The sequence below is a fragment of the Bradyrhizobium sp. LeoB3 genome (genome assembly GCF_055456055.1).
The window spans coordinates 57672-113685 of record NZ_JBVBEF010000010.1 but is presented as its reverse complement, the minus strand read 5'-3'; the positions used below and the strand labels follow the sequence as shown (position 1 = coordinate 113685).

Here is a 56014-nt window from a genome sequence, read left to right as displayed (position 1 = left end):
AAGAAATGCGCTGTGCGCATCGAGAAGGTGACGACGACATGATCGGGAAGTCCGCTATCGTTGTTCTTGCCATTGCGCTTGTCGCCGCTTCAAGCTCGCTGCTCGCGCAAGGCGTCACGTCCGGCCTGCGCGGTCCCGCCCCGCTCAACGAGGAGGGACCGGCGCCGCCGATGACGCCGATGCGCAACACCGCTGAACGGGAGATCCGCAACTACCCGGAGCAGCCGCCGGTGATCCCGCATTCGATCGACGGCTACCAGGTCGATATGAACGGCAACAAATGCCTGTCCTGCCACGCCCGCGCCCGCACCGGCGAATCGCAGGCGCCGATGGTGAGCATCACCCATTTCATGGACCGCGACGGCCAGTTCCTCGCCTCGGTGTCGCCACGCCGCTACTTCTGCACGGAATGTCACGTTCCGCAGAACGTCACGACGCCGCCGGTGACCAATGATTTCGTCGACATCGACACCATCCTGAATCGCCCAGCACCCGGTGGCCACCGATGAGCGACGTCGACAAGGCGCCGCCAGGCCAAGGCTGGTTTGCGCGGCCGTGGCGTTTTGCCCTCGAACTGTGGGACGTGCTGATCCGGCCGAGCTCGGTGTTCGGGCTCGGCGTCTTGGTGCTTGCCGGTTTCGTCGCCGGCGTGATCTTCTGGGGCGGCTTCAACACCGCACTGGAACTGACCAACACCGAAAAATTCTGCACCGGCTGTCACGAGATGCGTGACAACGTCTTTGCCGAATTGAAGTCCACCATCCACTTCACCAACCGCTCCGGCGTGCGCGCGACCTGCCCGGACTGCCACGTCCCGCACAACTGGACCGACAAGATCGCCCGCAAGATGCAGGCCTCCAAGGAAGTCTGGGGCCATCTTTTCGGCAGCATCGACACCCGCGACAAGTTCGTCGACAATCGGCTCGAGCTCGCGCTGCATGAATGGGCGCGGTTCAAGGCCAATGATTCGCTCGAATGCCGCAACTGCCACAGCGCGCAATCGATGGACATCACCAAGCAGTCGCCGCGGGCGAGCGTGGCGCATCAGCGCTTCCTGTTCACGGGCGAGAAGACCTGTATCGACTGCCACAAGGGCATCGCTCACCACCTGCCGGATATGCGCGGCGTTCCCGGCTGGCAATAGGCTTGGGTATCTTTGGGTATCCTGGGGCGGCCGGCCGGCACCTTGCGCCGGCAGCCTGAATGGCTAGGTTGAGGGGCTGAATCGGCGGGCGATCGCCCGCTTGTCCTCTCCTCCGCCGAGACCCATGACCACCTTTACGCCGCATCAGGATTCCGCGCTACAAGCCGTCGCTGACTGGCTCAAGGCAAAACCCGGCCGGAACGGCACGCCGCCGATTTTCCGCCTGTTCGGCTATGCCGGCACCGGCAAGACCACGCTCGCACGCCACATCGCTGAAGGCGTCGATGGCGAGGTCAAGTTCGCGGCGTTCACCGGCAAGGCGGCGCTGGTGATGCGCAACAAGGGCTGCGAGAGCGCCTCCACGATCCATTCGCTGATCTACCGCGCCCGCGAATCCGGCGTCGAGCAGCCGACATTCGAATTGTGGGACGACGCGCCGGCATCGAAAGCCAAGCTGATCGTGATCGACGAATGCTCGATGGTGGATGCCGAGCTCGGCCGCGACCTGATGTCGTTCGACTGTCCACTGCTCGTGCTCGGCGATCCCGCGCAGCTTCCGCCGATCCAGGGCGCCGGCTTCTTCACCAATGCCGAGCCCGACGCGATGCTGACCGAGGTGCATCGCCAGGCGCAGGACGATCCGATCGTGCGGATGTCGATGGACATCCGCGAAGGCCGCGAGCTCGAGATCGGCCGCCATGGCGAGAGCGAGGTGGTGCCGCGCAACGAGCTCGATCCCGAGCGCGTCATGAACGCCGACCAGGTGCTGGTCGGCCGCAACAACACCCGCCGCGCCTACAACATGCGGATGCGACAGCGGCAGAACATCGAGGATCCCTTGCCGGTCGCCGGCGACAAGCTGGTCTGCCTGCGCAACAACCGCAAGAAGGGCCTGTTCAACGGCGGCCTGTGGCGGGTGAAAGCGCGCGCACAATCGAAATCCAAGATCATCACCATGCGCGTGATGCCGGACGAGGATTTCGGCCACAAGGTCACCAAGGTCTCCGTGCGCGGCGAATGCTTCGGCGGCGCCATCGAGAGCATCCCATGGGAACAGCGCAAGCCCTACGACGAATTCGACTACGGCTATGTGCTCACCGTGCACAAGTCACAGGGCTCGCAATGGGACGACGTCGTGCTGTTCGACGAAAGTTTTGCGTTCCAGGACAGCCGCGCGAGGTGGCTGTACACGGGGATCACGCGCGCGGCGAAGCGATTGAGCGTGGTGGTGTAAGGCCACGGGCGAGATCCGGGCCTCATGGTTCGAGACGGCGCTTGGCGCCTCCTCACCATGAGGGTTTGGCAGTTGCCCGAGGGCGGGTGGATAAGCGCGTGCAGCTCCGTCTCCGAGCGACCACACTTCCCCTCATCCTGAGGAGCGCGCAGCGCGTCTCGAAGGATGAGGCCACCGGCGGTGCCTCTTGCATCCGCGCCGCGCCGCCCAGGTTCACGGACTCGTGTCCATCCGGCCGTAACACCCCCCTCCCCAGCCCGTATCTTCGGCATCCAGGGGAAGACCGCCCGATTTCCGAAACCCGGCTTCCGTTCTAGACTGGCTCCAGGCCCTCCCATCCAAAGAGGAAACCATGTCCAATCGCCCGTTCCGCCGCCTGTCGCTCTGCGCTGCCGCCCTCGGCGCGCTGGCCATCGCCGCACTTGCCGCAGCCCCCTCGCGGGCGGCTGAAGACGCCGTGATCATTCCCGTCCCGACGCTCGACGCAAAGGCCACCGATGGCATCCAGACCGCGGTGCTCGCGGGCGGCTGCTTCTGGGGCGTACAGGGCGTGTTCCAGCACACCGCTGGCGTCGTCAGCGCGGTGTCCGGCTATGCCGGCGGCAACAAGGCGACCGCTGACTACAACATGGTCTCCACCGGCACGACCGGACACGCGGAATCCGTCGAGATCAAGTACAACCCGAAGCAGGTTTCCTACGGCAAGCTCCTGCAGATCTTCTTCTCGGTCGTGCACGACCCGACGCAGTTGAATCGCCAGGGTCCGGACACCGGCACGCAATACCGCTCGGCGATCTTCGCCACCAGCGACGATCAGAAGAAGGTGGCGGAGGCCTATATCGCCCAGCTCAACGCCGCCAAGGTCTACAAGAAACCGATCGTGACCAAGGTCGGGCCGCTCGAGGGGTTCTATCCCGCGGAGGCCTATCACCAGGACTACCTGACGCTGCACCCCAACCAACCCTATATTGCGTATAACGACATCCCGAAGGTCGAGAACCTGAAGAAGATCTTCGCGGAGAACTACATCGAGAAGCCGACACTGGTCGGGAACACCAAGGTCACGAATTGACGGAATAGTTTCCGTCATTGCGAGCGCAGCGAAACAATCCACCTCTCCGCATGTTGCGGCATGGATTGCTTCGCGGAGCCTGTCATCGGGCGGCGCTTCGCGCCGACCCGGTGGCTCGCAATGATGCAAAGAAAGGAGCTTTCATGTCCGACACCAAGACCCCAGACAAGGTCGTCAAGAGCGATGCCGAATGGCGCAAGGAATTGACGCCGATGCAATATGCGGTGCTGCGCGAGAAGGCGACCGAGCGTCCCTTCACCGGCGAATACGAGCACGATCAGCGCAAGGGCACCTATGTCTGCGCCGGCTGCGGCCAGACGCTGTTCGAGTCCGACGCCAAGTTCGATTCAGGCTGCGGCTGGCCGAGCTTCACGCAGCCGGCGGCGGAAAGCCATGTCGACGAGGAGACTGACCTCAGCCACGGCATGGTCCGCACCGAGGTACTGTGCTCGAAATGCAGCGGCCATCTCGGCCACGTCTTCCCCGACGGCCCCGGCCCGACCGGCCTGCGCTACTGCATCAACTCGGCAGCGCTGAAGCTGCAGCCGAAGTAAACTGCTCTCGTCATGGCCGGGCTTGTCCCGGCCATCCACGAAGATACTTGCTCGAGCAACAAAGACGTGGATGCCCGGGACAAGCCCGGGCATGACGGCAGTATACCGAGGGTAGGCTACGCCGCCAGCGCGCCGCGCTCCATGGCGAGCTCAGCCTCTAAGCTCGCAATATCCCGATAGATCGACGCCACCGCGAGCACGCGGCCGCCTCTCTTGTAGCGCACCACGCAGTCCTTTGCGGCAATATCGCCGTCGACGTCGATCTCGTCCCATTTCTCGGCATGGCCGACATAGTTGATCGGCACGTCGTAATGCTGGCTCCAGAAGAACGGCACCGCATCGAACACTTCCCGCTGACCCAGCATGTTGCGCGCGGCAGTCTGGCCCTGGCGCTCCGCCACCACCCAGTGTTCGACGCGGATGTTCTCGCCGGAATGCGGATCCGGCCAGCGGGCGATGTCGCCCGCCGCATAAATGCCGGCGCTGCTGGTTTCCAGATAGGCGTTGACGGTGACGCCGCGATCGTTCGCCAGTCCTGCCTTTTCCGCCAGCGCGAGGCGCGGCCGCACGCCGACGCCGATCACGACGAGATCGGCCTCGAGCACACCGCCGCTCTGCAGGCTCGCGCGCTTGCCGTCGATCGCGGTGACGGTGTCGCCGAGGTGAAAGACAACGCCGTGCTCTTCGTGCAGGCTGCGGACGAAGTCGCCCATCTCGGGCCCGAGCACGCGCTCCATCGGCCGCTGCTCCAACCCGACGACGTGGACCTCGATATCCCTCGCCCGCAGCGAGGCCGCGACCTCGAGCCCGATGAAACTTGCACCGATCACAACCGCGCGGCGCGCGCCGCTCGCGGAAGCGATGATCGCGCGGCAATCATCCAGCGAGCGCAAGAGATGAACATGGGGCTGGTCCGCGCCCGGAATCAACAGACGCACCGGCTCCGCGCCGGTCGCCAGCAACAACCGGTCATAGGGCAAGGCCTTGCCATCGGCGAGAACCACCTGGTGCGCGGCCGGATCGATCGACGCGACCTTGGTCTTGAGCCGCAGATCGATCGCGGCGTCAGAATAGAAATCGTCGGGCCGCAGCGGCAGCCAGTCCTCCGGCGCGCTGCCGGCAAGATAGTCCTTCGACAGGTTCGGCCGATCGACAGGCGCCGCGGCCTCGCCGCTCAGCATCGTGATGCTGCCGTGATAATCCTGTCGTCGCAGCATTTCGGCGGCGGCAAATCCCGCCGCGCCACCGCCCACGATCACGATGCGGCCGGGCGCATCGATCACGCCTTTCACGCGCGGCTTGGGCTGCTCGCGCTTCTCGCGGACAAAGATGCGCTCGCCTTCGTGCTCGACCTTCCACACCGCGAGCGTGCTCAAGGCCGGAGCGCGTGCAGCCTCGCCGGTGCGCAGATCGAAACAGGCGTGATGCCAGGGACAGCGGACGCTCTCGCCGACGACGAGGCCTTCCGCCAGCGGCCCGTGATAATGGCTGCAATGGGCGTCGATCGCGAAGACGTCCGACCCTGAACGCACCAGCAATACGTCTTCATCGCCGACATGGCCGAGCAGAGTGGCGCCGGAGAAGTCGGAGGGCGCCACGCCTTGCGACAGATCGGGACCGGAGGGTTGGGCTTGCTGGTCGGCCATGATGTCCTCCGTCGGTTTGAAACTGGTCCGTTCGAAGCCCTATCCCAGCGCCGCCTTCACCAGGCCACTGGCCTTCGCGAAATCCATCTGCCCGGTGTACTTCGCCTTCAACGCGCCGATTACCTTGCCCATGTCCTTGACCCCGGCAGCATTGGTCTCGGCGATCGCGGCTGATATCGCGGCCTTCACCTCATCCTCCGACATCTGCTTCGGCAGATAGGCTGAGATCACCGCGATCTCCTCGCGCTCCTGCGCGGCGAGTTCGGCGCGGCCGCCCTTGTCGTAGAGCTCGACCGCTTCCTGGCGCTGCTTGATCATCTTCTGCAGCACGCCGAGCAATTCGGCATCAGAAAGCGGCGGCTTGCCTTGGCCGCGCGCGTCGATATCGGCGTTCTTGATGGTCGAATTGACCATGCGCAGCGTGGAGAGCTTGCGCTCCTCCTTCGCCTTCATGGCGTCCTTGACCGCGTTGTTGATGTCGTCGCGCAGCATGGCCGTGTCCCTGAATGATGAAACCTTCCATCTAGGCCGTTCGTTCCGCGAGAACAACCTCAGTTCCGCAGCCATTCGACCAGCGCGTTCGCGGTCGCCTCAGGCTGTTCCGGCTGCGGCAGGTGCCCGCAACTAGGCAGGATCACGAGCCTGGCGCCTGGAATGCCGTTCGCCATCTCAACCGACAGCGAATTCGGGATGGTATGGTCCTCGTCGCCCGTCAGCACCAGGGTCGGGCACCTGATCCAGGCCAGCGTCGGCCGCGAGTCGGGCCGGCTGATCACCGCCGTCTGCTGGCGGATGAAGCCCTCGACCCCGACATCCTCGCCCATCTCGTGGACAAGCCGGCGCAGGCTGGCATCCTCGCGCCGCGACGGGTGCACGAAGCCGGGAAACAGTTCATCCAATACGCCGCGGAAATCGCCGCTTTTGGCGCGGGCCATCATGCCGCGGCGGCGCTCGGAGGCCTCCGGCGTATCAGGGCGGGCCTGGGTGTTGATCAAGGCCAGCTTTGCCACCCGCTCCGGCGCCTGGCGCATGATCTCGAAGGCGATGTAGCCGCCCATCGAATGCCCGGCCAGCGCAAAGCGCGGCGGCGCTTCCGCAAGGATCCGGCGCGCGATCGCCCCCATATGGTCGTCGCGGATGTGGTTGGCGACCGTGACCGGCCCGCACCGCCACAACGCCGGCACGACAGGGGCAAAGATCCGCGGCGATGAAACCAGGCCCGGGACGAGCAGGATAGGCATCGTGTTGTCCATGCGGGCTCCGAAACGGGCAATTTGGCCGGGAAACGAGGTTATGGCGGGAACCGTAGCTTAAAACCGCGGAACCGCCAGTCAAATAGGCGCAAAACCCGTGTGAATGGACGCCCTTTCGCTTTGACGCGGCAGGATGTGGGAACTATGTAAAGGGCTCATGACGACATCCGAAAACGCTTCAGCCTGGCCGGACCACAAACCGACCGCGCTCCTCGTGCTCGCCGATGGCACCGTGCTGGAAGGCTTTGGCCTCGGCGCGGAAGGCCAGGCCGTCGGCGAAGTCTGCTTCAACACCGCCATGACCGGCTATGAGGAGATTTTGACCGATCCCTCCTATGCCGGGCAGATCATCACTTTCACCTTCCCGCATATCGGCAACGTCGGCACCAACGACGAAGACATCGAGACGGTGAACATGGCGGCAACGCCGGGCGCGCGCGGGGTCATCCTCCGCACCGCGATATCGGATCCCTCGAACTACCGCGCCACTCGCCATCTCGATCAATGGCTGAAAGCGCGCGGCATCATCGGCCTTTCGGGCATCGACACCCGCGCGCTCACTGCGCTGATCCGCAGCAAGGGCATGCCGAACGCCGTCATCGCGCATTCGAAGGACGGCAGGTTCGACCTGCACGGCCTCAAGGAAGAAGCGCGGGAATGGCCCGGCCTCGAAGGCATGGACCTGGTGCCGATGGTGACCTCCGGTCAGCGCTTCACCTGGGACGAGACGCCCTGGGAATGGGACAAGGGCTACGGCCGGCAGACCACCCCTGAATTCAACGTGGTCGCGGTCGACTACGGCATCAAGCGCAACATCCTGCGCCTGCTCGCCGGCGTCGGCTGCAAGGTCACGGTGGTGCCGGCGACCACGTCGGCCGAAGACATCCTCGCGATGAACCCGGACGGCGTGTTCTTGAGCAACGGCCCCGGCGATCCCGCCGCGACCGGCAAATATGCCGTGCCCATCATCCAGAAGGTGATCGAGTCGGGTACGCCGACCTTCGGCATCTGCTTGGGGCATCAGATGCTCGGGCTCGCCGTCGGCGCCAAGACCAAAAAGATGCACCAGGGCCATCACGGCGCCAACCACCCGGTGAAGGACGAGACCACCGGCAAGGTCGAGATCACCTCGATGAACCACGGCTTTGCCGTGGACCAGGCGACATTGCCCGCGGGAGCGACGCAGACCCATATCTCGTTGTTCGACGGCTCCAATTGCGGCATCCAGATCGACGGCAAGCCGGTGTTCTCCGTGCAATATCACCCGGAGGCGTCGCCCGGCCCGCGCGACTCGCATTACCTCTTCAAGCGCTTCGCCGACCTGATGCGCGACAAGAAGCGGGCGTAGGAACGTAGGCGGCCGAAATGAAGTTGTAGGATGGGTAGAGCGAAGCGAAACCCATCATCTGGTGGCTCACGGCAATCGCGATGGGTTTCGCTTCGCTCTACCCATCCTACGGGAGCTTCCCATGTCCGTCGTCAAGGCCGATACAACGCCGCTCACCATCGTCTTCGAAGATGACGGCCTGGTGCCGAACAATCGACTGCCGTTCCTGGTCTACAAGGCGACCGTCGACGTCGACAACGAGCATCCGGAGAAGACCATCGAAGGGTTGTTCGGCGCCAATGGCTGGGGCGCGATGTGGCGCAACGGCGTCTACGATTACCTGCACTATCATTCGACCGTGCACGAGGTGCTCGGCGTCTCACGAGGACATGCGCGCGTACAGTTCGGCGGCGATCGCGGCAAGGTGCTGGAGATCTCCGCCGGAGACGTCGCGATCCTGCCCGCCGGCACCGGGCACCAATTGATTGCCGCGAGCGATGATTTCTGCGTGGTCGGCGCCTATCCGCCGGGACCGTCGATGGAGATCACGCGACCGACGCCCGAAAATCACGCCAAGGCGCTGACGACGATCCCACAGGTCGCGACACCCAAGACCGATCCGGTGATGGGCGAGAATGGGCCGCTGGTGAGGTTGTGGAAGCGCGGCTGACCGTGCGGGCCAAGTGGCCCATCGCGCGTCCCCATGGGGTCAGCAGGACCGAAAGATGCGGGAAGTGCCCGCGGGGATATGCCTACGAGCGGGCACATAGCGCAACGAGCTAGCGATGGCCCGACTGGTTCACATTCACGCTTGTGCTAGATTGTACTCGTGGAGGTAGTTGAAACAGTCGTTCTTCGACATCGGACTTTATAGCATTTGATTCAATAATCTGCCCCGCGGGCGTCGTGTCGCGTCTTATGCTGCACACCCCCTCTTGCACAGCTGACATCCCTTGCCTGAACGCGAAGACTTCGAAGTCGAAGCATCCAACGATTGTGGAGGCCTGCCCCCATAAATCACAACAGCACACATCAGTTGAGGAGTAGTCGATATGTTTCGAGGAATTCTGACGCTGACTTTGTCTCTCGGCCTGGGCGCGGCGGCTCTGCCCGCTGCGCTTGCGCAACAAGCGGCGCCGGCAATCACCGAGCAGGAAGCGCACGCCATCGCGGTGGACGCCTATATTTATTTCTACCCTATCCTGTCGATGGACGTGACGCGGAAGCAATTCACCAACGGCACCACCGATTTCAAGGGCCCGATGAACACGTTCGTCAACGTGCCCGAATATCCGCCGGCGAATTTCAAGGGCGTGGTGCGCTCCAACTTCGACACGCTCTATTCCGTGTCATGGCTCGACATGACCAAGGAGCCTGTGGTGGTCTCGGTACCCGATACCGACGGGCGCTACTACCTGCTGCCGATGCTGGACATGTGGAGCGATGTCTTTGCGTCGCCGGGGTGGCGGACGACGGGCACCAAGGCGGGCACCTTCCTGCTGACGCCTCCCGGCTGGCGACCGGATCTGCGTGACAGATTTATCGATGAGTTCAAGCTCCCGAGAGACACGCAGCGGATCGACGCACCAACGCCTTATGTCTGGGTGATCGGCCGTACCAAGACCGACGGCCCGGCAGACTACGATGCGGTTCACAAGATCCAGGCGGGTTACAAGGTCGCGCCGCTTTCAGAATTCGGCAAGACGCCCAAACCCGTCGAATTCAAGCCCGACCCAAGCGTCGACATGAAGACGCCGCCGAAAGTCCAGGTCGATACGATGACGGCCGGCGTGTATTTCGCCTATGCGGCCGAACTGCTGAAGCTTCACCCGCCTCATATCACCGATCAGCCGATCATCGCGCAGATGAAGAAGATCGGCATCGAGCCAGGCAAGAGCTTCGACATCGGCAGGATCGACCCTGTCCTGCAGCGCGCCTTCGAGACCGCCCCGCAGGACGCGCAGAAGCTGATGGCCTGGAAGGTGCCGACGCTTGCGCGGGTTGCCAATGGCTGGTCGATGAACACCGATACGATGGGTGTTTACGGCAACTACTATCTGAAGCGTGCCATCGTCTCGCAATTGGGGCTCGGCGCGAATCTGCCCGAGGACGCCATCTATCCGCTCAATCTCGGCGACGAGACCGGCAAGCCGCTCGACGGCGCAAGCAAGTACACCATCACGTTCGAGAAGAATGCCGCCCCGCCGGTCAACGCGTTCTGGTCGATCACGCTGTACGATCCGGAAGGCTTCCAGGTCGGCAACGTGCTGAACCGCTTCGCCGTCAGCAGTTGGATGCCGTTCAAGTATAACGCGGACGGCTCGCTCGATCTTTACTTCCAGAACGAAAGCCCGGGCAAGGACAAGGAAGCCAATTGGCTTCCGGCGCCGAAGGGCCCCTTCAACCTGACCATGCGCCTCTACAGTCCGAAGTCCGAGGCGCTGACCGGAAAATGGAATCCTCCGCCCGTCGTCAAGACGCAGGCAACGCTGGGATTGTCGGCACAGTAAATCTCGATCGGGCGTCGGCGCCGTCTCAAGACCCACTAAAGCGGGATGACTTTTCTTCGAATCGTCATCCCGCTTTGATCTTTTTCGGAAAACCGGTGCCCACTTTTCTGGATCATGCTCTAGATTGGCTCGCGCAATCAATTGGGCGAGTTGATCAGACGGCTGGCGGATGACGGATCCGGTTCGCAGCCTCCGCACTTTCGGACGCCGCCCCCGTCTCAGTGACGGTCCATTGAGGGAGCAAGAAGATGCCGACCACCTTCACGCCGATGACCGCGCTGCTGGGCGGAGCCTTGATCGGCCTTTCCGCCGTGGCGTTGATGGCGTTCGCCGGTCGGATCGCGGGAGTGAGCGGCATCGCCGCCCGCCTGCTTCCGCCGTTCAACGATCAGGAATGGCCGGGTCGCCTCGCCTTCATTGCCGGGCTCGTCGCCGCGCCCGTCGTGGTACGTGTTGCCATCGGCAGCCTTCCGCCGCAAGCCATCGAGACCGGCGGTATCCTTTTGGCGATCGCGGGCCTTTTGGTTGGCTTCGGTTCGGTATGGGGCAGCGGCTGCACCTCCGGCCACGGCGTCTGCGGCATATCGCGGCTGTCGCTTCGATCCATTGTCGCTACACTGACCTTCATGGCGACGGGATTTGCGACGACCTTCATCATCCGGCATCTCGCATGAGGTCCCGCATGTCTGTTCTGATCCAGTTCGTCATCGGCCTTACATTCGGACTCGGGCTCTTGGTCTCCGGCATGTCCAATCCGGCGAAGGTCCTGAACTTCCTCGACCTCGCGGCGATTCGCACGGGATCGTGGGATCCCAGTCTCGCGTTCGTGATGCTGGGTGCCGTCATCATCACGTTTATCGGCTTCAGGGTTGTGCTGAAGTGGCCGCGACCGGTTCTTGCGGGTGCATTCCATCTGCCGACCAAAACCGATTTCGATTTGCGCGTGATCGTCGGACCTGCGATTTTCGGGGCAGGCTGGGGTATCGCCGGTTTCTGTCCCGGTCCCGCCTTCGTGGCGCTTGGTTATGGATCGTCGGCGTCGATCCAGTTCATGATTGCCATGCTGGTCGGAATGGCCGGCGCCCGCGCGCTCGCCGACCGGCAGCCGGCGCTTGCCGGATCACTTTACGAGTAGAGGAGCAGCCCATGTCCGACATTCCTCACACCGTCGACCTCTCCGTGAAGCCCGAGGTCACCGCATTCTTCGATCCGGCGACCAACACCGTCAGCTACGTGGTCAAGGACCCCACATCGAAGGCCTGCGCCGTGATCGATTCCGTGATGGACATCGATTACGCGGCCGGCCGCATCGCCTACCAATCCGCCGACAAGATCATCGATTTCATCACGAAGCACCGCCTCAAGCTGGAATGGCTGATCGAGACCCATGTTCATGCCGACCATTTGTCGGGCGCGCCCTACATCCAGAGCAGGCTCGGCGGCAAGATCGGCATCGGCGAGAAGATCACGGTCGTGCAGGAGACGTTCGGCAAGATCTTCAACGAGGGCACCGAATTCCAGCGCGACGGCAGCCAGTTCGACCGCCTGTTCAAGGACGGCGACACCTACCAGATCGGCGCGATGAAGGCCTTCGCGCTCTATACGCCCGGCCATACGCCCGCCTGCATGACGCATGTGATCGGTGACGCGGCCTTCGTCGGCGACACCTTGTTCATGCCGGACGGCGGCTCGGCGCGCGCGGATTTCCCGGGCGGCAACGCCCGCGATCTCTACCGCTCGATCCACCGGATTCTGTCGCTGCCGAACGAGACCCGCTTGTTCATGTGCCACGATTACGGCCCGAACGGGCGCGAGATCCGCTGGGAGACGACGGTGGCCGAGCAGCATGCCCACAACATCCACGTCCATGACGGCATCACGGAGGACGAATTCGTCGCCACGCGCGAAGCGCGCGACAAGACGCTGCAGATGCCGAAGTTGATCATCCCCTCGCTGCAGATCAACATGAAGGGCGGCAAGCTTCCGGCGCCGGACGCCGACGGCAAGCAATATCTGAAGGTGCCAATTAACCTGTTATAGGCTCAAACGGCGGCCAGGTAGCCCGCTGCCGTTCCGCACTCTTCGTCGCCGTTGCCCACCGTCTTTGGTGCTACGCCGCATTACTGCCTTCCTGGCGGCTGGCCTCGAACAGGAACCAGGTGCGCCGCTCGGTCTCGTCGATGAAGGTCTCGAGGATGCTTGCGGTCGCAGCGTCGCCGTGCTCGTCGGCGAGGTTGCGCGCCTTCCGCATTGCGGCCGCGACGTGCTTGTTGTCTTCCATCAATTCGCGCAGCATCTCGCGCGGAGGCACGTAATCCTCGTTGTTGTCCTTGATGGTCTGCAATTTGCTGACCTGGCTGATCGATTTCAGCGTGGTCCCGCCGATCTTGCGCACCCGCTCGGCCAGTTGATCGGTGGTGGCGAAGATTGCGTCCGACTGCTCGTCCAGCATCAGGTGGTAATCGTGGAAATGCCGGCCACTGACATGCCAGTGGAAATTCTTGGTCTTCAGGTAGAGTGCGAAGGCATCCGCGAGCAGCGTATTGAGCGCCGCCGAGACCTTCGTGACCGCCTCGTTGGGCAGGTCGGTCGGGGTATCGAGGTCGGGGGAGATTTTGTCGGATTTTGGATCAGGCTTGGCTTTGCTCACGTTGAACCTTCCTGTTAGGACACCGGACACCGGCGGCCCGAACTCCTGGTCGCCGGCCCCTCTAACGCATCATACGGATGCCGGTTCCTATGCCGGAACCCCAAGTTTTTGCCGGGCCCACTGCCGATGGATGAATGGATCGATTATTACGATTCCACGCATACGATTTATGTCAGCAAGCTGCATCGCGACCTGCATTTCCGGATCGTTGCGCGGGATATCATTGCCTATATCTCCTCGCCCGACGCCGTCGTGCTCGACTATGCCTGCGGCGAAGCGCTGTCCGCAGCAGAGGTCGCGGATGCCTGCGCCACGCTCTATCTCGCGGAGCCCGCGCCCGGCGTGCGCGGACGCCTGATCGCGCGCTTTGCGCCCAACACCAAGATCCGGGTGCGCTCGCTGGATGAGGTGGGGCAGATGGCCGAAGGCTCTGTCGATCTGGTCATCATGAATTCGGTCGCGCAATATATGACGGCGGAGGAACTGGACGCCTCATTCGCCGTCATTCGCCGCCTGCTCAAACCCTCCGGGCGCCTCATACTCGGCGATGTCCTGCGACCCGAAGTCGGCATGGGGAGGGACGTTCTCGCGCTGTTGGGTTTCGGCGCCCGCCACGGCTTCCTCAAGGATGCCCTGCTCGGGCTGATCAGCACGGCGCTGTCGGACTATCGGCAATTGCGCACGCGGATCGGCCTTCAGCGTTACGGCGAGGAGCAAATGCTGAAGAAGCTCGCGGCCGCCGGCTTCAAAGCTTCCCGCGCCCCCCGCAATATCGGCCACAATCCATGGCGGATGACGTTCGTCGCGCATCGTCCCGACGCGTGATCGTGCAACGCAACCGTTAGGGTTAATCCGGGGTAAGGATGGCTAGCGCCTGCGAAATGGGCAATGATCGCCTCGGCCCGGTGGCGGAACGCGTCGACGCGGGAGCAGTGCATTGCTCTTTATCCTGGTTCAAATCCAGGCCGGGCCTCCAACCTTCGCCGCTTTGCGGTTTCCGCTCGCGAGCCAGTCAGCTCGCAGCCACCACTTCGCATTCAGGAAATTGTAGCCGGTCGGCATCCCGCGCGGCCGAGGCGAGGATCACATCGAGCAAACCGGGAAAGCGCGCGTCGAGATCCGCGCGGCGCAGCCTCATATAGCGCGTGGTCCCGGCGATGCGGGTCTGCACCAGCCCCGCCTCGCGCAATTTCGCAAAGTGATAGGCGAGGTTCGACTTGCCGCTGAAGGCGTTGAAGTCGCCGCAGCGCAGCTCCGTGCTCGCGGAATCATATTTCGCCAGATTGTAGACGATCGCGAGCCGCGTCGGATCGCTCAGGCAGTCCAACACCATCGGCAATTCAAGTTGGTCCCGCGTGGGGTGTAAGGGCGTTCGGCTCATGACCCAAACATAACCACGCGGGTTTGCTGTCGCAATGTTCAATTGTCATTGAACCAATTGACATTCGTCACCGCTCGCTCGATAGTTCAATAAACCTTGAACATCGGGGACCATCATGAGCGTGTTCTGGCTGGCACTTGCCGCCTTTGCGATCGGCACTGAAGCCTTTGTGATTGCTGGTCTTTTGCCAGGGATCGCCAGCGACGTTCAGATCTCGGTCGCGGCCGCCGGCCAACTGGTGACGGCCTATGCCCTTGCCTACGCGATCGGCTCACCGATCCTGGCCGTCGCCTTCAACAATTTCGACCGCCGGAACGTACTTGCGCTGGCGCTTTCCTGCTTCATCGCGGGCAATCTGGTGGCCGTATTCGCTCCCGGGTTTCCGCTACTGCTGGCCTCGCGCGTGCTGATGGCGCTTGGCGCCGGCCTGTGCATGCCAACGGCGCTCGGCGTTGCGGTTGCCGTTGCCTCGCCCGAACGGCGTGCCCGGGCGGTTGCGCTGGTCACCTCAGGCATCACGGTCGCAACCGTGGTCGGTGTTCCCCTGGGCACCCTGATCGGGCATCAGTTCGGCTGGCGCGCGACCTTTGTCATGGTGGCGATCCTTGGCGCCATCGCACTGGCTGGCCTGCTGTTCGGCTTGCCGCGTGGCCTGCCGAGCAGCACCGCAACGCTCGGCGAGCGGCTCGCGGTGGCGCGGCACGGCGCCGTGCTCCATGCGCTCGGCACCACCGTGCTGTGGGCGCTCGGCGGCTTCACCGTCTTCACCTATCTCTCGGTCCCACTGCAAAAGCTCGGCTTCGACGCCTCGGATATCAGCCTGACGCTGCTGGTGTTCGGCTCGGCCGCCGCGATCGGCAACATGCTCGGCGGCACGCTGGCGGATCGATTTGGCACAACGCCAACCTCGGCGCTCGGACTTGCCGGCATGTCGATGGCGCTGATTCTGCTGTCGGTCACGCTGAAGACCGCCGCTCCCGAAGCGGCGCGCTACATCGTGCTTCTGCTCGTATTTTGCTGGGCGATCTCGGGATGGGCGTTCTATCCCGCCCAGATCGCCAGCATCATCCGGATCGAGCCGCAGGCCGCGATGATCGCGGTCTCGCTGAACGCCTCCAGCATGTATCTCGGTTTCGCCCTCGGCGGGGCGGCCGGGGGCGCGGTGCTCTCGGCGCTCGGGCCGACCGACCTCGGCTGGGTCGGCGGTGCCAGCGTCGCTGCGGCACTTGCCGTGCTGTGGCGACGCGCCCGGCAGGAACGGCTGAGACTCTACAAAATTGCCGGTTGACGGCGACTTTTTCGGGGTTTCGCAGGCCAAAAATCTGGTCTAAAGACCACCCGCGCGCGAGGGCATCCCTCACGCTGTGGCGATAGGGACGCGCGGTAGCGCGCCCTTTTTTTGTGCCCGAAAATTCCTGTTCCGCGAGAGCCGATGCCCAAACGAACCGACATCTCCACCATCCTGATCATCGGCGCCGGTCCCATCGTGATCGGCCAGGCCTGCGAATTCGATTATTCCGGCACCCAGGCGGTGAAGACGCTGAAGGAAGAGGGCTACCGCATCGTCCTAGTCAACTCCAATCCGGCGACGATCATGACCGATCCGGAGCTCGCGGACGCCACCTATATCGAGCCGATCACGCCCGAAATCGTCGCCAAGATCATCGAGAAGGAGCGCAACGTCATTCCCGGCGGCTTTGCGCTGCTGCCGACCATGGGCGGCCAGACCGCGCTGAACTGCGCGCTGTCGCTGCGCAAACAGGGCACGCTGGAGAAATTCGACGTCGAGATGATCGGCGCCACGGCCGACGCCATCGACAAGGCCGAGGACCGCGGCCGCTTCCGCGAGGCAATGACCAAGATCGGGCTGGAGACGCCGCGCTCGACCCAGACCAAGACCCTGCCCGACGCGCTGCGCGCGCTCGACCATATCGGCTTGCCCGCCATCATCCGCCCGTCCTTCACCATGGGCGGCACCGGCGGCGGCATCGCCTATACCAAGGCGGAATTCATCGAGATCGTCGAGCGCGGCATCGACGCCTCCCCCACCGACGAAGTCCTGATCGAGGAAAGCGTCCTCGGCTGGAAGGAATTCGAGATGGAGGTGGTGCGCGACAAGAAAGACAACTGCATCATCATCTGCTCGATCGAGAACCTCGATCCGATGGGCGTGCACACCGGCGATTCCATCACGGTGGCGCCGGCGCTGACGCTGACCGACAAGGAATACCAGGTCATGCGCGACGCCTCGCTGGCGGTGCTGCGCGAGATCGGGGTGGAGACCGGCGGCTCCAACGTGCAGTTCGGCGTCAACCCCGCCGACGGCCGCATGGTCGTGATCGAGATGAACCCGCGCGTCTCGCGCTCCTCCGCGCTCGCCTCGAAGGCGACGGGCTTCCCGATCGCGAAGGTCGCAGCCAAGCTCGCGGTCGGCTACACCCTCGACGAGATCGCCAACGACATCACCGGCGGTGCGACGCCGGCATCGTTCGAGCCGACGATCGACTATGTCGTGACCAAGATCCCGCGCTTCGCGTTCGAGAAGTTTCCGGGCGCCTCCACCACGCTGACCACCTCGATGAAATCCGTCGGCGAAGTGATGGCGATCGGCCGCACCTTCCAGGAGAGCCTGCAGAAGGCGCTGCGCGGACTGGAGACCGGGCTGACCGGCCTCGACGAGATCGAGATCGAGGGCCTCGGTCAGAGCGACGACAAGAATGCGATCCGCGCCGCACTCGGCACGCCGACGCCGAACCGCTTGCTGCAAGTGGCGCAGGCGATGCGGCTCGGCTGGTCGAATGAGGAGATCTTCAATTCCTGCAAGATCGACCCCTGGTTCCTCACCGAGCTGCGGGGCATCGTCGAGATGGAAGCCAAGGTCCGCGCCCACGGCCTGCCGCCGAACGGCTACGGCATGCGCATGCTGAAGGCGATGGGCTTTTCGGATGCGCGGCTCGCCGTGCTGGCCGACACCACGGAAGGTGAGATCACTGCCAAGCGCCACGCGCTCGGCGTCCGCCCCGTATTCAAGCGCATCGACACCTGCGCCGCCGAATTCGCCTCGCCCACGGCCTATATGTACTCGACCTACGAGGCCCCGTTCGCAGGTCTCGCTGCCGATGAGAGCGCGCCGTCGGACAAGAAAAAGGTCGTCATCCTCGGCGGCGGCCCGAACCGCATCGGCCAGGGCATCGAGTTCGACTATTGCTGCTGCCATGCCTGCTTCGCGCTCGACGATGCCGGTTATGAGACCATCATGGTCAACTGCAATCCGGAGACGGTGTCGACCGACTACGACACCGCCGACCGGCTCTATTTCGAGCCGCTCACCGCTGAGGACGTGCTCGAGATCATCGCGACCGAACGCAAGAACGGCACGCTGCACGGCGTTATCGTGCAGTTCGGCGGCCAGACCCCGCTGAAGCTCGCGCGCGCGCTCGAGGCCGCGGAGGTGCCGATCCTCGGCACCTCGCCCGATGCGATCGATCTCGCCGAGGACCGCGACCGCTTCAAGCGCGTGCTCGACAAGCTCCGCCTGAAGCAGCCGAAGAACGGTATCGCCTATTCGGTCGAGCAGGCGCGCCTGGTGTCCGCCGATCTCGGCATGCCGCTCGTGGTGCGCCCATCCTACGTGCTCGGCGGCCGCGCGATGCAGATCATCCGCGACGAGAACCAGCTCGCCGACTACCTGCTCGGGACGCTGCCCGAGCTGGTGCCGGGCGATGTCAAGGCGCGCTACCCGAACGACAAGACCGGGCAGATCAACACCGTACTCGGCAAGAACCCGCTGCTGTTCGACCGCTATCTCTCCGATGCGACCGAGGTCGATGTCGACTGCCTCTGCGACGGCAAGGACGTCTTCATCGTCGGCATCATGGAGCATATCGAGGAGGCCGGCATCCACTCTGGCGATTCCGCCTGCTCGCTGCCGCCGCATTCGCTCGATGCCAAGACGATCGAGGAGCTCGAGCGGCAGACCCGCGAGCTTGCGCTCGGCCTCGACGTAGTCGGGCTGATGAACGTGCAATATGCGATCAAGAATGGCGATATCTATGTGCTAGAGGTCAATCCGCGCGCCTCGCGCACGGTGCCGTTCGTCGCCAAGGTGATCGGCACGCCGGTCGCGAAGATCGCGGCGCGCATCATGGCCGGCGAGAAGCTCGCCGACTTCAATCTCAAGAAGAAGAAGCTCGAGCATGTCGGCGTGAAGGAATCGGTGTTTCCGTTCGCGCGCTTCCCCGGCGTCGACACCGTGCTCGGGCCGGAGATGCGCTCGACCGGCGAGGTCATGGGCATCGACCGCTCCTTCGAAGTCGCCTTCGCCAAGAGCCAGCTTGGCGGCGGCACGCGCGTACCGCGCAAAGGCACGGTGTTCGTGTCGGTGCGCGAGACCGACAAGAACCGCATCACCGATGCGGTCAGCCTGCTGCATGGGCTCGGCTTCAAGGTGATGGCGACGTCGGGCACCCAGCGCTTCCTCACCGACAAGGGTGTGCCGGCAGAAAAGGTAAACAAGGTGCTGGAGGGGCGGCCGCACATTGTCGACGCCATCACCAATGGCGACGTCCAGTTGGTGTTCAATACCACCGAGGGTCCGCAGGCACTCGCCGACAGCCGTTCTCTGCGGCGCGCTGCCCTCTTGCATAAAGTGCCGTATTACACCACTCTTTCAGGCGCTGTAGCGGCGGCCCAGGGCATCCGTGCCTACCGGGACGGGGACCTTGAGGTCCGGACGCTGCAGAGTTACTTTTCCGAGAACTGACCGTCAGCCTCGGCCCAAGATCTGTTCCCAGGGCCCGCTAAACGGTTGGTAATGAAGCCGATACGGCTGGAACTCACCGCCCGTTTGGATGTGTCTCGGCCCCTCAGGGGCCGCGAATCACTAAGCGGGCGGGCTGGCGTTTTGAGCCGTGATGGCCGGAGTCTAGCGCAACCGAAGCAACGCCTGCCCGCGCTCCGCTGCGGTTCGCCCCGATTTGAAGGATGAGAGATGATGGAAAAGGTTCCGATGACCGCGACCGGATATGCGGCTCTCACGGACGAATTGAAGCACCGCCAGTCGGTGGATCGTCCGCGAATCATCGAGCATATCGCCGAGGCGCGATCACATGGCGACCTCTCGGAAAACGCGGAATATCATGCCGCGAAGGAAGAGCAGTCCCATAACGAGGGCCGCATTGCGGAGCTCGAGGACAAGCTCGCGCGCGCCGACGTCATCGACATCACCAAGCTCTCGGGCGACACCATCAAATTCGGCGCCACGGTTACGCTGATCGATGAGGATACCGAAAAGAAAGCGGTGTGGCAGATCGTCGGCGAGGTCGAGGCGGACGCCAAGAAAGGCCGCATCTCCATCACCTCGCCGCTTGCGCGCGCGCTGATCGGCAAGACCAAGGGTACGACCGTGGAAGTGATGGCGCCCGGCGGCGCCAAGGCCTACGAGATCACCAAGGTCGAGTGGCGCTAGATCTATTCCATTTCGCGCATTCAAAAGAGGCCGCGTTCTCCCGACGCGGCTTTTTTCTTGCTGTAGCCGGTGGAGCCAACGGGTCGCGCGAACGCGCGCCCCGTTCGCTCCGCCCGGCTACAGGTTACGGTTGATATTCCGTTAACGGGATTGTGAGTGGAACCGCTGTCGCATTTCCCTCGTCTGCGACACGTACACTTGATTATGCTTCATAACTATCGCGAGGGGACATTCCGGTAACGGCGCCGATTTTTTGGTTCGATACAAGGAACTGCGCGCGCAGTTCTGCGTATCGAGCTGACCGCCTGTGGACAGCGGCATTTCATCGCGAGACGACCATTCGCCGCGGACGATGCCCGCGGTCATGCACCAGAGGGGGTAGAACATATGGACCAGATTTTCTCGAAATGGCAGCCGCTCGCGCTCAGCCTGTTTCGCTTCATCACCGGGCTTCTGCTGTTTCAGTACGGCGTCGCCAAGATCTTCAAATTTCCGGTCATCCCCTATTTCGCCGACATCCCGCCGCTGATCGTGGCCGCCGGCATGCTCGAGCTCGTGCTCGGCGCGCTCCTGATGGTTGGCCTGTTCACTCGGCTGTCCGCGTTCATCCTGTCGGGCGAGATGGCCTTCGCTTACTTCCTCGGGCACATGTTCAAGAACCCGTCCGCGCCGGTGTTTCTCCCGTTGCTCAACAACGGCACCGCAGCGATCCTGTTCTGCTTCGCCTGCCTTTATCTCGCAACCGCCGGCGGCGGCCCCATCAGCATCGACGCCGCAAGGAAGAAGTAGTCGTCGTCCCTCACCTCCCCTTGAAAAGGGGAGGTCGGTTTTGCGCGTGTCACGCGCAAAACCGGGTGGGGATCCTCTCTCCACGCACGCCAGCGCCCGTGGCGGACCCCCATCCCGACCTTCCCCCTTTCAGGGGGAAGGAGAAGAAACTCACCCCGCCGCTTTCACATCCAGCGGCACGGCGGCCTCGTATTTCGAATTATGCAGCACCAGCGATGTCCTGACATTGCGCACGTGAGGCGCGGCGGTGAGGTGGGTGACGAAGTTCTGGAACGTCGCCATGTCAGGGGCCACGCATTTCAGGATGAAATCCACCTCGCCCGACAGCATCCAGCACTCCCGCACCAAGGGCTCCTTGCGCACGAAATCCTCGAACGCGCGCAGATCCGCGTCCGCCTGGCTCGACAGGTGCACCGCGGCAAACACCGTCACATCGAAGCCGAGCCGCTGCGGGTCGAGCAATCCGCGATAGCCCAGGATATAGCCCGCTTCCTCCAGCGCCCTGACGCGGCGCAGGCAGGGCGGCGGCGAAATGCCGACGCGCTTGGCCAATTCCACATTTGTGATTCGGCCATCGGCCTGGATTTCGGCGAGAATCCGAAGGTCAATCTCGTCAAGATTCTTAGACACGCGGGTCTGGTTCCCAAGGGCTTGGAGGATTTGGTGGTTCTGACGGCAACTCTCATAACCCAGTCGGGTCGACAGCCGCAATTTTATTGCGCGTGCAGTGCGAGATTTGACGCGGCCCCGGGGAAAAACCGCTGATATGGATTGCAATTCTTGCATAGCTACCCAGATATATTAGAGTTGGGTTTGACTCTGGCGGCGCCGCCGCGATGCCTTTCCAGGCGCTTTCCGCACAAGTCCTGACAAAATCGCCCCTGAGAAGGGATTCGCTATGCCTGCTCCAATTCATGCCAAGGTCGTCATCATCGGGTCCGGTCCGGCCGGCTACACCGCGGCGATCTACGCGGCGCGGGCGATGCTGGAGCCGGTGCTGATCCAGGGCATCCAGCCGGGCGGGCAGCTCACCATCACCACCGATGTGGAGAACTATCCGGGCTTCGCCGACGTAATCCAGGGCCCCTGGCTCATGGAACAGATGGAGAAGCAGGCCGCGCATGTCGGCACCAAGCTCGTCACCGATCTCGTCACCAAACTTGACCTGTCGCAGCGGCCGTTCCGCCTGACCTGCGATAGCGGCGATGTCTATCTTGCCGAGACCGTCGTGCTCGCCACCGGCGCGCAGGCGCGCTGGCTCGGGCTGCCGTCGGAAGAGACGTACAAGGGCTTTGGCGTTTCGGCCTGTGCAACCTGCGATGGCTTCTTCTATCGCGGCAAGGAGGTCATCGTGGTCGGCGGCGGCAACACCGCGGTCGAGGAAGCGCTGTTCCTCACCAACTTCGCCTCGCAGGTCACCATCGTGCATCGCCGCGATCATTTCCGCGCCGAGCGCATCCTGCAGGACCGCCTGTTCAAGCATCCGAAGATCAAGGTGGTCTGGGACAGCGCCATTGACGAGATCCTCGGCGCTGAGAACCCGACCAAGGTCACCCATGTACGCTTGAAGAACGTCAAGACCGGCGCACTGACCGAAGTGCCGGCCGACGGCGTCTTCATCGCCATCGGTCATGCGCCTGCGACAGATCTCGTCAAAGGCCAGATCAAACTCAAACCCTCCGGCTATGTCGAGGTGGCGCCCAATTCGACTGCGACCTCCGTGCCCGGGCTGTTTGCCGCCGGCGACGTGGCGGACGAAACCTATCGCCAGGCGGTGACGGCCGCCGGCCTCGGCTGCATGGCAGCGCTTGAGGCTGAACGCTTCCTGGCTTTGCGCGCGAGCGATCGCGCGGCGGCGGAATGATCATGGCTAGAACACGCGATGGATTTACGGACATGGACTGGGACAAGCTGAAGGTGTTTCACGCGGCGGCGGAAGCGGGAAGCTTCACGCATGCCGGCGAGCAGCTTGGCCTCTCGCAGTCGGCGGTCTCCAGGCAAGTCAGCGCGCTGGAGCAGGAGCTTTCGGTCTCGCTGTTTCACCGCCACGCCCGCGGCCTGATCCTCACCGAGCAGGGCGACCTGTTGTTCCGCACCGCCCATGACGTCTTCATGCAGTTGCAGGCGGCGCGGGCAAAGCTCACCGACAGCCGGGAGCGGCCGAGCGGCGACCTCAAGATCACGACGCCGCCGGCGCTCGGCATCAACTGGCTGATCCCGCGGCTCGACGAATTCACTCAGCTCTATCCGGACATCCGGATCTCGCTGATCGTCACCGACGAGGATCTCGATCTCTCGATGCGCGAAGCCGATGTCGCGATCCGCACGCGCAAGCCGACGCAGCCCGACCTGATCCAGCGCAAGCTGTTCTCGATCGGCTTCCACGCCTATTGCTCGCCGGAATACATCAAGCGCTTCGGCACGCCGCGCACGCTCGACGATCTCGACTCGCACCGCATCATCATGCTCGGCGACTCCCAGGTCCCGACGCATCTGCAGAACCGCGCCTGGCTGATCGATGCCGGCCGCAACGGCTCGGGTCCGCGCGAACCCTACTTCAAGGTCAACAACATCCTGGGGTTGGTACGCGCCTGTCAGCAGGGTCTCGGCATCGCCGCGCTGCCGGATTACCTGGTCGAGGAAGATAGCCGTCTGGTGCAACTGTTCGGCGAGTCCGACTCGATCCAGCTCGACACCTACTTCGTCTATCCGGAAGAGTTGAAGACGGTGGCGCGCGTGCAGGTCTTCCGCGACTTCGTGGTCAGCAAGGCGCAGCGCTGGCCGTCGTAATCGGCCGTTTTCATTCGGCCATTTTCATAGAGGCCCCGGACTCCGCATGTCTGACATGCGGCTCGGACGGTTGCTGCATGGCACTGATGGGGATCATAGTGCTTGTGCGCTGAGCGGTCGCGCTACGCTTATGTCCCCCTCCTCCAGTGGTGCGGAAGCTCAGTAATCCCTCTTGGAAGGTGATTGTGTCGGCCTCACGTGGCCAATACCTTAAGCCGGGCTCGATCGAGCCCGGCTTCTTTTCGCCTTCTGCCCTCAACCGTGCATTGACAACCTCCGGCTGTCCCACCAGTATCGCGACATGATCACGAATTCGTGCGCAGCTTTGTCGTCGAAAAAAGCTCCCCATGCGGGGAGCCGAGATCGACGCGCGCGATAGAGTTACATCGACCGAACCGATCCCGAAGACCCCGCCGCCTGGACGGGGTTTTTTATTGGTCCCGTCTCCGGCGTTTCACGCTACTCAAGGAGAAGGACCATGACTGATCTATCCGAGCCACTACAGGGCCTGTGGCTGCCCCTGATCACGCCATTTCGCGACGGCAAGCTCGACGAGCAGTCCCTGCGCCGTTTGGTGCGGCACTACGCAAGCGGCCCGGTCGACGGATTGATCCTCGGCGCCACGTCAGGCGAAGGCATGTCGCTGGCTATCTGCGAGCTCGAACAGCTTGTGGAGGTGGTACGGTCAGAGATCAACGATGTCGGCCGTTACCTGCCGATCTGTCTCGGCCTCTCCGGCGCCAGCACCGCCAAGATCAAGGACGTGCTGGACGAGACGGCGGCCTGGCCGATCGACTTCTACCTGATCGCGAGCCCCTATTACGTCAGGCCGTCGCAGCGCGGCCTTCTGCAGCATTTCACCGAGCTGGCCGATCACGCCTCCTGGCCGCTCCTGATCTACAACATTCCCTACCGGACCGCGGTCAACATCACCAACGAGACGCTGCTCGCGCTCGCAGAGCATCCGAACATCGTCGGCATGAAGGACTGCTGTGCCGACCGCGCGCAATCGATCGACTTCCTCGCGCAACGTCCGCCCGGCTTCCGCGTGCTGACCGGCGAGGACGCGCAATATTTCGACGCGCTCAGCGACGGCGCCGACGGCGCGATCCTGTTGTCCGCGCATGTCGAAACCGAAGTATTCGCCTCGGTGCGATCGCTGCTGAGGCAGGGCAAGCGCGAGGCCGCATCGGCAGCGTGGCAAGGCATTTCCGACTTGACGCGCCTGTTGTTCGTCGAGCCGAGCCCGGCGCCAGCCAAGCATTGGCTGTGGCGCACGGGTTTGATCGACAGCGCGGAAGTGCGACTGCCGATGGTCGAGGTGAGCATGGAGCTTGCGGCGCGGCTGGATCGCGAGATCGAGCGCAGGAGTCGTCAACGCGAGGAGAGCCTCGTCGTCCCAGCCTTGAGCCGGGACCCATAACCACAAAATCTCACTGTGGCGCTAAGCTGGAACTCCGCGCGACTGCAAACAACCAACATTGGTGGTTATGGGTCCCGGCTCAAGGCCGGGACGACACCGGCGTTACTATTGTGAGCAGCGTAGCGCGAAACAGCGACAATCAATCCAGCTTCGCCCTTGCAAGCCGCAGTGCGTTGCCGATGACGCTGACGGAGGACAGCGCCATCGCGGCGGCGCCGATCATCGGTGACAGCAAAATGCCGAACACCGGATAGAGCACGCCGGCCGCGATCGGCACGCCGGCGGCGTTGTAGACGAATGCGAACATCAGGTTCTGGCGGATGTTGCGCATGGTCGCAACCGATAGCCGCCGCGCCCGCACCAGGCCGCGGAGATCGCCGGTGAGCAGCGTCACGCCGGCGCTCTCGATCGCGACGTCGGTGCCGCCGCCCATGGCGATGCCGACATCGGCGGCCGCCAGCGCCGGCGCGTCATTGACGCCGTCACCGACCATCGCGACGACACGGCCCTCGCCGCGCAGCCGCTCCACCACCTCGCTCTTGCGGTCCGGCAGCACGCCGGCTTCGACCTCCTCGATGCCGAGCCGCTTCGCCACCGCGCGCGCGGTGGTCGCATTGTCGCCGGTCAGCATCACGACGCGCAGGCCGTCGCCGCGCAGTGCCGCGAGCGCGTCCCTGGCCGACGGCTTGATCGGATCGGCGATCGCGATCACGCCGGCCGCACGCCCGTCGACCGCAACATAGATCGCGGTCGCGCCGTCCTGCCGCGCGGTCTCCGCCGCCGCATCGAGCGCGCTGGTTGCGATCCTCAATTCGCCCATCAGCATGGCATTGCCGAGCGCGACCTGCCTGCCTTCGATCGCGCCGGTTGCGCCCTTGCCGGACGGTGAGGTGAAGCCGCTGACCTCGGCGAGTGCAAGCTGGCGCTCCTTGGCGGCATTCAGGATCGCCAGCGCCAACGGATGCTCGCTGCCCCGCTCGACGCTGGCGGCAAGGCGCAGCAGTTCGGTCTCGTCGAACTCCTTCGCGGCGATCACGCCGACCACCTTCGGCTTGCCCTCGGTAAGCGTGCCAGTCTTGTCGAGCACCAGCGTGTCGATGCTCTCCATCCGCTCCAGCGCCTCCGCGTTGCGGATCAGGATGCCCGAATGCGCGCCGCGCCCGACCCCGACCATGATCGACATCGGCGTGGCAAGCCCAAGCGCGCAAGGGCAGGCGATGATCAGGACGGTGACGGCCGCGACCAGTCCGAAGGTGAAGCGCGGCTCGGGCCCGAACACCGCCCAGGCGGCGAACGCCAGCACCGCGACCGCGATCACCGCGGGCACGAACCAGCCGGCGACGCGATCGGCGAGCCGCTGGATCGGCGCCCGCGAGCGCTGCGCCTTCGCGACCATGTCGACGATCCGCGCCAGCATGGTGTCGCGGCCGATCTTCTCGGCGCGCATGACGAAGCCGCCGCTCTGGTTGACGGTGCCGCCGATCACGCGGTCACCCTCGTTCTTGGACACCGGCATCGATTCGCCGGTGACCATGGATTCGTCGAGCACCGCGTGACCTTCGATGACGATGCCGTCGACCGGCACCTTCTCACCCGGACGCACGCGCAGGCGATCGCCAACCGCGATCGCCTCGATCGCGACGTCTTCATCGCCATGGTCGGTGATACGCCGTGCCGTCTTCGGCGCCAGCCCGAGCAGCGCGCGGATCGCGCCCGAAGTCCGCGCCCGCGCCCGCAACTCGAGCACCTGCCCGAGTAGCACCAATACCGTGATCACGGCGGCAGCCTCGAAATAGACCGCGACCTGGCCGTGCATATCGCGGAACGCCGGCGGGAACAGATGCGGCGCCAGCGTGCCGACCACGCTGTAGACATAGGCGACACCGACGCCCATCGCGATCAGCGTGAACATGTTGAGATTGCGCGTCACCAGCGACTGCCAGCCGCGCACGAAGAACGGCGCGCCGGCCCACAACACCACCGGCGTCGCCAGCGCGAACGAGATCCAGTTCGCCCATCCCATCGGCACCAGTTCGAGGCCGAAGGCATGGCCGCCCATCTCGATCGCGAACACCGGCAGCGTCAGCACCAGCGCGATCCAGAACCGGCGTGTCATGTCGACGAGCTCCGGATCGGGCTTGTCGTCGAGCGTCACCTCTTCCGGTTCGAGCGCCATGCCGCAGATCGGGCAGGAGCCCGGCCCGACCTGCCTCACTTCCGGATGCATCGGGCAGGTGTAGATGGTGCCGGGGGGCAGCGCCGGCTCGCTCTCGCGGGGCTTTAAAAATTTCTCCGGCTCGGCCGCAAACCGTTCGCGGCAGCGCGCGCCGCAGAAGACGTAATCCTCGCCCTTGTAGCTGAAGCGATGCTTGGCGGTGGCACGATCGACCTTCATGCCGCAGACGGGATCGGTCGCAAGCGCGCCGCCCTCGTCCGCGGCGCCGTGCTTGCCGCCGCAGCAGCTAGCCGCTGGGGCGCCATGACGATGCGCGTGCCCCTCATGCGCGTGACCGCGCCCTGCCTCTGTCATAGCGAACTCTTCCCGGGCCGAGCTCCGGCCCTTGAACCTGATACCCTATGGGGGTATATGAACCCTATGCGTGACGAGATCAAGAGTTCCTGCCTCAAACGGCTGAAACGAATCGAAGGCCAGATCCGCGGCCTCGCCAAGATGGTCGAGGACGACCGCTATTGCATCGACGTGGTGACCCAGATCGCCGCCGCACGCGCCGCGCTGCGGCGGGTCGAGGAGGAGGTCTTGCGCGACCACGTCGCCCATTGCGTCGAGCACGCGATCTCCTCCGGCGACAAGGCCGACCAGCGCCAAAAGATCGCCGAGTTGATGGACGTGATCGGCCGCGCCGATCGGTGATGCTCTCGCTTCCCCTCAGACGGCGTGAATCGCTGCTGACCTCCATCCCAGCCTTCCCCCTTTCAAGCAAGGAGCGCAGGGAGTCAGCGGCTGCGTGGTCACCTCCCCTTGAAAAGGGGAGGTCGGTTTGCGCGTCAGGCAAACCGGGTGGGGATCAGCTCTCTCCACACGCGCAAGAAGAGGCCGCCGCGCCGTGGTTAATCCGCGGTAGCACCTGTGGTCAAATGCAAGCGAAACTGCGAGCGGAACCTTAAAAAGCTTCAGCTATCCATCGCCCCGCCAAAGAATACGGGGCGCATCGTGCACAAAGAATTTGATCCAGTTTTACACCATCAAGGATTTACGACCGGCGACATCCTCTGGGCGCTCGGCATCTGGTCGGTGATCCTCACCCTCTCGCCGGTCATCATCTTCTACATGCTGATGGTGGCGTGAACGCCACCACGCACTCAGTCATTCCGGGGCGCGCATCGCGCGAACCCGGAATCCATTCATCCGCAGACCGCGCGGCGAAATGGATTCCGGGCTCGCGCCAAGAGGCGCGCCCCGGAATGACGGAGTGTGTTGGTACGTCACCAACAACCAACCACCAACAAAAACGCGCGGGGGGCCGCGCGCTTTTGTCAGTCTGGAAGGCCTGTCGTTGATCAGGCCGCCTGCTTGTGCATCGCGCCGCTGGCCGATGCCGCGCCGCGGATCGCCTTGATCGAACGTTCGATCGCGGCCCACAGCCGGCCGATCTCGGCGGCCGCGCGCCCCTCGGCATCATATTCGCGGGCGCCTTCACCATGGCTCAGCGCCATCAGCAGATCGGCGCGATTGGTGATCTGTCCGCTCCAGACCGGTGCACGGAATTTCGCCAGCGACTCGCGCGCGATCGTGACGATCGGGCTCTCGGCGCCATCGCGCTGAGCCGGCGCGCCGTTGATCACGACCGCATAGGGCTTGCGCGTTGAACGGCAGGTCTGGATCGTTTCCTGCACCGCGTTGACGTCGAACACGCCAGGCCGCGCCGGAATGATCACCATGGTCGCATTCTTGATGGCATCGTCGACGACGGCCGACAGGTTCGGCGGCGTGTCGATGAACACCCACTCGATCCCGTCGCGCTTGGCCGCAGCCACGATGCCGCTCACGGAATTGACGGCGGCCTTGATCGGCGGTTCGTTGGTGCCGCGCAGCTTGTGCCACAGCGTCAGCGAGCCCTGCGGATCCGCGTCGATCAGCAGACAAGGCTTGGTCGATTTGTGTACATGGGCAGCCAGATGAGCAGCCAGGGTGCTTTTGCCCGAGCCCCCCTTACGCGAAGCAAAAACAATCACGTTCATTACGTTGGCCTCCAGATTGACCCCAGACCACGAAAATGAATCAGCGTGGTGATTCGCGAAAGCAGAAATTTGCGGACAATGGGGCGTGAGCCGCAAATTGCCGGAAAATGTTGTTGTTTGAGTCACACCTTGCGGTGCACACAACCAGCAATAGAAGCGAATGCGCGTTTTTGCCGCGAATCACGGCACGTTTTTTGCGCGCCGGCGCTCGGTCCACTTGCGCTCAACCCACCCGAGAGTCCGCGCGGTGGGCTTTTGTAACGCTGGCACGTCTTGCGCGAACAAAAGGAGTCCAAGCGGCAGCATCCATAGGCCGAGCACCGGCAGGAAGCTGAAGACGCCGCCGAGCATCAGCAGAACGGCAAGCGGCATCCGCGCGTAGCGCGACGACGGCTTGCGCAGCCATCCGACAAACCTGGCGGGCCGCGGCGGCAGCTTGCCTTCGAACCAGGCAAAGTGCCGGTCCATTTCCATTCTGTCGTGTTCGCTCACCGGATTCTCCTCTGGTGAGAAGATGTTGATGAGCGAAAACGCCGCAAGGCGTCAGTCTGTCGCGCGCGCAGGACTTGAACCAGCGCTCGTCCGACTCCCGCCGGACTCGCGTTGCTTCGCGATTTCGCGATGTCGCACCTTATTCCGCGGACCTTGCGCGACGCCTGCGCTCCCGTCGTTCCTCCGGGTCAGCACTGAAGAACACGCGGCACGGCGGCGAGAGCTGCGCCTTGTTGCGGACCATGCAGGCGGTGATCATGTCGACATCAGGAATGAACGCGCTGCAGAGTCGCATCGCATCGGGCGAGCAAGCCTGCTGCTGCTCGGGCGTGTAAGCGGCGCCGGGTCGTGGCCACGTTGCGACGATCACCGTCGCGGCCAACAGCAAACCGAACCTGTAATAAGTGGAGCCGAGAATCGTCATTGTTCCTCTCGTCATCGATCTGCGGAAATAGTCGATGAAGGCTGTTGGATTGGCAAGCCAAGGTGACGGGAACATCACAGCCGAAGCGCGGCACGGCGTCAGCAGTAAGATGGCCAGAACAAGGAAGGATGATGGCTTGATGGAGCGATACAGGTGCCGGAATTGCAGCGGATGGACTTAGCTGCTGATAACGCTGAAGAAATTCTTTCCAGTAATGTTACATTCGTATCAGGCGCGGGTGTTGCGCAAAAGCTTCATCGCATGGCGAGTTTATGCAGACTCATTCACTCGCTTAGGGATCACTGATGTCCCGACCTCGATAAGGTCACGCTCAGGTGACAAGCCGGTATCAGACGACGACGATGCCGGAATGTTTGGCCTTCTCTTCCGGCTCGACATGGATGGTGATCCGCCTGTCTTCATCCTCCGCCCGCAAGGCCGCTTCGAGACGGTCACATATCCGGTGCGCCTCTGACACCGTCATCTGCCCGGGGACGACGAGGTGGAACTCGATGAACGTGACGCGCCCTGCGTGGCGCGTGCGAACGTCGTGAGCTTCCAGCGCACCGGCCGCATGGTCGGCAATCGTCCGCCGAATCGCGTTCAACGTTGCCTCGGGCACCGCTTCATCCAGCAGGCCCCCGGCGGACTCCTTGAGGACCCCCCAACCGGACCACAGGATTGTCGCAGCGACGATCAGGGCAAGCGCAGGATCGAGAAACTCCCATTTCATGACGAGCGCGAGCACAAGCCCGATCAGTATGCCGACGGAAGAGATCACATCGGTCAGGAGATGTCGGCCGTCCGCAACCAGCGCCGGCGAGCGCATGCGCCGTCCCCGCACGATCAACACCCAGGCCCAGATGGCGTTGACGATGCTGGCGAGCCCGTTCACGAGCAGCCCTTCCGGCACGACAGCCAGTTTTCTCGGGTGCAGGAAGCCGTCATACGCCTCGCGCACGATCAGGAGCGCCGCGATGATGATCATCACGCCTACCAACACCGCGCTGAAGTATTCGATCTTGTGATGCCCGAACGGATGATTGGCGTCGGCGGGCTTTGCCGACATGCGAACCGCCCAGAATGCAACAACGGCGGTGACGACGTTGACGATGCTTTCGAGCGCGTCGGAGTAGAGTGCAATGGACCCGGTCAGCCAATACGCCAGGTATTTCAAACCGAGCACCAAAACGCTGACGAGAATGCTTCCTATCGCAACGTTCAGTGGCTTGTTCATCGCTCGGATCGTGTTGAGTGGTGGGCCACGTGCTGTACCGAGGCGACGGAAGGCTTGCAACTTCAATCGCAGCGCTCAGATGCGAATGAATTTGAGTTGCGCCACACGCGGAGTGCAGCGCCACGACAAGTACGATCCGCGCTACAGGAAGCGGGTCGACCCGGGACTTGTTCGAGTTCGGTGATTGACGTTGCGGAGTATCGAAGCGTCATGTCAGATGGCTCGCTCCGCGCAGGCTCGTTTAAGGGGCTCTCAAGGGGTGAGAATTGAGCCTTTCCGTCGACGGTCTGTCATCCCGTCTCACCGGCTCGGTCTTCACCGGATCCACCTTGTCGCACCAAACGCACTTGAGTTCTGTTCTCCCGTTCGCGCTCAGCACCGGGACCAATCTCCTGCCGCAATGCAAACACCGCGTAACCGGGTCCATCGCGTTTCTCCGTCCGGTGCCAACGCAGGAACGGTAGCCACGTTCCTAAGCTGGCAGACAACGAGAGCTCCGGCTAATGCCGAGCCGGCCGAGAAGTGCTTCTTAGGCTTTGTGCGTGGGCCGCGGCGCTTTCGTTGGCGAGGCCTGTGCTGCAGGACATCCACGGCACAGGAACCTCGAAGCTCCGTGAAGGTTGGCAGATCGGGCGGGAGCCTGGAAGGGAGACGATGATCCGCCCAATCTGTACCGCCTTGGTGCTCACTTGCTTGTCAGCATCTGCATCGGGATCCGCGGAAACTTGTGTTGCCTCTCATTATGGCTACGTCGGCGGTCGAACCGCGTCGGGCGAGCGGATGGATCCAAACGCGATGACCGCGGCGCATCGTACCAGGCCATTCGGCTCTCACGTCACAGTCACCTCGCACTCAACCGGCCGAAGCGTCACGGTTCGGATCAACGACCGTGGTCCCTTCATAAAGCGGCGGTGCATAGACCTATCCAACGGAGCTGCGCGCGCACTTGGGATGGCCGGGACCGCCTCGGTCTCACTCGAATGACGAGCGAAACTTGAGTATCATTCTGAGGTCAGCGCGCGCTTGACCCCGGCCTCCTTGGCGATTTGGTAAACCCTGGCTGCCGATCCAGCAAGGTCGGCTTTCAGAAATCTCGCGTCATGTGCTGCGAGACGAATGCCAGCACTGCCCTCGCATCGTCGAAATCCGGAAGGACGATGCCCTACACCTTTATAGGCCGCATTCCGTCTATCGCCCAGCGGCTGCTCGATTAGACCTGCTCCAATCGAACAGGCCGGCACGCGGAAGATAGATGCTGGCCGGACTGGTCAGCTCAGCTATGCTGTGAAGATTGCGCTTCTCGACCTCTTGGCGTCCGAGCTTCGCAAGGAAGAATAAGCCCGCCTCATTCTCGTGGAGAAGAGCTTCGTCCACGATTCCATTGAGCGTGCGCCGTGGATTGGAAACAACGAGAGTTGCGTCTTGCAAATTCGGGGCGATGCCATCGGCAACATGCAGCGGCTTCGCATTCTTGATCGCCAAAGACGCGGCTCACGGCGGGTTGCTCGCGCCTCTCTCATTCAGCGATCTCCTTAGTAACGACCTAGCGGCTTGTCACGAAGGTGATGATGGCCTCATCAAAGGCAGGTGCATTTTCGCCAGGGACGGTGTGAGAGGAGTCGGGAATCTTGATGCGCATTCGCTTGGGAAGGCAATTTTCCAACTGGTCCACGATGCGATGAAAAAACGCGGGACTCCGCTCACCATTGATCAGAAGTGTTGGCGCCGAAATGCGCTTTGCCATTTCACAGGTAAACACCGGACGTGGGCGGGAACTTATCGTGTCCGCAACCGCCGACGCCGCATTGTCGGACATCATTTTGCGATCGCCATCTGATCGTCGGTCGTAGGTGCCGGGTCCGCCAACCGCTTCCGCAAAGAGGCGCAGCCCTGTATCGACATCGTCTTTTCGGAAAGCTTCCCGCGAGGAAGCAAATCGCGCGCCCCACTCTTTCAGTAGTTCTGCGCTCCCCGGTATCCCCGCGAGCAGCCCCGCAGCCGGCGGTTCGTTGACGACCAGCGATATTACCATCTCGGGATGATTGGATGCGAAGAACAGCGCGGCATGTGCACCGGCCGAATGCGCGACGATGTGCGCGCGTTTTATGCCGAGTTCTGCGAGGATGGCGGCCAGATCCTCGCCGTGGACGTCCGCCGCGGCATCTGGCAGGCCGTCCTTGCTAGTTGCGTTGGGAAAATGGTTCTGCCGGCTATAGGCGATGATGCGATGTTTTTTTGAAAGCACCGGAAGGTGCCCATTCCAGAAACGATAATCCTGAAGTCCACCGTGCACGAGAACGATCGGATCACCCTCGCCGGCCTCTACATAGGCGAATTTCGTATCGGCGGCCCTCAGCTCTTTGACATTCTCGGCGATGACTGGCGACGAGAGTCCAACCGCGAAGGCGACGCCGGCGAGCGACCCCTTGATCCCGAAGTGCATGATCGAACTCCAGCGGTTGAGGCAGAGCACCATACCGCCCCAACCGTGAATTCACCATGCGTCGTTGCGTTGCAGCCGTTGATCAACCAAGAGCTGAAGCGGGCTCGGCAATCTGACGCGCCCGTAGCTCCTGAGGAGCAAATAGTCGGCCTATCAAGCCACGTTGGAAGCGGGTGCAACTTAGATTGGTACAGTTGGGTGGGCTCGAACCACCGACCTCCTGTTCCACAGACAGGCGCTCTAACCAACTGAGCTACAACTGCATCCTACGACGAGGCCGCGCAAAGGGGCCTCGCGAATGGGCCGGAAACTAGGTGCAACGCCCCGCTTTGGCAAGGCCGAACAAGGCGGTTTCCCGCTTCCGAATACCCGGTAGCCCGGATGGAGCGAAGCGCAATCCGGGGGCTTTCCAAACTTCAGCACCGTTCCCGGATTGCGCTTCGCTCCATCCAGGCTACGGACCTACGCAGGTCCAAAACAAAAGGCCCGGGCTCGGTCGCCCGGGCCTTTCTGTGATTTTGCCTCAGTCAGGCGGCCGGCTTGTAATATTTCGAGGCGCTGGCCTTGATCGGCTCGGCGGTCTGGTTGGCGACCTTCTGGCCGAGTTCGGTCAGTTCCTTGGCCTGGGCGCTGAAGGCCTCGAGGCTCTTGCGGGTCTGGGTGGTCCACAGCTCCAGAGCCTCGGAGGGCGTCTTGGCGCCGAGCAGTTCCTGGGCGAAATCGAGCGCCGAGGTGGTGTTGGCCTTCACGAACTCCATCACCTTGGCGGTATATTCGCTCGCGCCCTTGCTGGCGCTGGTGAACACCGCCTCGATGGTGCCGTTATGGGCCTCGGCGGCGTCCTTGAACTTGGCGTAGTTGTCGCGCGCCTGCGAAACGCCCTTTTCGGCGAACGCGCGCATCTGCTCTGGAACTTCGAACGGGATGATAGAAGCGGAAAACGGATCAGTCGAACTGGTCATCGCATGCATCCTTCACAACGGGGTAAAGTCCGGTGACCCCATTGCGAACGCCGCCGGCCCGCGAGGACCGAGAACGGTCGAATCGGATCACGCTGCCTAGTTCCTATTCCACGGAATGCCCTGTCCCTGGGCAGGACAAGTAAACCTCTTTATCATGTCAATTTTGTGCAACGCAACGTTAAATCGATGCGATGCCGAATTTGTCGGCCCACGGGTCCCGAGGGTTTCCGACCGGCGGCTAATGCCGCGCCAAACCTCACGGTTTCGGCTTGATCGCGTCCATCGCGGCGCGGCTGACGATCTGGCCCATTTCGCTCGCCTGCTGCGCCAGCTCGCGCATCTGGGCCTGCACATATTCGCCGTGCAGCCGCATCACTTCGCTGACGTCCTTGGCCTTCACGAGGGATTCCGCATAGTCCAGCGACGCCTTGACGTTGTTTTCGGCGTAAGTGAGCGCCTTGCTCGAAATGTCCTTGGCGCCGGCGCGAACCGTGGCGCTGCGCTCCTCCAGCGAGCCTGCGGTCTCCTGTGCGTCGGCCAGAAACTTCTCGAAGGTCTTGCGCGCCTGCTCGAAGCTCGCTTCGGCCATCGATCGCACGTCCTTCGGAAGCTCGAAACGGTCCGGCGCATCGTTGCTCATGGTCCACTCCTTGTTCTCTGCCAGGCCTTTTTGGCCCTTTCCTCCCCGCTCGGGTCGCACCAGCCTACCGTCAAAAGACCTCGCCCGAATGACGGAAGCTTTTTTTGCGGTCGTGAACTTTTGACGCAGGTTTACAAGGTACAACGCCAAAGCAGGCTTGATCGTTCGGGCGAGTTAACGTTATCGCGGCTAGGATCGTCGGTCGTTTGGCGAGGCCGTGGACCTGCCGCGTCGCACTTGCGATACTAACGGTCTGTTAAGGCTGTCGTCGTTTGGCCGCCGATTTCTTTCAGCCATCGGCGAGCGAGAAGCGAAACCGTGCGGTCAAGTTGTCGCGATGAATAGTGCGGAATTCCAGTTGCAGGGCCTCGGCGATCCCAGGCTGGCCGTGCATGCAACGAGCCCCCTGCCCACCTGGCTGTGGTCGATCGACGGCAAGCGGGTGTTGTGGGCCAATCCGGTCGGCGCGCAATCGTTCGGCGCCGGGAACGGCGCGGCACTTTTGGGGAAGGTGTTCGGGCCGGCCGACCAGCATCGGCGGCAAGTCACACAGCTCGCCGGCCGCCTGCCGCAAAACGGCGCGGTGCGGCTGGAGCGGCTGCGCGGCTTCGGCGCGCCGCTTGGCATGCTCGCGACCTGCGCCTGCTCGCGGCTCGAATTCGCCGATGGCCGGCATGCCGTCTTGATCGCCGCCGCGAGCGGCGCGACCGATCGCACGATGCCCCTGCTCGAGCGGCTCTCCCGGCTGGTCCGGGACGTCAAGATACCGATCGCCGCGTTCACGCGCGACGGCATGTTCGTCGGCGCCAGCGACGCCGCCCGGGCGCTGCTCGGCTTCCGCAATCTCACCGAGGCCGGCCTTGATGCCGCGCGCGAAGACGCGCTCCGGCAGGGCCGGGTCGAAACCTCCTTCCGCATCGGCCACATGGTGCTGCAGCGCGTCGGCAGCGGGGCGGATGTCGGCCTCATCGCGCTGCTGATGCCCGCGGTCACAGAGACCGAGGTCGCGCCTTCTCCGCCGGAAACCGCGACCGGCCCGGCGGCCAGGCAGCCATTCTACGAGCAGCCCGCTTTGTCAGGAGAAGCGCCCGCCGAATTCGCGCTGTTCGACGCGCTGGATACGGAACCCGAGGACCCCGAGCCCTCGCCCTTCATCGCGCCAGTCGCCGACGAGCCGTCGGCGCCGGTCGCAACGCCCTTGTCCTACACGACGCCGGATGGACGCACGCCGGCCGGCGCGTCCGAAAAGACGCCGTCATGGCATGACGAGCCGCTGCCGAATACGCGCCGCACCCCGCTGCGCTTCATGTGGCAGATAGACCGCGAAGGCCGCTTCTCGCTCGGCTCGGACGAGTTCACCCGCCTGATCGGCGTGCAGGCCGCCGCGGGCTTCGGCCGGCTGTGGAGCGACATCGCCGACAGGTTCGGCCTCGATCCCGAAGGCCTGATAATGAAGGCCTTTGCCACCCAGGACACCTGGAGCGGCATCACGCTGGACTGGCCTGTCGATGGCGGCGGCCGGCTCAGGATCGAATTGTCGGGCCTGCCGATCTTCGACCGCGCGCGCAATTTCGCCGGCTATCGCGGCTTTGGCGTCTGCCGCGATTTCGACGGTCTGGCGCGGCTGGAGGCGCTGCGCCGCTACGAATTTTTCAGTGGACCGCCGGCCCAGCCACTGTCCGCCGACACAATTCCGGCCGAGCCTGAACGAGACGAGGTGCGAGAGGCGCCGCGCCCCGAGGCCTCATCCGGCGCGGCGCCGCCGACAGAGCCCACTGCGGCATCTGCAACCAGTGCCGAACTGCCCGAGCCGAACGCGTCCGAGATTTCACAACAGAGCGATTTGGAAACGATTTTGGATACGCCCAAGGACATCTCAACGGAAACGCCGGTCGAGGCGCCAGGCAACGTGCTGCCATTCCGTCCGCCCGGCGAACCGAAGCCGCCGTCGCTGACGCCGGTCGAGAACAACGCCTTCAACGAACTGGCGCGGCAATTATCGGCACGGCTCGAAAGCCAGCTCGCCGCAGCGCCGACGCCATCGGCCACCGAAGAGCCGATCGCCGAAGCGCCGCCGCCACCGCCTGTGGAAGCGCACGAACCCGCTTTCGAGCCACCGAGCGCGGAGCAGCTCGCAACTGCTACGCCGGCGACTGTCGCGCCGGAATGGCTGAGCGAGCCCGAGCCGGCACCGCGCGGCGAAGCCAGGCGCGACCGCGCGCTGCTCGACCTCATGCCGACCGGTGTCCTGATCTACCGGCTCGACCGCCTGCTCTATGCCAACCCCGCCTTCCTTGAGCGGATGGGATATGAGAGCGTGCGCGCGCTTGAGGATGCCGGCGGACTGGATGCGCTCTATGTCGAGCCCGGCGTCTCGGCCGCCAGCAGCACCTCCGACTCTGGCACGCCGGTGCGGATCGCAGCAGCCCCGCCGCATGGCGATGCCGGCCATCCGAGCGCCGAGGCGCACCTTCACACCATCTCCTGGGACGGCGATTCCGCGCTCGCCTTGATCTTCGCCGAGCGGCGCGATGAGGGCGCGGCCATTGCGGCGGCGATGGCGGCGGAGCCGCTTCCGCCTGACGTACCGCCGGGGACAGGACTGGCCGATGCCGAGGAGCTCGGCGCCATCCTCGACACCGCGGCCGAGGGTGTCGTGATGTTCGATGCCGAGGGCAACATCAATTCCTGCAACCGCAGCGCCGAGGCGCTGTTCGGCTATGACGGCGACGAGCTCGTGCAGCGCAACCTCGCCGATCTCTTTGCGCCCGAAAGCCAGCGCGTCATGCTCGACTATCTCGAGAGCACCAAGGGCGAAGGTGTCGCGAGCCTGCTCGACCACGGCCGCGAGGGGCTCGGACGCGTGCGCCAGGGCGGCCTCGTGCCGCTGTCGATCACCATGGGCCGCACCCGCGCCGACGGGCCGAACTTCTTTGCAGTGTTCCGCGACCTGTCGCAGGCCAAGAAGAGCGAGAGCGAGCTGCGCGAGGCCAAGCGCCTCGCCGAGCGCGCGGCGATCGCGAAGGCCGACATGCTGGCGCGGATCAGCCACGAAGTGCGCACGCCGTTGAACGCCATCATCGGCTTTGCCGAAGTGATGATCGGCGAGCGTTTCGGCACACTCGGCAACGAACGCTATCTCGAATACATGAAGGACATCCGCGCCTCTGGCGAGCACGTGCTGGCGATCATCAACGATCTGCTCGACCTTTCGCGGATCGAGACCGGCAAGCTCGACCTCGCCCTCACCGACCAGAACCTCAATGAAATGGTCGAAAGCTGCGTCGCGGTGATGCAGCCGCAAGCCAACCGCGAGCGCATCATCATCCGCACCTCGCTGGCGCATATGCTGCCGCCGGTGCTGGCGGATGCGCGCGCGCTGCGCCAGATCACGCTCAATCTGATCGGCAACTCGATCCATCTCGCCAATGCGGGCGGCCAGGTCATCGTCTCGACCGCGTTGTCCGATTTCGGCGAGGTGATGCTGCGCGTCCGCGACACCGGACAGAGCCTCAACGACAACGAGGTCGCAGCCGCCCTCGAACCGTTCCGCACGCCGGCGCCGTCGGACCAGACCACCGAAGGCTCCGCCGTCAGCCTGTCGCTGACGAAGGCCTTGGTCGAAGCCAACCGCGCCAGATTCCACATCAAGACCGGAGGCCGCTCCGGCACCCTGATCGAAGTGGCGTTCCCCCACGCCACCGCGCGGGCGTGAGCACGATCCCGTAGCCCGGGTGAAGCCCAGCGCAACCCGGGACAGGTGCATCCGCGTTCGCGAGCGGCCCTGGGTTACGCAGCGCTGCACCCGGGCCACGGCGCTGCGGGGATGTGTCGCGTTCGCGGGATGCGACACGGCACAATTATTGCTCGATTTTCCCGAGGTGAATGCATTGGCGCCTGACGCGCCCAATTCCTGAGCAATTTGATTTCACTCCATCGGATCCTGATCGAGGTCCCATGCGCTGCCTGGTCGTTGCCGATCTGCATTATTCATTGCCGCAGTTCGACTGGCTGCTCGCGGCGGCGCCGCAATTCGACCTGGTGATCTTTGCCGGCGATGCGCTCGACATCTCATCGATCGTCGATTTCCGCGCCCAGATCGTCGTGGTGAAGAAATATCTTTCGCTGCTCGCATCCCGCACCCGCGTCATCCTCTGCTCCGGCAATCACGATCTCGACGAACGCAATCCCGACGGCGAGAAGATCGCGCGCTGGGTCTCTGACGTCAGGGAGCTCGGGATCGCCGGCGACGGCGACGATCTGACGATCGGCGATACGCTGTTCACGGTGTGCCCGTGGTGGGACGGCCCAAAGGTGAAGGAGCGGCTCGACGCGCAGCTTCGTAACGCCGCCGTCAACCGGCCCGCGAATTGGATCTGGGTGCATCACGCGCCGCCCGCAAACTCGCCGACGAGCTGGGGCGGCAAGCGCTTCTTCGGCGATGTCGAGCTGGTGCAATGGATCGAGCGCCATCAGCCGTCCATGGTGATATCAGGCCATGTGCACCAGTCGCCGTTCATTCCTGATGGCTCGTGGTTCGATCGGTTAGGCGCGACCTGGGTGTTCAACACCGGCCGCATGCCCGGCCGTCCGCCGACTTGTATCGTACTTGATATCGACCAAGGCAGCGCGTTCTGGCTGGCGCCGGGCGAGGAGCAGACCATCGATCTCAACGCATCGCTGCAGCCGGCCGCCCGGATCGAGAACCCGCCGCCCTGGCTCACATCCTTGGGTCTGATTGCCGATCCGATCCTGGCGCGACCTGCATCGGCGGCAGGTTGATCATGCTCTGCAGGATCTCGCCGACCATCGCCAGATGCGTGCCATGGTCGGCATATTGGTGCATGAGATCGGCGAGATAGGTGGTGGCGACGTTGAGCCGTTGTGCGAGCAGCCGGGCCAGCAGCAGCGCCACTTCCGGCTGCTCGCGCAGGAAGGCCGCCGCATCATCGAATTCATAGACCAGCGAGTCGGATGCAGCGCGCACCGTTGCGGTGTGCGGCTGATCGAGCAGCACACTCATCTCACCAAGCACGGCGCCGGGCTCAGCGAGCACCGCGACCACGGCATCGCCCTTGATCACCTCCAGCCGCCCTTCGATGAGCACGAACAGATGCCCGGTCTTGCCGCCCTCATGGATGATGAGCGCGCCGGACGGCACCTGCCGCCGAACTGCCCCGCCGCAATGATCCAGGATCGCCCGCATCCGAACTCCACCTCCCGGCAAGGAAGACTAGGCGCAGACTTCCCCGAGGGGAAACGCATTAGCTGGGCGCGCTGCCCAAATTGTCGGCACTTCGGGGGACGCTGCAGGACGACACATCAATCGATCCCCTTGCGCGCGGCATCGAGCGCGCCGGCCAAGAGTTCGAGCGCCTTCACGCGGCGCCGCCGTGCCAATCGCTCCTCGCCGACCTTTCGCTCATGCTCGCCGGCGATGAAGGCCTGGATGTCCGGCAACGGACGGATCGCGCCGCGGCTGCCCCATTGGCCGTCCGGCACCTCGGTCGGAAATACCCAGACGCGCGGCGCGACGTCCTCGAACGTGCCGCCGTCCGCACGCACCACGGCGTCGGTGACGTCCTTCACCAAGGCCCTGCGCGAAGCTTCCGTGTACTGCCCTTCGGGCACCGTCGGGACGATACGGTATCGCGGCGAGGCCGAGTGTTGGCCCGCGACATAGACGGCGGCCGGCCGATGCAGGTACACGACCGTCACGCTTTGGGCGATCTCATTGGTGGGGTCGAATCCCTCGTGCCCGATCAGGAGATCGCCGAGTTCCTTGATCAGCCGCGCTTCGGCTTCCGGTTTCAGCGCGCCCTCCGGAATGGTGACATCGATCATCGGCATAAAGACCTCCTGTGCTCGTTCGCAAGCCGAGGTCTAGATGCTGAGCGGTTCTGCCGAGAGTGGCAGTATCGCCATCTTTCGAGGAAATTCGGACAGGCGCGGCTACGCAGCCGGCGCAGCGCGGGCGTTACGGCGCGCGAAACGGCGTTGATATTCGCGAGGCGAAAGCCCGGTTTCGCGCTTGAACAGGCGACGGAAGGTGGAGAGATCGTTGTAGCCGACACGGGCGCTGACCGCATCGACGCTCAAGCCTTTGGTTTCGAGCAGCCTTTTTGCCACGTCGACGCGCAGCGCCTGCAGGTAATGGAGCGGCGCCTCCCCGGTCGCGAGCTTGAAGCGGCGATTGAGCGTGCGCTCGCTGACCGCAAGATGCTGCGCGAGTTCGGCGAGGCTGAAGCCATGTTGCAGTGACTTTTCCATCCAGCGCTGCGCCCGTGCCACCAGCGCGTCCGAATGCTGCGGCGCGCTCGGCGTGCTGGCGTAGGAGGTCTGCGAGACGCGGTTTGAGTCGATCAGCATCAACTTGCTGGTTTCCGCCGCCACTTCGAGGCCAGCAAATTTCTCAACCAGGCGAAGCGCCAGGTTGAGCGACGTCGTCACCGCGGCGGAGCAGACGATGCGGTTCTGCTCGGTCAGGATTTCCGAGACCCGGAGGTCCACTTCGGGGTAACGTTTGGCGAATGCCTTCGCCTTCGCCCAATGCGTCGTGGCAACGCCACCGTCGAGCAGGCCGGCCTCGGCGAGAATGAAACTGCCCGTACAGTAGGAGGCGAGCAGCGCGCCGCGCGCGTGCTGGCGGCGCAGCGCAGTGAGCAGCGGTTCGACAATGTCGATTCTTTCGAAGAAGCGCTCGATGTTGACAACGAAGGGTCCCGGCACGACCACCGCATCCGCGGCGGCACGTGCGCTGATCGGCCCGTCGACGTCGATGACCTGGCCCGAAGCGGTCTCGACCGGCTTGCCGTCCAGCGACTCGACCCGCCATTGCAGCAGCGGCGCTCTTGCCCCGCGATGGTGAGGCCGTTCTGCCCATACCGCATTGGCCGCTGTGAAGACGTCGATCGCCCCCGCCACGCCGGAGGCGAGGATGCCGTCATAGACCCAGATCCGGACGAGCGGCATGGTCCTGTCCGATTTTGCTCACGAGGGGGCGATACTGCCATCCCGCGTTCTGACGAACAAGGCGAACAACGAGGCCTGGAGGAAAATGCCCGGCCCCGACGACACTCCGCAGAGTCGTGGAATCCAAATTTGGAATCGCTCTAAGTCGTTACGCTGGAATCACTCTAAATCAGGCCGTTCGCGACATCGGGTCGCGGACATCTTGGCGTCGCCTGCGCTAGGCACTCCGGTACCGCGTGACATCCTGCCGGAGCAGCCTCATGATCAATTTTCGCGTCCTCGCCGCGTCAGCGGCGGTGCTGTGCCTGACCTTGCCCGCCGTCTCGACCGCATCGGCCGACAATGGCGAAGTCAACGTTTACACCTATCGCGAGACCAAGCTGATCCAGCCGCTGTTCGATGCCTTCACCAAGGACACCGGCATCAAGGTCAATGTCGTCTCGGCGAGTTCGGGACTTGAGCAGCGCATCAAGGCGGAGGGCGCCAACAGCCCGGCCGATGTGCTCTTGACGGTTGATATCGGCCGCATCGACGAAGCGGTACAGGCCGGCGTGACCCAGCCGATCAAGTCGGAGGTGGTTGAGAAGATCGTCCCGGCGCAATATCGCGATCCGGACGGGCATTGGGCCGGCATCTCCATGCGCGCTCGCGTGATCTATGCCTCCAGGGACCGCGTCAAGCAGGACAAGATCACCTATGAGGAGCTCGCCGACCCCAAGTGGAAAGGCAAGATCTGCATCCGCTCCGGCCAGCACATCTACAACAATGCGCTGTTCGCGGCCTACGTGGCCAAGCACGGCGAGGCCAAGGCCGAGGAATGGCTGCGTGGCGTCAAGGCCAATCTGGCGCAAAAGCCGTCGGGCGGCGATCGCGAAGCCGCGCGCGACGTCGCCGCGGGCAAATGCGACATCGGCATCGGCAACACCTATTACTGGGCGCTGATGATGAACAACGATCCCGACAAGAAACCGTGGGCGGAGGCGACCCGCGTCGTCCTGCCGACCTTCGAGGGCGGCGGCACCCATGTCAATCTGTCCGGCGTACTGCTTGCGAAGCATGCGCCCAACAAGGCCAATGCCGTGAAGCTGATCGAATGGCTCGCCGGCGAGCAGGCACAGCAGTTGTACGCCGACCAGAACTACGAATATCCGGTTCGTGCCGGCGTTGCGGTCAATCCCACCATCGCGGGCTACGGCACGCTGAATGCCGACAGCCTGCCGATCTCGAAGATCGCCGCGAGCCGCAAGGTGGCGGCAACGCTGGTGGACAAGGTCGGCTTTGACAACTGACCTCTGGCGGCCCTCTTCTTCGCTACCACCCCCGCCTGCGGGGGAAGGCCAGGGTGGGGGCACTGCCAAGATTGTTACTGCTCGCGTGGAGAAAGCCCGCACCCGCGTGACGCGACGCGTCTACGCCGGCCGGGTCGCTGCGGCGATCGCGGTTGCGACGGCTGCGCTTGTCGCCGCTCCCGTCATCTCGATCGTGTCGCTTTCCATGCAGCCGGCGCCGGAAGTGTGGCACGACCTGATCAACTACGTGCTGCCGGCGGCGATGATCGACACCGCGCTTCTGCTCGCCGGTGTCGGTGCGCTGACGCTACTGCTCGGTGCCGGCACGGCGTGGCTGATCTCGCGCTATGACTTCCGCGGCCGCGGCATACTGCTGTGGCTGATGCCGCTGCCGCTGGCGGTCCCGACCTATCTCGCGGCCTATGTCTATGCCGATTTGTTCGAGCCGCTCGGCCTTGTCCATCGCACGCTCGCGATCTGGCTGCCGCTCCGTGACGCCGTGGGCTGGCTGCCCAATCTGAGATCCCTGCCCGGCGCGATTGTCGTGATCGGACTGGTGCTCTACCCCTACGTCTATCTGTCGGCGCGGGCGATGTTCCAGTTTCAGACGGCAGAATTCGCGGAGGTCGCGAAGACGCTCGGCGCCGGCAAATGGACCGTGTTCTGGCGCGTCTCGCTGCCGATGGCGCGGCCGGCGCTTGCGGTCGGCGTGGCGCTTGTGTCGCTGGAGACGTTGAACGATATCGGCGCCAGCGAATATCTCGGCATCCGCACGCTGACGGTTTCGATCTTCACGACCTGGCTCAACCGCGGCAGCCTCGCCGGTGCTTCGCAGCTCGCCTGCCTGATGCTCGCCATCGTCGCCGGGCTCGTCCTCATGGAGCGCTACGGCCGCCGCAATACCAATGCCGAACTCGCCGCCGAAAGCCCGCGGCTCACGCCGCGAACACCGCTGGTCGGCGCTCGAGCGTGGTCGGTATTCGCAACATGCCTGCTGCCGGTGCTGATCGGCTTCGTCGTGCCGCTGCTCTATCTCGTGCATCAAAGCGTCAGGCGCGGGCTGCTCGCCAATTTCGATGCGTCGCTCTGGCGCCACGCGTTCCACTCGGTCGCGTTTGCAACCCTGGCCACGCTGCTGGCGCTGCTGCTCGGGTTCGCCACCATCATCGCCCATCGCTGGCGGCCAAGTCCGCTGGAGCATGTCGCGATGAACATCTCGCAGGCCGGCTACGCGCTGCCCGGCCTCGTGATCGCGCTTGGCCTGCTCGCGCCGGTGCTGGCCGTCGACAACGCCCTGAACGCACTCGCCGCCTGGACAGGACAATCGCTGCCGGGATTGATCCTGATGGGCTCGGGGGCAGCCGTGGTGATGGCCTACACGATCCGCTTCCTGGCGGTGCCGACCGGCCTGATCAAAGCCGGCTTCGAGCAGATCCCACGCGACTATGACGAGAGCGCGCGCGCCGTCGGCGCCGGTCAGGCCACGATTCTGCATCGGATCCACCTGCCGCTGTTGAAGCCCGCCCTGTTCGGCGCCGCCATCATCGTGTTCGTCGATTGCCTGAAGGAGTTGCCCGCAACGCTTCTGCTGCGCCCGCTAAATGTCGAGACGCTGTCGACCTCGATCTACCAATTCGCCAGCCGCGGCAGTTTCGAGGAAGGCGCACTCGCAGCGCTCCTGATCATCGCCGCCAGCATCGGGCCGGTGGCGTGGCTGACACGCTTCTCCGACGTGCCCAACGGCCCGGCGTAGTCGCGAGGCGCACTCCGCTCTCGCCGTCATTCCGGGGCGCGCATAGCGAGAGCCCGGAATCCATCCATCCACTTGCGCTCGCGGAGAGATGGATTCCGGGCTCATCGCTGCGCGATGCCCCGGAATGACTGGGGGAGACATTGCGCAATCCTCTCCTCCGTCATGGCCGGGCTTGACCCGGCCATCCACGTCTCTCCCGTGCACGGAAGCAAAGGACGTGGATGCCCGGGACAAGCCCGGGCATGACGGCGTCATATCGTTCGCACGATTTTCCTTAAGCCAATCAACGTGATTTGCCCCGTCCACCCCTCACGCAAAAAACATTCCGCTTCCGTCGTCGGGCAAATCAGTGATTTAACTCCGCACGTCTCACCCAGATGAGGGGCGGCTCGCGATCGTCACGAACGTTGCGGTGAGATGCGGTGGACGTGATGGGTGTGACTGACGAGCACGCGTATCACGGACGGCGAAGTCGTGTGGTCCTGGCGCCCCGACGCTGGCGCTAAGCTTCTTACGAAGTGACGGTGGCAAGAAAGCCCGGTCACCGAGGAGAGCACGAAGTAAGCCGTAAACCATCGCGCAGGGAAAGCCGGAATGCTTCGGTTGAACCTGTGGTCCTACCCCGTGCTTTTTGTTGCACGGGACCCATGGGTGCAACCAGCACCCGGCTTTCCCTGCGCCCTCTGATCTCGAGGAGGGTGGAAAGTGACGCAAAGCTCGGACGCAACGCGCCGCGAGAACGCGAAGTCACATCCACCGTTTGAATCACACGTAGGATGGGTAGAGCGAAGCGAAACCCATAGTAGCGCCGTTTGCTCCATCGCGATGGGTTTCGCTTCGCTCTACCCATCCTACGGAAGTGCTGTTTGGAATTTGAATCAGCAATGACGATAGTGGAGAGAGTGTACGACACAACGCTTTCCCGGCGCCCGTTGATGCGCCCTCTCCCCTTGTGGGAGAGGGCTACTCCGGCGTCGGCAATGAAACTCATTTGGGTGAGGGGTCTCTCTCCACGAGCACCGTCGCCCGCGGGGACAACCCCTCATCCGTCGCGCATTTCATGCGCGCCACCTTCTCCCACAAGGGAAGAAGGGAAGAACCATCATCACGTGTTCTTCAGCGCCACCCGAAACTCGGCTTCGGTCTTGGACTTGACCTCATCCAGCGTGACGCCGTCGGCGAGTTCGACCAGCGCCATGCCGTCCTTGCCATGCTTGTCGATGGTGAAGACGGCCAGATCAGTGACGACCATGTCGACCACGCGTTCGCCGGTCAGCGGCAGCGAGCATTGCTTGAGTAGCTTCGGGCCGTCCTTGGCGGAATGCTCCATCACCACCACGACGCGCTTGACGCCGGCGACGAGGTCCATGGCGCCGCCCATGCCCTTCACCATCTTGCCGGGGATCATCCAGTTGGCGAGATCGCCGTTCTGGGCCACCTGCATCGCGCCGAGGATCGAAAGGTCGATATGACCGCCGCGCACCATGCCGAAGGAATCGGCGCTGGAGAAATAGCTGGTCGACGGCAATTCGCTCACCGTCTGCTTGCCGGCGTTGATGAGGTCGGCATCCTCCTCGCCCTCGTAGGGGAACGGGCCCATGCCGAGCATGCCGTTCTCGCTCTGCAGGCTGACGTCGATGCCTTCGGGGATGTAGTTCGAAACCAGCGTCGGGATACCGATGCCGAGATTGACGTAATAGCCGTCGCGCAGCTCTTTCGCGGCGCGCGCCGCCATCTGTTCACGGGTCCAGGCCATGGGACTCTCCTGCTAAATTTAGGCTGCGGGGCGCGGGCGGGTGTTGCGGAACTCGATCCGCTTCTTGCCGGTGCCGACCTCGACGATGCGCTTCACGAAAATGCCTGGAGTGTGGATGTGATCGGGATCGATCTCGCCGGCCGGAACCAGATGCTCGACCTCGGCCACGGTGATCTTCGCGGCCGTCGCCATCATCGGGTTAAAGTTGCGCGCGGTCTTGCGATAGACCAGGTTCCCGGCGGTGTCGCCCTTCCAGGCGTGGATGATGGCGAGGTCGGCGAACAGGCCACGCTCCATGATGTACTTCTCGCCGTCGAATTCCTTCACTTCCTTGCCCTCGGCAATCAGCGTGCCGACACCGGTCTTGGTGTAAAAGGCCGGGATTCCGGCGCCGCCGGCGCGGATGCGCTCGGCCAGCGTGCCCTGCGGATTGAATTCGAGCTCGAGCTCGCCGGCGAGATATTGCTGCGCGAACAGCTTGTTCTCGCCGACATAGGAGGAAATCATCTTCTTGATCTGGCGTGTCTCCAGCAGCCGGCTCAGCCCGATACCGTCGACGCCGGCATTGTTGGAGACCACCGTCAGGTTCTTGACCCCGGAGTCCCGGATCGCATCGGAGAGGGTTTCGGCGATGCCGCAGAGGCCAAAGCCGCCCGACATGATCATCATGCCGTCCTTAAGGATGCCGTCGAGTGCCGATTTGGCGTCGGGATAGACCTTGTTCATGAAAGAGGACCTGATCGAGAAAAGGCGCGGCGGCCGGAATTGGTTGGGATTATTAGGCGAAATCTTCGCAATGCGTCAATGACGCCCCGTTTCGCCATCTCACCTGCCTACAACCTCGACGACGGCCTTGAAAGCGTCAAGAAAACCCTTCAAGTTGCGTGGCTTGGCAGGGGCGCCAGGTGCGCTGCCCGGTTTTATTCGAAGATCCGATCACCTCAACCCGACCTGGATATGTCACTGACGATGGCCCAAGGAATGAAGCGCCTGGGGATGCCGATTGCGGCGTTTTTCGGCCTCGCGCTGCTTGGCCTGATCGGGACATCCTGGTTTCTGAACCGGGACGCCCTGCAGCAGGCGGTGGAGGCGCAAATCCGCGCCGTCACCGGGCTCGACCTCGTCGTCAACGGCCATATCGATGTCTCGGTGTTCCCCGGCAGCTATGTCTCCTTCCATGACGTCGGGCTGAAGGGCGGCGGGACCATCGACCCTGCGCTGCGGGTCGACGTGCTCACCGCCAATCTGCGCCTGCTGCCGCTATTGCTGCGGCGGTTCGAGATCGCCGACGTCATGATGCTGCGACCGCATATCCACGTCATCAGAAACGGCAAGGGCGACAGCAACTGGACGCCGTTCATCGACACCATCGCGCGCGCGATGAAACCCGGCGCCGAGAACCAGATGTCGTTCTCGGAGATCCGCATCCAGGACGGCATCCTCAATTATGAGGATGAGAGCAACCATGTCAGGGAGCAGCTCGGCGACATCGACCTGTCGCTGGCCTGGCCGTCGATCTCGCGTTCTTTTGCCGCAACCGGACAGTTCGACTGGCGCGGCGAGCGCGTCGACGGCTCGATCAGCGCCAGCGACTTCATCGCGCTGTTGTCAGGCGAGCGCTCGGGGCTGAAGGCGCGCCTTGCCAGCGCGCCGCTCAAGCTCGCCTTCGACGGCACGGTCGCCAACCGGACCAGCCTGATGATGGAGGGCACCGCGACCATCGACAGCGTGTCCTTGCGCAACGCGCTGCGCTGGATGGGACAGGCGCCGCCTGGCAGCGGCGGGTTCGGCCGCTTCACGCTAAAGGCGCGCGCCAATCTCGTCGGCGGCTCGGTGGCGCTCACCAATGTCAATGTCGAGCTCGACGGCAATGTCGCCGAGGGCGTGATGACCTTCGCCAACAATGGCCGGCAGACGCTGCAGGCGACACTCGCCGCAGGCAACCTCGATTTCACGCCCTATATCTCGACCTTCCGCCTATTGGCGAGCGGCCAGCGTGACTGGAACCGGCAATTGTTCGATCTGAACGCGCTCACCGCAACCGACCTCGACATGCGGCTGTCGGCGGCGCGGGTGACGGTCGGCTCGACCAGGCTCGGGCGCACGGCGCTCGGCGCCAATTTGCGCGGCGGCACGCTCGCGCTCTCGGTTGCGGAAGCGCAGATGTATGGCGGCATCGCCAAGGGCTCGCTCGGGATCGCGCGCTCGGATGCCATCGCGGATGTGAAGGCGCAGCTCGAGTTCATCGATGTCGACCTGCAGGCCTGCGCCAGCGAATTGTTCGGCGTCAGCAAGCTCACCGGGCGCGGCAATCTCAACGTCGCGCTGACGGCCTCCGGCTCCAGTCCGTTCGGGCTCGCGCAATCACTCGATGGTACCGCGACGCTGAGCGGGCATGATGGCGCGATCGCGGGCTTCAATGTCGAACAGCTTCTGAAGCGGCTGGAGCGGCGGCCGCTGTCCGGCGGCGGCAATTTCCGCTCGGGCTCGACGCCTTACGACAATCTGACGATCGGCGTGCGATTCAATGATGGCGTCGCCACCGCCGAAGACATCCGCCTCGAAGGACCTGCGGCCAAGATCACGCTGACCGGCACCGCCTCGGTGCCGTCGCGGGAGTATGATCTGAAGGGCGTCGCCAGCCTGAATTCCGCGCCGAGCGGCAGCAACGGTTTTGACCTGCCGTTCGTGGTGCAGGGTCCGTGGGACGATCCTTTGGTCTTCCCGGATCCGGAAAGCCTGATCCGCCGCTCGCCGGCATCGTCGCAGTTGCTCGATGCGGTGAAGGACCGCAAGACCCGCGACACCGTGCGCTCGGTGATCGAGCGCTTCACCGGCGGCCCGCGGCAGCAGCCTTCCGATGCCGCGGCATCCCCGACGCGAGCGCCGACGGCGGCCGAGAACGCCAAGCCGAATTGAACCTTTCGACTTTCGTCGTGGTTCAAAGGCGAACCGCGCGCGCCATCTGGATCAGGCCGCGGCCATGCGCTAGTCTTTTATCCAACCGGTTAAAAAAACCGGCATCAAGACAGGGAGAACAACGTGAAATCCAAGTTGGGTATTGCTGTGCTTTCTTTCGCGGTCGCCGCCATCGGGCTGATCCACGCGACCGCGCCGGCACTGGCGCAGGAGAAGAAGATCACGGTCTGGTGGGGCAAGGGCTTCTACAAATCCGAGGATGACGCGCTCCTCGAGGCGATCAAGAAGTTCGAAGCCAAAACCGGCATCAAGGTCGAGCTGTCGCAATACGCGATCCAGGACATGATCCCGAAGACGGTGGCCGCGCTCGACTCCGGCACCGTGCCCGACGTCGCCTATTCCGATACGTATGACGTGCAGGCCGGCGGCAAATGGGCGTTCGAAGGCAAGCTCGAGGACCTCTCCGACATCCTGCTGCCGATGAAATCGGCCTTCGCCCCGAACACGCTGGAGACTGCCTATCTCTACAACGACCAGACCAAGAAGAAGGGCTATTACGGCTTCCCGCTGAAACAGCAGAGCATGCACGTCCAGATCTGGGGCGACATGCTGCAGCAGGCCGGCTTCAAGCCGAGCGATATCCCGACCAAATGGGCGGATTACTGGTCGTTCTGGTGCGACAAGGTGCAGCCGGCGATCCGCAAGGCGACCGGCAACCGCATCTACGGCGTCGGCCAGCCGATGGGCGTGGAATCCACCGACTCGTTCCAGTCGTTCTACACCTTCATGGACGCCTATGACGTCAAACTCGTCGACGACGACGGCAAGCTCCTGGTCGATGATCCCAAGGTGCGCGACGGGCTGATCCATGCGCTCAAGGATTACACCGACACCTACATCAAGGGCTGCACGCCGCCCTCCTCGACGACCTGGAAGGACCCGGACAACAACGTCGCCTTCCACAACAAGACCATCGTGATGACCCACAACTTCACGATCTCGATCGCGGCGAAATGGTTCGAGGATTCCAACAACCAGGCGCTGACGCCGGAGCAGCGCGCCGCCGGCAAGAAGGCCTATGAGGAAACCATCATCACGGCGTCCTTCCCGAACAAGCCGGACGGCAACCCGATCAAGTATCGCTCCGACGTCAAGACCGGCGTGATCTTCACCGCGGCCAAGAACAAGGCCGAGGGCAAGGAGTTCGTCAAATTCCTGCTGCAGGAGGAGAACCTCGGGCCTTATGTCGAGGGTGCGCTCGGCCGCTGGTTCCCGGTCACGGTCGCCGGCCAGAAGAGTCCGTTCTGGCAGGCCGACCGGCATCGCAAGGCGGTGTACACCCAGTTCACCGGCGGCACCACGCCGTTCGACTTCACCAAGAACTACAAGTTCACGATCCTGAACAACGAGAACGTCTGGGCCAAGGCCATGAACCGCGTCGTCAGCGAGAAGGTGCCGGTGGACAAGGCCGTCGACGAACTGATCGCCCGCATCAAGCAGGTCGCGGGCTGACGTCAACAACGCCGGCCGCGGTCGACGCGGCCGGCCTCCCTGTCACGGCGATCTAGGACGTGATGTAACACATGGCGATCACGCTTTCCGATCATGCAATCCCGCGCCCGCCGCTGTCGGCGCGGCTGTCGACGCCGCAAGTCTGGGGCATCGTGCTGCTGGCGCCCTATCTGCTCGTGTTCCTGGCCTTTGTGCTCTATCCCGTCGGTTACGGGCTATGGCTCGCGCGCCATCCGCAAAGCTATGTCGAGCTCTATCACGACCCGATCTTCGCGCGCGCCGCCGTCAACACGCTGATCTTCCTCGTCATCGGCATCAACGTCAAAATGCTGATTGCGCTGTTCCTGTCGGGCTTCTTCGTCCAGCAGCGCCACTGGATCAGGTGGCTGTCGGTGCTGTTCATCCTGCCCTGGGCGGTGCCGTCGATCCCGACCATCCTGTCGGTGCGCTTCATGCTCAATCCGGAATGGGGCGTGGTCAATCACATCATCTTCAGCCTGACCGGCGATGACGGTCCGAACTGGCTCAACGATCCCGCGGTGGCGCTCACCATGGCGATCGGCGTGCATATCTGGAAGTCGCTGCCGTTCTGGACGCTGATCCTGATGACCGGGCGGCTCGCCATCTCCAACGACCTGTTCGAGGCCGCTGCCGTCGACGGCGCGAGCTTCTGGCAGAAATTCCGCTACATTACATGGCCGTCGATGCGGACGCTCTACGTCACCTGCACGCTGCTCTCGATGATCTGGACGCTCGGCGACTTCAACAGCGTCTACCTCCTGACCGGCGGCGGGCCGGCCGACCTCACCCATGTGCTGTCGACGCTCGGCATCCGCTATCTCCGGCTCGACCAGCTCAATCTGGCGATGGCCTCGATCGTCTGCGCGCTGCCGCTGGTGCTGCCGCTTGTCTATTTCATGATGAAACGGTTGTCGCGATGAAGCTGCCCACCCTGCGCGAGATCGGCACCGAGGCCAAGCTGCTCCTGATCGGCATCCCCGTCCTGATCTGGACGTTGGTGCCGATCTATCACATGTTCCTGTTTGCGATCTCGCCGAAGGAGGATGCGTTCTCCGGCAAGCTCTGGCCCGATCATCCGACGCTGCACAATTTCGAGATCGTGTTCCGCCAGCAGCATTACTTCCTGCGAGACTTCTGGGTGCAGTTCGGGAATTCGACCGTGATCGCGCTGGCGACCGGCGCGCTGACGCTGTTCATCGCAACATCAGCGGCGTTCTCGATCTCGCGATTGCGTACGCCCGGCGGCCGCGCGGTGATGAACCTGGCGCTGTTCACCTATTTCATCCCGGCCGCATTCCTTGCCGTGCCGATGTACCGCACCATGGGCAATTACGGACTGCTCAACACTCACTGGTCGCTGATCCTGGCGATGGTGACCATCGCCTCGCCCTACGCGATCTGGGTGTTGAAGCAAGCATCCGACAAACTGCCGGTCGAGCTCGACGAAGCCGCGACCATGGACGGCGCGACCACGCTGCAATTGTTCCGCCTGGTCTACGTGCCGCTGATGATGCCCTCACTGGTCGCAGTCGGCACGTACGCCATCCTGCTGGCCTGGAACGAATATCTCTATGCGTTCCTGCTGCTATCGAAGGACACCGACATCACGCTCCCCGTTGCGCTCGGCAATTTCCTCGCCGCCGACGATTCGCCGTGGGAGCTGTTGATGACGACCGGCTTCATCTACGCGCTGCCACCGGCGGCGATCTACTATGCCTTCAGGCGCTACATGGTCGGCGGCCTCACCGCGGGCGCGGTGAAGTCGTGACCGCTCACAGCGGCGCGGCGCTCTCGCCCTGGGAGCTCGACAATTTCGAAGCGAACGAGGCGATCACGATCAGGACGGCGATCAATGCGATCACCAGCGTGCAGATCGCGTTGATCTCCGGCTTCACCCCGAGTCGCACCTCCGAATAAATCCGGATCGGCAGCGTCGCCGAGCCGGGACCGGTGGTGAAGCTTGCGATCACGACGTCGTCGAGCGACAGCGTGAAGGCGAGCATCCAGCCCGCGACAATGGCGGGAACGATCAGCGGCAGCGTCACCATCAGGAACGCCTTCACCGGATTGCAGCCGAGGTCCATCGCGGCCTCCTCGAGGCTGCGGTCGAGCGAAGCAAGGCGCGACTGCACCACCACGGTGACGAAGCACATGGTCAGCGTGGTATGCGCGATAGTCACCGTCCAGAAGCCGCGCTCGGCGTTCAGCGCCACAAACAGCAGTAGCAGTGACAGTCCCGAGATCACCTCCGGCATCACCAGCGGCGAATAGAGCATGCCGGAGAACAGCGCACGGCCGGCAAAGCGCTCGCCGCGCGCCAGGCCTATGGCCGCGAGGGTGCCGAGCAGCGTCGCCAATGTGGCGGAAACGGCGGCCACGCGCAGGCTCATCCAGGCGGCTTCCAGCATGGCGCGGTCATTGAAGAACTCGATGTACCAGCGCAGCGACCAGCCCCCCCACACATTCACCAGCCGCGACGCATTGAACGAAAAGATCACGAGGATCACGATCGGCAAATAAAGGAACGCAAGCCCGAGCGCGAGCGCGGTCATGTTGAAGCGCGAAAGCCGGTTCACGGTACGTGCCATCAGCGTCGGCCCTCGACCTGCCGGCGCTGCAGCCGGTCATAGAGCACGAGCGGCGGCACCAAGAGAAGCAACAGCGCGATCGCGACAGCCGAGGCCACTGGCCAGTCCTTATTGGTGAAGAATTCGAGCCAGAGCGTCTGGCCGATCATCAGCGAATTGGAGCCGGCCAGAAGATCGGGGATCACGAACTCGCCGACAATCGGTATGAAGCAGAGCAATACCCCTGCCCAGACGCCCGGCAATGACAGCGGAAACGTCACAAGCCAGAAGGCCTTCCGCGGCGAGGCGCCCAGATCTTCGGCGGCTTCCAGCAGCGTGCGGTCCATCTTCGCGAGCGTGGCGTAGAGCGGCAGGATCATGAACGGCAGATAGGAATAAACGATGCCGATATACATCGCGGTGTCAGTCGACAACCAGACAACAGGCCCGGGCACCAGATGCAATGCGAGCAAGATCCGGTTGAGCAAGCCGTCATGCTGCAGGATGTTGATCCAGGCATAGATGCGGATCAGGAACGAGGTCCAGAACGGCACGATGACAAGGGTCATCGCGATGCCCTGCCAGCGCTGCGGCAGCCGCGCCATGCCGTAGGCGATGGGATAACCGATCACGAGCAGGATCAGCGTCGACGTCGCGGCGACGACGAGGCTGCGCAGATAGGACAGGATGTAGAGATTGTCCGAGAGCAGCAGCCGGAAATTTTCCAGCGACAACTGCTCGAACGCGGCCTTGAACGCCGCCCATCCCTCGCCGAGGTCGAACACCGGCGTATAAGGCGGCTGCGCAATCGCGGTCTGCGACAGGCTGATCTTCAGCACAAAGCCGAACGGCACCAGGAAAAACAGCGCCATCCAGAGATAGGGCGCGATGGCGGCATAGCGCGCCGGACGGGCAAAGATACGGCGCGTGCTCATTGCTCGAGCACCACCCCATCGTCGGGCGTGAACCAGACAGCCACGCGCTCGCTCGAACCATAGCCATCCGCGTCAAGCCGCGCGGTATTGGCCATCACCGAGCGTACCACCGCACCATTGTCGAGCCTGATCCTGTAAGCGGTGAGGCCGCCGAGGTAATTGATCTCCGCGACCTCGCCCTCGAAGCGATTGATTGCTTGCAACGCGTCGGCACCGGACGCCAGTCCACGCCGCGATAATTTGATCTTCTCGGGCCGGATCGCGACGGTCACGATCGCTTTCATCACCGATTGGCGCGGTTCGGCCACCGTGATGATCCCTGCTTCACGCGTCGTGACCTTCAGCCTGCCCTGCTCGCGCGAGATGACCTGCCCCTCGAACAGATTGACGTCGCCGACGAACTCGGCGACCCAGCGCGAGGCCGGCGCCTCATAGAGGTCGCGCGGGGTTGCGACCTGCGCCAGGCGGCCGGCGTCCATCACACCGATCCGGCTCGCCATCGTCATCGCCTCTTCCTGGTCGTGGGTGACGATGATGAAGGTCATGCCAAGGCGGCGCTGCAATTCCATCAATTCTGCCTGCGTGCTCTCGCGCAGTTTTTTGTCGAGCGCGGCCAAGGGCTCATCGAGCAGCAGCATCTGCGGCCGGCGTG

General features: G+C 63.6%; 54 protein-coding genes and 2 tRNA genes (2 of these 56 only partly in view). 32 read left to right on the top strand and 24 right to left on the bottom strand.

Annotated features, from left to right (window positions below):
- The 6 genes from napA to msrB form a co-directional block, all read left to right on the top strand.
- Positions 1-42: the 3' portion of a periplasmic nitrate reductase subunit alpha gene (napA, locus tag ACZXDY_RS10685; protein ID WP_464345443.1), read on the top strand. It extends 2472 nt beyond the left edge of the window; the window shows 42 of its 2514 coding nt (coding positions 2473-2514); the start codon falls outside the window, past its left edge; the stop codon is at positions 40-42.
- On the top strand, positions 39-509 hold the full coding sequence (locus ACZXDY_RS10680; protein WP_028165374.1) for a nitrate reductase cytochrome c-type subunit: 471 nt from the start codon (positions 39-41) through the stop codon (positions 507-509). The genes napA and ACZXDY_RS10680 overlap by 4 nt, the downstream gene beginning before the upstream one ends.
- Positions 506-1144, top strand: coding sequence for a NapC/NirT family cytochrome c (locus ACZXDY_RS10675; protein ID WP_028165375.1), 639 nt, complete (start codon positions 506-508; stop codon positions 1142-1144). The genes ACZXDY_RS10680 and ACZXDY_RS10675 overlap by 4 nt, the downstream gene beginning before the upstream one ends.
- Positions 1145-1268: 124 nt before the next feature.
- A complete protein-coding gene (locus ACZXDY_RS10670) occupies positions 1269-2378 on the top strand; it encodes an ATP-dependent DNA helicase (RefSeq protein WP_028165376.1) in 1110 nt (369 codons plus the stop codon).
- Between the two features lie 352 nt (positions 2379-2730).
- Positions 2731-3450: a peptide-methionine (S)-S-oxide reductase MsrA gene (gene msrA / locus ACZXDY_RS10665; RefSeq protein WP_028165377.1), complete on the top strand. Its 720-nt coding sequence runs from the start codon at positions 2731-2733 to the stop codon at positions 3448-3450.
- A gap of 143 nt (positions 3451-3593) precedes the next feature.
- Entirely contained in the window at positions 3594-4004 is a 411-nt protein-coding gene (msrB, locus tag ACZXDY_RS10660) for a peptide-methionine (R)-S-oxide reductase MsrB (protein ID WP_028165378.1), read from the top strand.
- Positions 4005-4120: 116 nt separating this feature from the next.
- Here msrB and ACZXDY_RS10655 read toward each other — a convergent pair whose 3' ends face one another.
- The 3 genes from ACZXDY_RS10655 to ACZXDY_RS10645 are packed head-to-tail and all read right to left on the bottom strand — an operon-like array spanning position 4121 to position 6903.
- Entirely contained in the window at positions 4121-5650 is a 1530-nt protein-coding gene (locus ACZXDY_RS10655) for an FAD-dependent oxidoreductase (RefSeq protein WP_464345442.1), read from the bottom strand.
- 39 nt (positions 5651-5689) lie between these two features.
- Positions 5690-6142 carry a GatB/YqeY domain-containing protein gene (locus tag ACZXDY_RS10650; protein WP_028165380.1) on the bottom strand — a complete coding sequence of 151 codons (453 nt, stop codon included), beginning with the start codon at positions 6140-6142 and terminating at the stop codon, positions 5690-5692.
- Between the two features lie 59 nt (positions 6143-6201).
- Positions 6202-6903 (bottom strand): alpha/beta fold hydrolase, encoded by a 702-nt coding sequence (locus ACZXDY_RS10645; protein ID WP_464345441.1) that lies wholly within the window; start codon positions 6901-6903, stop codon positions 6202-6204.
- A gap of 157 nt (positions 6904-7060) precedes the next feature.
- Between ACZXDY_RS10645 and carA the strand changes: the two genes are divergently transcribed.
- From carA to ACZXDY_RS10615, 6 genes are all read left to right on the top strand, one after another.
- On the top strand, positions 7061-8251 hold the full coding sequence (gene carA, locus ACZXDY_RS10640; RefSeq protein WP_464345440.1) for a glutamine-hydrolyzing carbamoyl-phosphate synthase small subunit: 1191 nt from the start codon (positions 7061-7063) through the stop codon (positions 8249-8251).
- 121 nt (positions 8252-8372) lie between these two features.
- Positions 8373-8900: a cupin domain-containing protein gene (locus tag ACZXDY_RS10635; RefSeq protein ID WP_464345439.1), complete on the top strand. Its 528-nt coding sequence runs from the start codon at positions 8373-8375 to the stop codon at positions 8898-8900.
- A 382-nt stretch (positions 8901-9282) separates the two neighbouring features.
- Positions 9283-10740, top strand: coding sequence for a DUF1254 domain-containing protein (locus ACZXDY_RS10630; protein ID WP_464345438.1), 1458 nt, complete (start codon positions 9283-9285; stop codon positions 10738-10740).
- A 248-nt stretch (positions 10741-10988) separates the two neighbouring features.
- Positions 10989-11414: a YeeE/YedE family protein gene (locus ACZXDY_RS10625; protein WP_464345437.1), complete on the top strand. Its 426-nt coding sequence runs from the start codon at positions 10989-10991 to the stop codon at positions 11412-11414.
- 8 nt (positions 11415-11422) lie between these two features.
- Positions 11423-11875 (top strand): DUF6691 family protein, encoded by a 453-nt coding sequence (locus ACZXDY_RS10620; RefSeq protein ID WP_464345436.1) that lies wholly within the window; start codon positions 11423-11425, stop codon positions 11873-11875.
- Positions 11876-11886: 11 nt separating this feature from the next.
- Positions 11887-12780 carry an MBL fold metallo-hydrolase gene (locus ACZXDY_RS10615; protein ID WP_035690640.1) on the top strand — a complete coding sequence of 298 codons (894 nt, stop codon included), beginning with the start codon at positions 11887-11889 and terminating at the stop codon, positions 12778-12780.
- Between the two features lie 70 nt (positions 12781-12850).
- Here ACZXDY_RS10615 and ACZXDY_RS10610 read toward each other — a convergent pair whose 3' ends face one another.
- Positions 12851-13390: a Dps family protein gene (locus tag ACZXDY_RS10610; protein WP_028165388.1), complete on the bottom strand. Its 540-nt coding sequence runs from the start codon at positions 13388-13390 to the stop codon at positions 12851-12853.
- Positions 13391-13516: 126 nt separating this feature from the next.
- On the opposite strand from ACZXDY_RS10610, the gene ACZXDY_RS10605 reads away from it, so the two are divergent.
- Both ACZXDY_RS10605 and ACZXDY_RS10600 read left to right on the top strand, forming a co-directional pair.
- Positions 13517-14215 carry a class I SAM-dependent methyltransferase gene (locus ACZXDY_RS10605; RefSeq protein ID WP_464345435.1) on the top strand — a complete coding sequence of 233 codons (699 nt, stop codon included), beginning with the start codon at positions 13517-13519 and terminating at the stop codon, positions 14213-14215.
- Positions 14216-14289: 74 nt separating this feature from the next.
- A tRNA-Ala gene (locus tag ACZXDY_RS10600) sits at positions 14290-14366 on the top strand.
- 36 nt (positions 14367-14402) lie between these two features.
- Here ACZXDY_RS10600 and ACZXDY_RS10595 read toward each other — a convergent pair.
- The gene (locus tag ACZXDY_RS10595; protein WP_028165390.1) at positions 14403-14771 is read right to left on the bottom strand and encodes an ArsR/SmtB family transcription factor; all 369 of its coding nucleotides are present in this window, start codon (positions 14769-14771) and stop codon (positions 14403-14405) included.
- 115 nt (positions 14772-14886) lie between these two features.
- Here ACZXDY_RS10595 and ACZXDY_RS10590 point away from each other — a divergent pair, with 115 nt between their 5' ends.
- The 4 genes from ACZXDY_RS10590 (at position 14887) to ACZXDY_RS10575 (ending at position 21027) form a co-directional block, all read left to right on the top strand.
- Entirely contained in the window at positions 14887-16059 is a 1173-nt protein-coding gene (locus ACZXDY_RS10590) for an MFS transporter (RefSeq protein ID WP_464345434.1), read from the top strand.
- A gap of 144 nt (positions 16060-16203) precedes the next feature.
- Positions 16204-19533, top strand: a complete 3330-nt coding sequence (carB, locus tag ACZXDY_RS10585; protein ID WP_208828914.1) for a carbamoyl-phosphate synthase large subunit — start codon at positions 16204-16206, stop codon at positions 19531-19533.
- 231 nt (positions 19534-19764) lie between these two features.
- Positions 19765-20238 carry a transcription elongation factor GreA gene (greA, locus tag ACZXDY_RS10580; protein WP_130226034.1) on the top strand — a complete coding sequence of 158 codons (474 nt, stop codon included), beginning with the start codon at positions 19765-19767 and terminating at the stop codon, positions 20236-20238.
- A gap of 387 nt (positions 20239-20625) precedes the next feature.
- On the top strand, positions 20626-21027 hold the full coding sequence (locus tag ACZXDY_RS10575; RefSeq protein ID WP_028165394.1) for a DoxX family protein: 402 nt from the start codon (positions 20626-20628) through the stop codon (positions 21025-21027).
- Between the two features lie 150 nt (positions 21028-21177).
- Here ACZXDY_RS10575 and ACZXDY_RS10570 read toward each other — a convergent pair whose 3' ends face one another.
- The gene (locus ACZXDY_RS10570; RefSeq protein WP_028165395.1) at positions 21178-21657 is read right to left on the bottom strand and encodes an Lrp/AsnC family transcriptional regulator; all 480 of its coding nucleotides are present in this window, start codon (positions 21655-21657) and stop codon (positions 21178-21180) included.
- Positions 21658-21925: 268 nt separating this feature from the next.
- Here ACZXDY_RS10570 and trxB point away from each other — a divergent pair, with 268 nt between their 5' ends.
- The 3 genes from trxB (at position 21926) to ACZXDY_RS10555 (ending at position 25240) form a co-directional block, all read left to right on the top strand.
- Positions 21926-22891, top strand: a complete 966-nt coding sequence (trxB, locus tag ACZXDY_RS10565) for a thioredoxin-disulfide reductase (protein ID WP_028165396.1) — start codon at positions 21926-21928, stop codon at positions 22889-22891.
- Positions 22892-22893: 2 nt separating this feature from the next.
- Positions 22894-23817 carry a LysR family transcriptional regulator gene (locus ACZXDY_RS10560; RefSeq protein WP_028165397.1) on the top strand — a complete coding sequence of 308 codons (924 nt, stop codon included), beginning with the start codon at positions 22894-22896 and terminating at the stop codon, positions 23815-23817.
- A gap of 478 nt (positions 23818-24295) precedes the next feature.
- Positions 24296-25240: a 4-hydroxy-tetrahydrodipicolinate synthase family protein gene (locus tag ACZXDY_RS10555; protein WP_464345433.1), complete on the top strand. Its 945-nt coding sequence runs from the start codon at positions 24296-24298 to the stop codon at positions 25238-25240.
- A gap of 139 nt (positions 25241-25379) precedes the next feature.
- Here the strand turns inward: ACZXDY_RS10555 and ACZXDY_RS10550 are convergent, their stop codons facing one another.
- Positions 25380-27770, bottom strand: a complete 2391-nt coding sequence (locus ACZXDY_RS10550) for a heavy metal translocating P-type ATPase (protein ID WP_464345432.1) — start codon at positions 27768-27770, stop codon at positions 25380-25382.
- 66 nt (positions 27771-27836) lie between these two features.
- On the opposite strand from ACZXDY_RS10550, the gene ACZXDY_RS10545 reads away from it, so the two are divergent.
- Positions 27837-28112: a metal-sensitive transcriptional regulator gene (locus ACZXDY_RS10545; RefSeq protein WP_028165400.1), complete on the top strand. Its 276-nt coding sequence runs from the start codon at positions 27837-27839 to the stop codon at positions 28110-28112.
- A 300-nt stretch (positions 28113-28412) separates the two neighbouring features.
- Positions 28413-28547 carry a hypothetical protein gene (locus tag ACZXDY_RS10540; RefSeq protein WP_283807018.1) on the top strand — a complete coding sequence of 45 codons (135 nt, stop codon included), beginning with the start codon at positions 28413-28415 and terminating at the stop codon, positions 28545-28547.
- 212 nt (positions 28548-28759) lie between these two features.
- Here the strand turns inward: ACZXDY_RS10540 and ACZXDY_RS10535 are convergent, their stop codons facing one another.
- The 4 genes from ACZXDY_RS10535 to ACZXDY_RS10520 all read right to left on the bottom strand — a co-directional run bounded on the left by ACZXDY_RS10535 (position 28760) and on the right by ACZXDY_RS10520 (position 31593).
- Positions 28760-29440: a ParA family protein gene (locus tag ACZXDY_RS10535; protein ID WP_028165401.1), complete on the bottom strand. Its 681-nt coding sequence runs from the start codon at positions 29438-29440 to the stop codon at positions 28760-28762.
- A gap of 180 nt (positions 29441-29620) precedes the next feature.
- Complete coding sequence (locus ACZXDY_RS10530; RefSeq protein ID WP_464345455.1) at positions 29621-29914, bottom strand: hypothetical protein; 294 nt, start codon at positions 29912-29914, stop codon at positions 29621-29623.
- A 157-nt stretch (positions 29915-30071) separates the two neighbouring features.
- Entirely contained in the window at positions 30072-30356 is a 285-nt protein-coding gene (locus ACZXDY_RS10525) for a hypothetical protein (RefSeq protein ID WP_349642670.1), read from the bottom strand.
- 349 nt (positions 30357-30705) lie between these two features.
- On the bottom strand, positions 30706-31593 hold the full coding sequence (locus ACZXDY_RS10520; protein ID WP_464345431.1) for a cation diffusion facilitator family transporter: 888 nt from the start codon (positions 31591-31593) through the stop codon (positions 30706-30708).
- Between the two features lie 654 nt (positions 31594-32247).
- On the opposite strand from ACZXDY_RS10520, the gene ACZXDY_RS10515 reads away from it, so the two are divergent.
- Positions 32248-32577, top strand: a complete 330-nt coding sequence (locus ACZXDY_RS10515) for a septal ring lytic transglycosylase RlpA family protein (RefSeq protein WP_464345430.1) — start codon at positions 32248-32250, stop codon at positions 32575-32577.
- Positions 32578-32781: 204 nt separating this feature from the next.
- Here the strand turns inward: ACZXDY_RS10515 and ACZXDY_RS10510 are convergent, their stop codons facing one another.
- The 5 genes from ACZXDY_RS10510 to ACZXDY_RS10490 form a co-directional block, all read right to left on the bottom strand.
- Positions 32782-33075, bottom strand: a complete 294-nt coding sequence (locus tag ACZXDY_RS10510) for a hypothetical protein (RefSeq protein ID WP_464345429.1) — start codon at positions 33073-33075, stop codon at positions 32782-32784.
- Between the two features lie 61 nt (positions 33076-33136).
- Positions 33137-34036 carry an alpha/beta fold hydrolase gene (locus ACZXDY_RS10505; RefSeq protein WP_464345428.1) on the bottom strand — a complete coding sequence of 300 codons (900 nt, stop codon included), beginning with the start codon at positions 34034-34036 and terminating at the stop codon, positions 33137-33139.
- Between the two features lie 186 nt (positions 34037-34222).
- Positions 34223-34299: transfer RNA gene (locus ACZXDY_RS10500), tRNA-His, on the bottom strand.
- Positions 34300-34563: 264 nt separating this feature from the next.
- Complete coding sequence (locus ACZXDY_RS10495; protein ID WP_028167032.1) at positions 34564-34998, bottom strand: phasin; 435 nt, start codon at positions 34996-34998, stop codon at positions 34564-34566.
- A 256-nt stretch (positions 34999-35254) separates the two neighbouring features.
- Entirely contained in the window at positions 35255-35638 is a 384-nt protein-coding gene (locus ACZXDY_RS10490) for a phasin family protein (RefSeq protein WP_464345427.1), read from the bottom strand.
- Positions 35639-35975: 337 nt separating this feature from the next.
- Here ACZXDY_RS10490 and ACZXDY_RS10485 point away from each other — a divergent pair, with 337 nt between their 5' ends.
- Together ACZXDY_RS10485 and ACZXDY_RS10480 are read left to right on the top strand one after the other, a co-directional pair.
- Complete coding sequence (locus ACZXDY_RS10485; protein WP_464345426.1) at positions 35976-39353, top strand: PAS domain S-box protein; 3378 nt, start codon at positions 35976-35978, stop codon at positions 39351-39353.
- A gap of 242 nt (positions 39354-39595) precedes the next feature.
- Positions 39596-40420 carry a metallophosphoesterase family protein gene (locus ACZXDY_RS10480; protein ID WP_464345425.1) on the top strand — a complete coding sequence of 275 codons (825 nt, stop codon included), beginning with the start codon at positions 39596-39598 and terminating at the stop codon, positions 40418-40420.
- Here ACZXDY_RS10480 and ACZXDY_RS10475 read toward each other — a convergent pair.
- From ACZXDY_RS10475 to ACZXDY_RS10465, 3 genes are all read right to left on the bottom strand, one after another.
- On the bottom strand, positions 40359-40844 hold the full coding sequence (locus tag ACZXDY_RS10475) for a cyclic nucleotide-binding domain-containing protein (RefSeq protein WP_028167028.1): 486 nt from the start codon (positions 40842-40844) through the stop codon (positions 40359-40361). The genes ACZXDY_RS10480 and ACZXDY_RS10475 overlap by 62 nt on opposite strands.
- A 116-nt stretch (positions 40845-40960) precedes the next feature.
- On the bottom strand, positions 40961-41488 hold the full coding sequence (locus ACZXDY_RS10470; protein ID WP_028167027.1) for a tautomerase family protein: 528 nt from the start codon (positions 41486-41488) through the stop codon (positions 40961-40963).
- 102 nt (positions 41489-41590) lie between these two features.
- Positions 41591-42610: a GlxA family transcriptional regulator gene (locus ACZXDY_RS10465; protein ID WP_464345424.1), complete on the bottom strand. Its 1020-nt coding sequence runs from the start codon at positions 42608-42610 to the stop codon at positions 41591-41593.
- 260 nt (positions 42611-42870) lie between these two features.
- On the opposite strand from ACZXDY_RS10465, the gene ACZXDY_RS10460 reads away from it, so the two are divergent.
- The gene (locus tag ACZXDY_RS10460) at positions 42871-43899 is read left to right on the top strand and encodes a Fe(3+) ABC transporter substrate-binding protein (RefSeq protein WP_464345423.1); all 1029 of its coding nucleotides are present in this window, start codon (positions 42871-42873) and stop codon (positions 43897-43899) included.
- Between the two features lie 106 nt (positions 43900-44005).
- Entirely contained in the window at positions 44006-45652 is a 1647-nt protein-coding gene (locus ACZXDY_RS10455) for an ABC transporter permease (protein ID WP_464345422.1), read from the top strand.
- A gap of 1105 nt (positions 45653-46757) precedes the next feature.
- Here ACZXDY_RS10455 and ACZXDY_RS10450 read toward each other — a convergent pair.
- Positions 46758-47408 carry a CoA transferase subunit B gene (locus ACZXDY_RS10450; protein WP_028167023.1) on the bottom strand — a complete coding sequence of 217 codons (651 nt, stop codon included), beginning with the start codon at positions 47406-47408 and terminating at the stop codon, positions 46758-46760.
- An 18-nt stretch (positions 47409-47426) separates the two neighbouring features.
- Positions 47427-48134, bottom strand: coding sequence for a CoA transferase subunit A (locus tag ACZXDY_RS10445; RefSeq protein WP_028167022.1), 708 nt, complete (start codon positions 48132-48134; stop codon positions 47427-47429).
- 243 nt (positions 48135-48377) lie between these two features.
- Here ACZXDY_RS10445 and ACZXDY_RS10440 point away from each other — a divergent pair, with 243 nt between their 5' ends.
- The 4 genes from ACZXDY_RS10440 (at position 48378) to ACZXDY_RS10425 (ending at position 53628) form a co-directional block, all read left to right on the top strand.
- On the top strand, positions 48378-50327 hold the full coding sequence (locus tag ACZXDY_RS10440) for an AsmA family protein (RefSeq protein WP_028167021.1): 1950 nt from the start codon (positions 48378-48380) through the stop codon (positions 50325-50327).
- 123 nt (positions 50328-50450) lie between these two features.
- Positions 50451-51839 carry an ABC transporter substrate-binding protein gene (locus tag ACZXDY_RS10435; protein ID WP_130227433.1) on the top strand — a complete coding sequence of 463 codons (1389 nt, stop codon included), beginning with the start codon at positions 50451-50453 and terminating at the stop codon, positions 51837-51839.
- Between the two features lie 71 nt (positions 51840-51910).
- Positions 51911-52780: a carbohydrate ABC transporter permease gene (locus ACZXDY_RS10430; RefSeq protein ID WP_028167019.1), complete on the top strand. Its 870-nt coding sequence runs from the start codon at positions 51911-51913 to the stop codon at positions 52778-52780.
- Complete coding sequence (locus ACZXDY_RS10425; RefSeq protein ID WP_028167018.1) at positions 52777-53628, top strand: carbohydrate ABC transporter permease; 852 nt, start codon at positions 52777-52779, stop codon at positions 53626-53628. Before ACZXDY_RS10430 ends, ACZXDY_RS10425 begins: the two co-directional genes overlap by 4 nt.
- A gap of 4 nt (positions 53629-53632) precedes the next feature.
- On the opposite strand, the gene ACZXDY_RS10420 is transcribed toward ACZXDY_RS10425, so the two are convergent.
- The 3 genes in view from ACZXDY_RS10420 to ACZXDY_RS10410 are tightly spaced (each overlapping or abutting the next) and all read right to left on the bottom strand, a layout consistent with a single transcriptional unit that may run on beyond the window.
- Positions 53633-54448: an ABC transporter permease gene (locus tag ACZXDY_RS10420; RefSeq protein WP_028167017.1), complete on the bottom strand. Its 816-nt coding sequence runs from the start codon at positions 54446-54448 to the stop codon at positions 53633-53635.
- A complete protein-coding gene (locus ACZXDY_RS10415; protein WP_464345421.1) occupies positions 54448-55362 on the bottom strand; it encodes an ABC transporter permease in 915 nt (304 codons plus the stop codon). Before ACZXDY_RS10415 ends, ACZXDY_RS10420 begins: the two co-directional genes overlap by 1 nt.
- A protein-coding gene (locus tag ACZXDY_RS10410; RefSeq protein ID WP_464345420.1) for an ABC transporter ATP-binding protein crosses the window boundary here: on the bottom strand, positions 55359-56014 show its 3' portion. Its footprint extends 517 nt past the window's final position; only the last 656 of its 1173 coding nucleotides appear in the window; the start codon falls outside the window, past its right edge; the stop codon is at positions 55359-55361. The genes ACZXDY_RS10415 and ACZXDY_RS10410 overlap by 4 nt, the downstream gene beginning before the upstream one ends.

Bases quoted from the DNA above. Each gene is read 5' to 3' on its own strand.
- ACZXDY_RS10675 (WP_028165375.1), top strand. From the start codon at position 506: ATGAGCGACGTCGACAAGGCGCCGCCAGGCCAAGGCTGGTTTGCGCGG.
- ACZXDY_RS10535 (WP_028165401.1), bottom strand. From the start codon at position 29,440: ATGAACGTGATTGTTTTTGCTTCGCGTAAGGGGGGCTCGGGCAAAAGC.
- ACZXDY_RS10530 (WP_464345455.1), bottom strand. From the start codon at position 29,914: ATGGAAATGGACCGGCACTTTGCCTGGTTCGAAGGCAAGCTGCCGCCG.
- ACZXDY_RS10680 (WP_028165374.1), top strand. From the start codon at position 39: ATGATCGGGAAGTCCGCTATCGTTGTTCTTGCCATTGCGCTTGTCGCC.
- ACZXDY_RS10445 (WP_028167022.1), bottom strand. From the start codon at position 48,134: ATGAACAAGGTCTATCCCGACGCCAAATCGGCACTCGACGGCATCCTT.
- ACZXDY_RS10415 (WP_464345421.1), bottom strand. From the start codon at position 55,362: ATGAGCACGCGCCGTATCTTTGCCCGTCCGGCGCGCTATGCCGCCATC.
- ACZXDY_RS10555 (WP_464345433.1), top strand. From the start codon at position 24,296: ATGACTGATCTATCCGAGCCACTACAGGGCCTGTGGCTGCCCCTGATC.
- ACZXDY_RS10545 (WP_028165400.1), top strand. From the start codon at position 27,837: ATGCGTGACGAGATCAAGAGTTCCTGCCTCAAACGGCTGAAACGAATC.
- ACZXDY_RS10630 (WP_464345438.1), top strand. From the start codon at position 9,283: ATGTTTCGAGGAATTCTGACGCTGACTTTGTCTCTCGGCCTGGGCGCG.
- ACZXDY_RS10460 (WP_464345423.1), top strand. From the start codon at position 42,871: ATGATCAATTTTCGCGTCCTCGCCGCGTCAGCGGCGGTGCTGTGCCTG.
- ACZXDY_RS10525 (WP_349642670.1), bottom strand. From the start codon at position 30,356: ATGACGATTCTCGGCTCCACTTATTACAGGTTCGGTTTGCTGTTGGCC.
- ACZXDY_RS10420 (WP_028167017.1), bottom strand. From the start codon at position 54,448: ATGGCACGTACCGTGAACCGGCTTTCGCGCTTCAACATGACCGCGCTC.
- ACZXDY_RS10550 (WP_464345432.1), bottom strand. From the start codon at position 27,770: ATGACAGAGGCAGGGCGCGGTCACGCGCATGAGGGGCACGCGCATCGT.
- ACZXDY_RS10650 (WP_028165380.1), bottom strand. From the start codon at position 6,142: ATGCTGCGCGACGACATCAACAACGCGGTCAAGGACGCCATGAAGGCG.
- ACZXDY_RS10440 (WP_028167021.1), top strand. From the start codon at position 48,378: ATGGCCCAAGGAATGAAGCGCCTGGGGATGCCGATTGCGGCGTTTTTC.
- ACZXDY_RS10515 (WP_464345430.1), top strand. From the start codon at position 32,248: ATGATCCGCCCAATCTGTACCGCCTTGGTGCTCACTTGCTTGTCAGCA.
- ACZXDY_RS10560 (WP_028165397.1), top strand. From the start codon at position 22,894: ATGGCTAGAACACGCGATGGATTTACGGACATGGACTGGGACAAGCTG.
- carA (WP_464345440.1), top strand. From the start codon at position 7,061: ATGACGACATCCGAAAACGCTTCAGCCTGGCCGGACCACAAACCGACC.
- ACZXDY_RS10490 (WP_464345427.1), bottom strand. From the start codon at position 35,638: ATGAGCAACGATGCGCCGGACCGTTTCGAGCTTCCGAAGGACGTGCGA.
- ACZXDY_RS10645 (WP_464345441.1), bottom strand. From the start codon at position 6,903: ATGGACAACACGATGCCTATCCTGCTCGTCCCGGGCCTGGTTTCATCG.
- ACZXDY_RS10465 (WP_464345424.1), bottom strand. From the start codon at position 42,610: ATGCCGCTCGTCCGGATCTGGGTCTATGACGGCATCCTCGCCTCCGGC.
- msrB (WP_028165378.1), top strand. From the start codon at position 3,594: ATGTCCGACACCAAGACCCCAGACAAGGTCGTCAAGAGCGATGCCGAA.
- ACZXDY_RS10470 (WP_028167027.1), bottom strand. From the start codon at position 41,488: ATGCCGATGATCGATGTCACCATTCCGGAGGGCGCGCTGAAACCGGAA.
- msrA (WP_028165377.1), top strand. From the start codon at position 2,731: ATGTCCAATCGCCCGTTCCGCCGCCTGTCGCTCTGCGCTGCCGCCCTC.
- ACZXDY_RS10520 (WP_464345431.1), bottom strand. From the start codon at position 31,593: ATGAACAAGCCACTGAACGTTGCGATAGGAAGCATTCTCGTCAGCGTT.
- trxB (WP_028165396.1), top strand. From the start codon at position 21,926: ATGCCTGCTCCAATTCATGCCAAGGTCGTCATCATCGGGTCCGGTCCG.
- ACZXDY_RS10480 (WP_464345425.1), top strand. From the start codon at position 39,596: ATGCGCTGCCTGGTCGTTGCCGATCTGCATTATTCATTGCCGCAGTTC.
- ACZXDY_RS10625 (WP_464345437.1), top strand. From the start codon at position 10,989: ATGCCGACCACCTTCACGCCGATGACCGCGCTGCTGGGCGGAGCCTTG.
- ACZXDY_RS10670 (WP_028165376.1), top strand. From the start codon at position 1,269: ATGACCACCTTTACGCCGCATCAGGATTCCGCGCTACAAGCCGTCGCT.
- ACZXDY_RS10485 (WP_464345426.1), top strand. From the start codon at position 35,976: ATGAATAGTGCGGAATTCCAGTTGCAGGGCCTCGGCGATCCCAGGCTG.
- greA (WP_130226034.1), top strand. From the start codon at position 19,765: ATGGAAAAGGTTCCGATGACCGCGACCGGATATGCGGCTCTCACGGAC.
- ACZXDY_RS10575 (WP_028165394.1), top strand. From the start codon at position 20,626: ATGGACCAGATTTTCTCGAAATGGCAGCCGCTCGCGCTCAGCCTGTTT.
- ACZXDY_RS10430 (WP_028167019.1), top strand. From the start codon at position 51,911: ATGGCGATCACGCTTTCCGATCATGCAATCCCGCGCCCGCCGCTGTCG.
- ACZXDY_RS10605 (WP_464345435.1), top strand. From the start codon at position 13,517: ATGGATGAATGGATCGATTATTACGATTCCACGCATACGATTTATGTC.
- ACZXDY_RS10655 (WP_464345442.1), bottom strand. From the start codon at position 5,650: ATGGCCGACCAGCAAGCCCAACCCTCCGGTCCCGATCTGTCGCAAGGC.
- carB (WP_208828914.1), top strand. From the start codon at position 16,204: ATGCCCAAACGAACCGACATCTCCACCATCCTGATCATCGGCGCCGGT.
- ACZXDY_RS10635 (WP_464345439.1), top strand. From the start codon at position 8,373: ATGTCCGTCGTCAAGGCCGATACAACGCCGCTCACCATCGTCTTCGAA.
- ACZXDY_RS10595 (WP_028165390.1), bottom strand. From the start codon at position 14,771: ATGAGCCGAACGCCCTTACACCCCACGCGGGACCAACTTGAATTGCCG.
- ACZXDY_RS10615 (WP_035690640.1), top strand. From the start codon at position 11,887: ATGTCCGACATTCCTCACACCGTCGACCTCTCCGTGAAGCCCGAGGTC.
- ACZXDY_RS10425 (WP_028167018.1), top strand. From the start codon at position 52,777: ATGAAGCTGCCCACCCTGCGCGAGATCGGCACCGAGGCCAAGCTGCTC.
- ACZXDY_RS10475 (WP_028167028.1), bottom strand. From the start codon at position 40,844: ATGCGGGCGATCCTGGATCATTGCGGCGGGGCAGTTCGGCGGCAGGTG.
- ACZXDY_RS10450 (WP_028167023.1), bottom strand. From the start codon at position 47,408: ATGGCCTGGACCCGTGAACAGATGGCGGCGCGCGCCGCGAAAGAGCTG.
- ACZXDY_RS10505 (WP_464345428.1), bottom strand. From the start codon at position 34,036: ATGCACTTCGGGATCAAGGGGTCGCTCGCCGGCGTCGCCTTCGCGGTT.
- ACZXDY_RS10495 (WP_028167032.1), bottom strand. From the start codon at position 34,998: ATGACCAGTTCGACTGATCCGTTTTCCGCTTCTATCATCCCGTTCGAA.
- ACZXDY_RS10620 (WP_464345436.1), top strand. From the start codon at position 11,423: ATGTCTGTTCTGATCCAGTTCGTCATCGGCCTTACATTCGGACTCGGG.
- ACZXDY_RS10590 (WP_464345434.1), top strand. From the start codon at position 14,887: ATGAGCGTGTTCTGGCTGGCACTTGCCGCCTTTGCGATCGGCACTGAA.